Here is a 57,671-nt window from a genome sequence, read left to right as displayed (position 1 = left end):
CCTCCGGTGCGGTGACCGGTGCAACCGCGAGCGGGTGGGTGGGCTGCGGACGCGAAGGAGTGCTGAGGTTCTTCACGGTTCGACCGTACACACCGATCGCCGCGGGCGACGCCGCCGGGCCTCGTCCACAGGAAGAGTTCACACGGTCGTGACGCGTCAGGCGCGCTCGGCTGCCTCCTTGCGTTCTTCGGCGAGCGCCTCGCGCGCGGCGTGCAGTTCGTCGGTCGCCGCCTGGACCTGATCTTCGGCGGTCTGGACGCGTCGCTCGACCATGGTCTGCGCGCCGTGGACTGCTCGCACCCGGTCGGCGGACTCGAGCGTGCCGGTCACGATGTAGGACGAGGCGATCAGGATGACCTGCGCGGAGAGGTTGATCCACAGAAGGAGCGCGATGAGCGAGGCGAAGGAGGCGAGGAGGGGGTTCGACGACGCTCCCCCGACGAACAGGCTCGACAGCTGCTGCAGGACGGTGAGGCCCACGCCGCCGAGCAGCGCCCCGGTCCACAGCACGCGGGCGGGCGGCTTCACGCCGGAGAGCGCCACGAACATCAGGGCGACCGCCGCGGTGTCGAGGAGGAAGGTCACGACGACGGCGACCGACGTGCTGACCACTCGGGTCAGCGGGTGATCGGCGGGGACTCCTGCGATGTCGGCGACGAGACCGACACCCGCGGTGCCGATGATGGTCGCGGCGGCCGCCGCGGCGAGGCCCGCGCCGATGGCGATCGCCAGCAGGAGGTTGCGGAGCATGACGAGCAGGAAGAAGACGTCGTCGTGCACCTTGTCGGCGATCGTCCGGATCGCGGTGCGGAGCGACCCGATCGCGCCGATGGCGGCTCCGATGAGGCCGACGAGGGACAGGGCGCCGGCGAAGGACAGGGCGATCGGCTCGGTCAGATCATCGGGGTCGATGAGGTTCCCCTCACCGATCAGACCGGGGATGACGTTGTCGACCGCGTCGATCAGGGCGTTCCAGGCTTGCGGATTGCCCGCCAGCCAGAGCGCCGCCACCGAGAAGCCGAGCAGCACACCCGCGAACACGCTGAAGAGGGTGCGGTACGTCACACTGTCGGCGAGCATCGCCCCGCGCCGCTCGCTGTACCTGAGGTACGCCCGCACCAGGCGCAAGGAGAGCGCCCACGCCACGACCCGCGCCAGCAGCGGCTTCTTCGCTTTGTCCTGCGTCATCGTCGTCCTCCTCGCATCCCGGTGAGGATGCCGCGGCATCCACGATCGACCACGCTACCGAGGCGGCCGTCAGCGCTCGGGCCCCTTGCGGGCCGGCGCCGTTCGTGTCAGACGGGCAGTGTGAGGAGGCGATGCCCGAGGTCCTCGCCGAACAGGATGCCGATCCACGCCCCTGCGAGCATCCAGGGACCGAACGGGACGGCGGTCTTCGCCGAGGCCCGGCGCAGCGCGATCAGCATCACCCCGTAGACGCCGCCGAGGACGAAGCCCGCGACCGCGCCCACGGCGAGCGCTCCCCAGCCGACCCACCCCAGCGCGATACCGAGAACGCCGGCGAGCTTCACGTCGCCGCCGCCCATTCCGCCGGGGCCGAGCATCCGCAGCAGCAGATAGAACGCGAACAGGACGGCGCCGGCGACAACGGAGCGGAGCAGAGACGACCATGGTGCACCGCACAGGCAGGCGACCGTCAGGAGCACGATCAGGACGAGGTACCCCGGCAGCACCCACCGATTCGGCAGCCGGTGCGTCCGCGCGTCGATCACCGCGAGCGCCACCGAGCCAGCGGCGAGAATCGCGTATGCCAGGCCGATCACCACGAGGGCGGCGATCGGTAGATCCGTTCGGAAAGGCCCCACCGCCTACTACCCGTCGAAGACGTCGAGACGGCCGCGGACGAGGTCTCCCTCGGAGATGCCCTCCGCCTCGCGGACCGCCTTCTTCATCGGGAGGACGTACACCCCGCGCTGAGCATCGGGGAAGATCGAGGTCCGCCACGTCGAGTCACCCACGGTGACCTGGACGGGCACCGACCCGAAGCCGCGACCGGGTCGGGACACTTCTCGGATGTCGGCGCTGACCTCTGGCGGCAGGGGCGCGAAGTACCAGTCGTCCGCCCGTGACTGCCAGCGGAACAGCTCACCCTCGAACTCGACGATCACGCCTGCTCCTCTCCCGGCCTCCACCGTAGCGAGGGCGGTCGACGTCGGCGCGGCGTCTCCCCACCCTCAGCGGACTCGTGTCACCACTGGGGGTGGATGTCCGCGCGAAGCCGTCGGTCGTAGACATCGCGCACCGCCGCGTCGAAGTCCGAGAGGCCGGGGGTGCCCACGAGATCGCCCGCCGCGGCGTTCGCGACCGCCTGGCGCACGTTGCGCGCTCCGGGGATCACGGAGGTGACGCCGGGCAGCGAGGCGATCCAGGCGAGTGAGGCGGCCGGGAGCGTCGCCCCGGCGGGCACGGCGTTCGTCAGTTCGGATGCCGCCGCGAGCCCCGTCTCGAAATCGACGCCCGAGAAGGTCTCACCACGATCGAACGCCTCGCCGTTGCGGTTGTAGCTGCGGTGGTCGTCCGCGGCGAACTCCGTGTCGCGGCTGTAGTGACCGCTCAACAGCCCCGAGGCGAGCGGGACGCGCGCGAACACCGCGACTTCCGCCGCGGCGGCCGCCGGAAGCACCTCGTCGAGCGGCTTGAGCCGGAACGGGTTCACGATGATCTGGACGTTCGTCACGTTCGGGCGCGCGATGGCGGCGAGCGCCTGCGCGGTGGTCTCCACCGAGACCCCGTAGGCGGCGATCGCGCCGGTCGCGACCAGGTCGTCGAGCGCGTCGTAGGTGGCATCCGATTCGATGACCTCCGACGGCGGACAGTGCAGCTGCACGAGGTCGAGCGTGTCGACCCCGAGGTTGCGCCTGGACCGATCGGTCCAAGCGCGGAAGTCGCCCGCGGTGTAGTTCTCGGGCTCCTGGGGAACGCGGCGCCCCATCTTGGTGGCGACGGTGATGCCGTGGCCGGGCCGGGCGGCGAGGAAGCGTCCGATGATCGACTCGCTGCGGCCGTCGCCGTAGACGTCGGCGGTGTCGAAGAGGGTGACGCCCGCTTCCGCCGACGCCTCGAGCACAGCGAGCGCATCGTCTTCGGACACGTCTCCCCAGTCCGCCCCGAGCTGCCAGGTGCCGAGCCCGACGACGGACACGGTGCGGCCGGTACGGCCGAGGGTGCGCTGCTGCATCCGTCCAGGCTAGCGACGCCCGCGAGGACCTGTTACAGGACCAGGACGACGAGCGTTTCGATCACGGGGACAGACTGCCACGGCGCGATCGGAATGCCACTGCTCGTGAACCGGTTGGGCGAGACATGAGAGCCATCGTGTACTCCGCCCCCGGCGGATCTGAGGTCCTGTCTCTGGTCGACCGTGAGGTCGTCGCGCCCGGCACCGGAGAGGTGCGGGTGCAGATCGCCGTCTCAGGGGTGAACCCCACGGACTGGAAGGCGCGCGCCGGCGGAACCCAGCGCGGCGACTTCGCCGAGGTCGTGCCCAACCAGGACGGTGCCGGCATCATCGACGCCGTGGGCGACGGGGTCGCCGGGCTCGCGGTGGGCGACCACGTCTGGGTCCACCTTGCGCAGCATCAGCGTCCGACGGGCACGGCGCAGGAGTACACGGTCGTCCCCGCGTCGCGCGCGATTCGACTGCCCGAAGGCGTGAGCTTCGAGCTCGCCGCCAGCCTCGGCGTCCCCGCGGTCACGGCGCACCGCGCCCTGACCGTCCACGAGGACGGACCGACGCGCCTGTCACCGGGATCGCTCGACGGCCGCACGGTGCTCGTCGCCGGAGGCGCCGGCGCCGTCGGCCATGCGGCCATCCAGCTGGCGCGGTGGGCCGGTGCGACGGTGATCGCCACGGTCAGCTCCGACGAGAAAGCGGCACTCGCGCGCGCCGCCGGCGCGCATCACACCGTGGACTACACGACCGGTGATCTCGTCGCGCAGGTGAAAGCCTTGGCGCCGCCGGGAATCGACCAGTTCGTCGAGGTGTCGCTCGCGACCAATGCCGCCGCGGACGCCGAGCTCGCGGCCAACCACGCCGTCATCGCGTTCTACGCCGACAACAACGGCGAGACCTTCTCGATGCCGATCCGACCCACATTCGCGAAGAACCTGCGTGTGCAGGGCGTGCTGCTCTACACCGTGGGCGAACCTGCGCTCGACGCTGCGATCGAAGACATCACGCGCGCGCTCGAGGATGACGCGCTGCCCGTCGGGGACGCGCATGGCCTCCCCCTCATCTGGTTCAACCTCGATCAGACCGCTGCGGCGCACGATGCGGTCGAGAACGCCGCCGTTGGGAAGGTGCTCATCCGGGTCGCCGACCTCTGATCCACCGGCAGGAAGAAGCGAAATGAGGATGCCGCGCGGTCACGACGCCGGCGCGGCATCCTCGTCCTCGACGGGCTTCGCTGCCGCGATGTGAGATATCGGGCGCCACACCAACAGCAGGGTGATCGCCGCGCCGACGAACGCGAACCACCACGGACCGGTGAGGCCCCACACCTGCGCGATCACGCCACCGAGCGCCTGCCCGATGACGAGGCCGCCGAAGACCCCGACCATGTTGACCGACGCGATGCGCCCCTGGAGTTCGTGCGGAACGAGCCGCTGCCGCACCGTCGTGGAGATCGTGCCCCAGATGAACGCGTACGCACCGAAGCCGACCATGATCACCAAGGCGACGGCGCCTGAGGTCGTGAGCGCGAAGGCGAGGTGCATCAGCACCTCTGCGGTCAGGCAGACGCGCATGAGCGTCTTGAACGAGAAGTGGCGTTCGAGCCAGCCGAAGCTCACCGTCGACAGCAGGCCGCCGATCGCGGAGGCCGTCGTGAGCGCGCCGTAGCCGACCGGGCCCATCTGCAGATGCTCGGTCGCGTACAGCACGAGCACGCCCCAGGGGGCTGCCCACGTGATGTTGAACGTGAGGATGATGATGACGAGGGTGCGCACCGGAGGGTTCCGCCAGAGCCACCTGACGCCCTCGGCGATATCGGTGTGCACGGCCGTGCGAGGCGCAGCATCGGCCCGCTCGGGCACCGGTGTCCGCGCGATGCGCGAGATCAACACGACGGCGAACGCGACGCACACGGCTTGCACCGCGAACGGCCAGAACGCACCGAGGGCGAAGAGGAACGCGCCGAGCGGCGGTCCGCCGAACTGGTTCGCGACGAGGAACCCCGCCTGCAGGCGCGCGTTGCCGATACCCAGATCCTTCTTCTTGACCATCATCGGCAACAGGGTGCTGGCGCTGGTGTCGACGAACACCTCGGCGCAGCCGTAGACGAAGGCGACCGCGAGCACGATCCAGATGCTCGCCGTGCCCGTGATCAGGAACGCGCACAACGCCACGAGGACGAGCGCCCGGACGCCGTTCGCGAGCATGACGAGCGTGCGCCGATCGACGCGGTCTGCGATCGCTCCCGCGTGAAGCCCGAACAGCAGCCACGGCAGGAACTGCATGACTGCGCCGGATGCCACGAGCACCGGCGAATCCGTCATCGAGGCGATCAGCAGGGGGGATGCCGCGAGCGCGATCCCATCGCCGATGTTGCTCGTCCACGACGACGCGAGCAGCCAGCGGAAATCACGTCCGAGCCGCCCCGGCGCGATCCACTCCCCGATGCCCACCGGACGAGCTTACGGCGGGTGGCGGACGTCGTCGGAGGCAGTAGCCTGCACCTGTGACACTCGAGCAGCTCGTCGGTGGCAGCGAGGCGCTCCACGCGCTGAAGCGGGGGTGGTTGCGACCGGACCCTCAATACCGCGAGGCACCCGCCGCTCCGCCTGCCTCGGGCGATGTCGTCCTGGAGCGAGGGCTGGTGCGGATCGTGCCGATCGCCCGAGCGGTCGGGATCGATGCACGGCAACACCTCGGCCGCATACGCGAGGAGACCGAGCGGGAGGGTGTCTGGCTTCTGGGCGGCGACGACGTCCACGCCGAGACGCTCCTGTCCGCGCGCGAAGGCTACGGCGCACGGATCGCCGCAGCGGGAGGTGAGTGGGAGCGTCGCGCATGCGCCTGGCGGGTCGGCTCACTCGCCGTCATCCTCGTCCACGTGACCGCCGGGGACACCGCGACTCTCGCGCTGCACCTGGTACCGGACGAATGGATCTGGCCGCGAGCCGCCGGTCTCTCGATGGCGAAGCGCGAGATCTCGCACGCGCGAACGGTCAGGCGTCAGGTCGACGCCGCGGATCCGGCGTGGGAGTGGCCGACCGCGGTGTGACTCGCCGAGTCGCTGTTGCGGCTTTGCGGCTCGCCGCTGCTCCGCCTACTGTGCGTCGCCGATCTCCTTCACGAGCCGGTCCATCTCGTCAGCGCAAGCGCGTTCCTCATCGGCGGGGCACATGACGATGCCCGCCGGCAGCGTGTCGCGGTAGACCCAGGCTCCGATCCGGTAGGTGACCTCCACCCCACGTCGAATGGACATCTCCTCGATCACACCGCGATATCCGATGAGGATCTGGTAGCCCCCCGAGCCCGCGGGGATGCGGGCACCCTCGGCCTGGAACACGGGCCCGTCGAGCCCTTCGACCGGCGGGTAGGAGTCGAACGACTGCCAGATGCCGTTCTCCCCAAGGGGACCGGACAGCAAGGTACCGAGCACTGTCACCTCTTCGGCGTCGCCGACGGAGCGGACCGACTCGATGACGACGTCAGCGTCATCGAGTGCTTTGAACGTCTCGAAGCCGTCGGTGAACTCCATCTCCGGCCCATCGACCATGTACACGTAGCCGTGCGAACCGCCCGCGACATGTTGGAAGAGAGGACCCGGGGCGGGACTCCCGGCGCACGCGGACAGCAGCGGCATCGAGAGAACGACAGCGAGAGCGAAGACTAACGGCTGCAGGCGGTCGATGTCGTCACCTCTGATTTCGATGGGCGCTGCGGAGGAGTGCTGAGACTCCGTCACGGCCGAGGCTAGAGAAACCGAGTCGGATTGTCTGTCGGCCTTTCAGGGGACAGCGGCCACCGCCGACCGGCGGTGGTGCGGTAGATGACCGATGCGCGCGGTCAGGGCAGCGTCGGAGTCCAGTCGGGTTCGGGTGCGGACGCCGTGTTGGTCGGACCGGAGGAGGTGTACGTGACACCGTCGAGGTAGAGCTCCACGGTGTAGCTCAGGTCATCCGGGTCACCGAGGGCGGTGACCTGCGCTGCCGTGAGCGGAGCGTGGAGGGTGAGGTCGCCGGGTTGGTCGCACGCCCACGCCGGGGTGAACAGCTCCACGGTCGCTTCCCCGTCGCTCCCCTCGAGAGTGACGGTGGCTTTCACAGCTGTGAGGGGCGTCTCCACGCCGAGGAGTCCGAGGGTGACAGACCCGTCGCTTCCGTCGGGGTAGGCGGTGATGTCGAGGTAGCTGGCGGCGGGCTCATCGACATCGGTCTTCGTCGTCCATTCGACGTACGCTCGCGAAGCACCCACAGTCCCGCCGAACGGCAGGCTGGGGCCACTGCCTGCGATGAGCCACAGCGCGTACGTGCCAGCGGCCGACCGGTTCGAGATCTTCCACCACCCATTCCCGAGATCGGTGACTTCGGGCTCCCGGCTCTCCGGGCCGCATCCCACGGGATCTCCGCCGCGCTGCTCGGCGTAGAGCATCCAACCGTCCTGCCGGACGAAGACGTAGAGCTCGTCGCCGCTGATCGCGGGGGTGCCGTCGGGCATGTCCTCGTACCCTGCTTCTTCGGTGAGAGATTCGAGGTGCAGCTCGGTGTCGGCGGTACGCACGATGAGGTCGTCTGGTCCGGGGGCGCCGGCGGTCTCCGTTGCTGCCGGAGTGGGGACTTCCTCCGGAGCGCGTTCGATGTTCTTCGGTCCCGTGGAGATGCAGCCGGCGAGCGCGACCGCGCTGACGGAGGCCATGACGATGAGGGCGGCCTTGCGGATGCTGCGGTGCGTCACTGTCGTCTCCCCCGGTTGTGGCCTCACCGTATCGCGATGTTCCTGTTCGAGATCGGTTGTCCCACGCCATGACGCTGAAAACGAGAAGGGCACCGGCGCGAAGCCAGTGCCCTTCTCGTTTCTCGGCCGCTGTGCTCACGGCCCTCCGGTCGGGATGACAGGATTTGAACCTGCGACCCCTTGACCCCCAGGTGCCAGGCAGAAGCCTCATAGCTCACCTGACCTGGGTTTTTGCTTTTCAGGAGCGCGCTCTCCGGGTCACGTTTTGCAGGGTTTGCGGGCTCTTGGTCACCTGATTGGTCCACTTCGGTCGCGCCATCAGTAACGACGCCCGGGGAGATTCTGGGCTCTCCGATGGCGCGGTCAGCGCCACCGCTCCCAAAGTGGGCGCAGGAACGTGGGCACGGCCATCTCGTCCTCCAGCAGCTGCCCGAACACGTAACCCCCGAGAACCCGTCCGAACGGCCGGGCAAGCACGCGCTGGCGGCCGTCCGCCGAGAGGCCGGCAACGAATAGGGCTTCGTCGCGATCACCGCCTTTCGGATCCTCACCGAAGAACTCGCGGTTGCTTGGCAGCAGACGGCTCTTGGGCACGCCCAGGAGGTCGCCCTTCGAGCCAGGGAGGCCAATCCACGTCTCTGACGAGAACACCGCGCCGGTGAACTGCCACGCGCCTACAGACTCGATCACTGCAGCGATCTTCATCTCGCGGGGCTCATCATCACCGAACGCGACCGAGAACAACCTGGCTCGTCCATCCCCGAAAAGCATCAGCATCGGGCCGGCGTAGCCATCCGCCTTGAGGAACTGCATGGAAAGCTCCATCCGTTCGTCGACATGCGCGATTGCGTCAGTACTGAACTTCGGCGGCTGGCCGTAGTGCTCGCGACCGAACTTAGCCAGATCCTCGGAGTCGTTGCGCTCCATGCGACCGTAACGAGTCGTCGCCACTTCTCCGGATTCAAGCTCGAGCATCATCGTCGGAGCAGGGTTCCCCGGGCCGAGACAGCGAAGATCAGGATCGATCTCGCTCGTAACGCATTCTCGAGTGAACGACGCAGCGAGACATGTCTCGACGCCGCTGGCCGTATGCGCAAGCCTCACCACCTTCGCGACCGCGCGGTACATCTCGCGGAGCGCAGCGACGAGCTCATAGTCAGGGAGCTGGTCGTCGACCCAGCGCCGTTCGACACGTATCCAGCCCTTCCGTTCCTTGCCGTCCCGCCCAGCTACCTGGAGAAATGCGGCGATGATGGCCTCCTGCGGTGTGGATGGCGGCACCACAAACACGTCCTCATACCCGCGGCGATGGGTGTCGTACACACCGATGATCGCCTGACTGAGAGTGGCGAGGTCTTCTTCCTTGACGATCCGGTTCCTAGCCGTCACACCCCATCCGAGCACCGGGTTCTTGCGAGCCTCGTCCTGCCAGCCCCCGTACCAGACATCGAAGTCAGCCCATCTCGCCTTCTGCTTCTGCAGGAGAAAAGTCACGCCGCGCGAGTTCTGGATAGCCGAATTGAGCCAGCGCCGAAACTCATTCTCATCAAGGTAGTGCTCGATGGCTCGGTGGATGTCCTCATGCAGGTCCATCAGCCGGCGATGTGCACTGGCACAAGGGCAGGCATCGGGCTCGGGTATCGCCATGAGGAAACGATAGAACCTTACGCACGGGACCTGCAGGTCGATGCCTGCTCTCGCAGGTCCGGAAGGGCCGTGACCCCCGCGCCCGAACTTCTGGGCTGCTACGGAAGCAAGCCGGCGTCAGCGCCGGTCGCCGCACACATGCGCTGGAAGTGCTCGCCGTCAACTGCGCGCAAGAACTCCATGCATCTGCGGATCTGACCGTGAACCGCGCGTGCATCGAGCACATCGATACTCTCGCTGCCCTCCCCGTGCGAGAACCGATTACAGAAGTCATAGACGTCGCGATAGGCCTCGCCCCGCTGAGACTCAACCAGGATTTCGAGTTGCTGCAGGAAGTCCGTTCGGTGCGGCGCCTTATAACTAGCGAAAACCTCAAGGACACGGCGCGCGGCATTCGGGAGGAGGAAGAGGCGCTCGTGATCCTCCGAGTCGGCGATGCCGGCCATGACCATCGCGAACAGGTACGCATACTCCGAGGTGTTGTTGAGCAGGACACGCGGGAGCTTGCCAATGCGGGAACGACGCTCGCCGTTGACCGATGCTGCGTACATCTCCAGAAAGGAGACTCTCGGGAAGCGAGCCTCATCGGCGTCGCCGTTCTTGAGTTGACTCATCGACTTGCCCCAGACATTCTTGTGGGACTTGATGAACAGTCGCAGCAGGCTGAAGTCGTGGGTGAGGATGATGTATTGGCCGAAGCCCTTGAGCGTGTCGATTAGCCACTGATGTGTCGCGAAGAGAGCTTCTCGGTCGAGCGAGCTGGACGGGTCATCGATCACCACGATGCGCTGTGACCGGTCACCACCGGGAGTCTGCTCGTCCTCTAGCTTCCGCAGGAAATACAGCAACGACAACGTCGTCCGCTCGCCATCGCTGAGGTCTGTGCCGGGTTTATCTCCCCGGCGGCACGCGTATGATTTGCCGTCCGGCGTTACCGCGATACTGAGGTGGTCCTTGCCATAGACGCGGGCCAGATCACGGGTCAGAGTGTCGGCCATGTCCTTGGTGGTGAACTGCGCCTGACGCACCTCGTCCAGGTGCCGCTCCGCCAGGTCTGCAGCATCTTTGGCGGTCTGACTCTTGGTTGCAAGCTCCTTGGCCTGTGCCTCAAGGGTGCGAAAGGCTTCGCTCTCTGAGCCGACCAGATGATCGAGAACCGTCTGCTTCCGCTCCGCGGTGAACTCTCTATGGCGTCGAACCTGGTCGTTGTGCTCCGTGACGGCCTGGGCGAGCACAGTCGTAGATGGAGCTGTGCTGAGCACAACCCGTTCTGGGGCATGAGGCGTGGCGCTCGGGTCGGCGATCTTGTCGTTGAGCACCTGTTCAATGGCCGCGAGCGCAGCGACGCGGTCGTCAACGTCGGCCTTGGCTCGCTTCACAGCTTCCGCGTAGACCAGCTGCAGTTCGCTCGCCAAGCTCGTGGTGGCGGGTAGCGCGGCATGCCACGCGGCAAGCTCCTGCTTCTCCGCCGTGACTGCATCCGCCAACTTCTTCGCGGCGCTGCGGATCTGGAGCCAACTCTCATCGAAGTGACGAGCCAGCTCGACGCGACGATCGTCGCTGATCTCGCCCGCGCAGAACAGGCAATGGTCGAGTCCGTCGTGCAGTACGAGGCCTTGTTCGACCCAGGTTTGAGCCGATGGATTGCCTTCTAGGGCCTGGAAGGCGACTCGAGTTGGCGTCTCGGCCAGCATCTCGGGGAGGCCTGCCAACAGGGCGACGATGCCGGCGGGTGGAGCGACAACATCTGACACAGGAGACGGCGCGCCCTCCCCAAGCCGCTTGAGCGCTTCGGCGTGCGCGTTGCTGTCCGGGAACTCACCTTTGTACTTGCGTAGGTCATCTTGGACCTTGGGTACGGAGTAACGGTTCTTCGTAAAGTGGCTGTAGTCAAACTCTTTGAGCTCAGACACGATGCGGTCCTGAACACCGCGGGCCAGCTTCTCAACCTTATCGTCGGCGACCTTCCGCTGTTTGGCGGCTTCCTTGGCCTCGTCCCGTAGCTTGTCGATCTCCTCGACAAGGCGGTTCTCTTCATCTTTCGCGTCTATAGCTTCCTTGCCCAGTGTCACGATGGCCGACGCACTAGCACCGTCGAGGAAGGCAGAGAGATTCGTTTCAACCCATCTGCGCGTGAAGACCGCCATTGCCGCCGACGGACTCGCTCCGCCAGCGCTGATGTTGGTGCGGCGTTTCTGCTCGTCCTCCCAAACGATGCCCGACGCGCAGGCTCCCTCGGCGAGGCTGAGCAGAAGCTCCGACAGCGTCGATTTGCCGCTGCCATTGTGGCCGTACACGACTGTGCGGCCACCCGACGGAAGGTCATCCGGCCAAAATCCCTGGTCAAGAGACCGCCACGGGTCTTTCAGATCCAGTCGACGAAGCATACTCACACCCCTAGCAGCGTCAGCTTTCTGTGAAGCTGGCACACAGCCGCCACCATCCGCTCACGCGAACACGGCCTCGCGAACAGTTTGCTGACGATCGAGGTAGCCAAGCTGATCCATCAGTGCTCGGACCACGGCCTTGCCGAGTTCGAGTGGGACGGCGTTACCGAGTTGGCGTTGCACGTCGGCTCGGGTGCCGTCGATCTTGAAGTCGTCGGGGAAGGACATAAGCCGCAGCATCTCGTTGACACGGAGTCGTCGCGCTCGTTCCTCACCCGAGGCGGTGCGGACGTTCTCCCAGTGGAAAGGTCCGACCCACGGTCCGGGCTGCGCCTGGAGCGTGGTGGAGGGCCGGTTGGGGTCGAGGCGGAGCAGGAAGGTCCAGTAGCGACTCCGCCATTCGAAGTGGTTGCGCCCGCCGTATCGTTCGGTGTGCCAGAGGTAGTTCTGGCCTGGCGGGATCTCGGCGGCGAGCTGCCCGTAGTTGCCATCGACGATCTCGTCCTCGGCCGCGCGGACCAGTCGGGGCAACCCGGCGAACGCTTGAGAGGCGGTGACGTGCGGGATCTTGCTGGCGTCGACGGTGCGGCTGTGCTCGCTCCATCCGGAGTGGGTGGGCTCGGGGAACTCGAACTTCTCACCGTCACGGCGGCCGACGACGAACACGCGGCGACGCAGCTGCGGGACTCCATAGTCCGCGGCAAGCAGCACCTTCCACTGGGGGTTGTAGCCGAGCTCGCCGAGGCCCTTGAGGAGCCGGTCGAACTGAGCTTTGTGGGTCTTGTACGTCAGGCCCTGCACGTTCTCCAAGATGAACGCCTCAGGGCGTGACTCGCGGACGACGCGGACGTACTCGTCCAGCAGGGAGGCGTTGGGGTCGCGGCTCTCGCGCTTCTGCTCCAGCCAGAACCCGGACTTGCTGAACGGGGTGCACGGCGGACCGCCGACGACCAGCACAGGCTCCTTGGCCCGCAGCCCGGCGGTCGAAAGGATCTGCTCGGTGGGGACCTGTCGGATGTCGCCCGTGAGGGTCGCGGCACCGTCGAAGTTCGCCTTCAGCGTCTGCAACGCAGGCTCGTTGTAGTCCGTCGCGACCGACACACGCAGCAGGCCGCTGCCGGGGTCGCCGGAGTCGAGGGGCTCGGCGTCGGCACGTTCGACGGCGAGGTCGAGTCCTCCTGCTCCGGAGAACAGGCTCACCACCGGAAGCTGCTCGCCCATCTGCCACCTCTTTCTACACATGCACGCACGGCCCGCCTCTGCGAACTGTGCGTGTCTGACCAGTATCGTCGAGACGAGTCTGCCGACAGCCACCGACATGCCCAACGTGACCAACGACATCGGTGGAAAACCGAGCCGGAAGGGGGTCCTGTGGACGAAGAGCCGCTCGCCGGGCGAGCCTTCGGTGAGATCTATCGCGTCCAGGGACGCAGCGACCTGCACGCGTTCCTCCTCGACGCTATCCACGCCTCGGGCGGCCGCGTGTTGTACGCGAGCGACCCGCACCGCGCGCCGGTCTACCTCGGCGTGCAGCTGGACTCCGACGAGCGGATCGGGATGCTCGTCTACCCCTTCCGGGTCACCCGCAACTCAATCAAGAACCGCCCAGACGATGAGGTCCGCGGCCAGCTCCGCTACGGCGCTGAGGAGTCCTGGAAGCGAGAGCACCCGGTCGGACGGGATGTCGCCGGCGTCGATGTGACGATGATCCTCGGGGTCGACCTCGCCGACGGCGTAATCCTCGGCCTGGACGCCAACCTCTGGGACCCGCTGCCCATGGGCATCTCCTTCTATGCCAAGGACGCCGAGATCCAGCAGGCCAAAGCGTCCGGCTGGCACGTGTGGGAGAAGGTCAACCGGGCCGGCACCAAACGCTCCGAGCCCCGCTCCCCCACGAATCTGGAGACGGTCGTCGCGTTCACCCCCGACCGCCTCATCGACTACGCGCGTCTCGAACGACGAGCGACCTCACTGCGCCTTGACCCGCCGCTGCGATACTCGGCTGCCGTCGCGCTCGCAGACAAGTCGGCGGTCGAGGAGCTGCCGCGCCGGCACGTGCTGGAGGAGCAGTTCGCGCTCACCAGCGAGCAGATCCTCGACATCATCGGAGGCCGCAACCGGCTCTCTGTCGCCGTCCGCGGCGGTGTCGCCGAGTACCACCTGGAGCACCTGCTCGAGACGTCGCCCGACATCGCCCGGGTCGAGCGGCTCGACGTGGACGCGATGCACGACTTCAACGTCACCCTCTCGGACGGAAGGCTGATGCGGGTCGAGTGCAAGAACGCAAGCCCAAAGATCTCCGCCAGCGGGAGCTTCAAGGTCGAGGTGCAGAAGACCCGCGCATCCAAGGGCGATCCGGCCTCGCGCTTCTACCCCGTCGACGGGTTCGACGTCGTCGCCGCCTGCCTCTTCTCGCCGACCGGACGGTGGGAGTTCCGCTACGGGCTCACCTCACTCATGGCGCGGCACAAGGACTTTCCCGACCGCCTTGCACCGATACAGACGATCACCAACGACTGGGCGGAGAGCCTGTCCGCCCTCAGCGAGTGACCGCTCGCCGACCGCGCACGACATCCACGATGCTCGCTGCGATAGAGGCGGGGGCTTCGTGTTCCCAGAACCGCAGCACGCGCCAGCCCCGTTCCTCAAGCAACTCGGTCGTCTCGACATCTCGGAGCCGGTTCCGGTCGACCTTGCCCTCCCAGTAGTCGCGGTTCGTCGACGGCATCTTGAAGTGCTCGGGGCAGCCGTGCCAGTAGCAGCCGTCGATGAGCACCACCACGCGGACGCGGGTGAACAACAGGTCTGCCGTCCGACGCAGGTCGCGCTCCGGTCGCGCGTTGACCCGGTATCGCAGTCCCGCGGCATGTACCAGGCGGCGCACCGCCAGTTCCGCCTGCGTGTCCCGGCTTCGGTTGCCCTGCATGGTCTTCCGGGCGGCAGCGCTGGAAGCCCACGGCGTGTACATGGTTCGAGGCTATGTGCATTGCGGCGGCAGCAGGAGCCATGCCATCGACCCTGACACCGGCGGACGTGACGGGTGTGTCTCGGCCCTCAAGGACGATTCTCACGGATATATTCAGCCGTAGGAGGCTGTTTTCGACGAGGAGCACCAATGACTGCACAGACCCTGGACGAGCGGTCATGCAGTTGCGGCCCTGAAGAAGGCGACCTTCCCGTGGCCCTTCTGTCCGCCTCGGTGCACGACCCCTCGCTCTCGCCGTCGCTGATGGCGTTGACCGTGGATTACGAGCTGAAGAGCTGGCGCGCTTCCGCGCTGGCGACCCATGTCGTTGACTGGGCGCTTGACTTCGCACTGCGACGCTCCGAGCGCGCGATGCTTACCCCAGGGCGGGCGACAGAGCTGGCGCGCCGAGCGGTCAAGATCACCTTCGGCAACGGCAACGACCGCGGCGTCCCCGGGGAAGTCCTGCTACATGCCGTGTGTCGCCAGTTCTTCGGCAGCGACACCGTGATCAACAAGGTGTGGTTCAAGACAGCCTCGAACGACACATACAAGGGGTTCGACGCCGTCCACTGCGTCCACGAGGGGGATGAGCTCCAGCTCTGGCTGGGCGAGGCCAAGTTTTACAAGAGCCTGACTTCGGCTATCCGATCAGTAGCCACCGACCTCGACGAGCACCTCGACCAGGACTACCTCCGTTCCGAGTTCGCGCTTATCGCGGACAAGATCGACGACGACCATCCTCACGGTGGTGAGCTACGAAGGCTCATGCACCCGAACACATCCTTGGACGAGGTCTTCGACCGCATCGTCGTTCCTGTGTTCGTCGCATACGAGAGCTCGGCCACGGCCGCGCACGACCATGTCTGTGCCGAGTATCGGGAGGCGCTCGAAGCTGAGGTGCGCCGCGCCTGGATCAAGTTCGGCAACGCGATCGATAGCAACCTCCCCGTCACAGTGCGCCTGTTCCTCTTGCCGATGGGGAGCAAGAAGGCTCTGACCGACGCACTCGACCAGGAGCTGAGCCGATGGCGCTGAACCTCGTCGAAGCAAGACAACAGCTCCATAGCGCCGACCTCGACGAGGATGACGCGTTCAGGCTGCTGGCCGACATCGGGGCCCACGGCGCATTCGTCGATCGCGATGAGGCGCGCGAGCTGCTCATCCGTTTCCTAGCACGGAGAGACGAGCTCTCGACTCCGCTGCACGAGATCCTGCAAGGCCTGGTCCGAGAGCACGGGCTCTTTCCTTATCTGCGCGACATCGCCGAGCTGCCCACAGCAGATCGCCTCGCATTCGAGATGCACCGACCAACTCCTGCGGTCGGTGACGATGTCGTCTTTCACGCAGAACAGGCCGCGGTGTACGAACGCCTGATGAGCGGTGAGAACGTCATCCTTTCCGCGCCGACAAGCTTCGGGAAGAGCTTGGTTGTTGATGCGATCCTCGCCGCCGGTCGCTACCGGAATGCCGCGGTCGTCGTCCCCACGATTGCTTTGATGGACGAGACACGGCGCCGGCTCGCGAAGCTGGCCGACCGGTACAAGGTGATCACGCACGGCTCTCAGCGTCGGGGCGAGCGCAACTTGTACGTGATGACCCAGGAGCGACTGCTCGAACTGGGAGATATCCCGGATCTCGACTTCTTCGTGATCGACGAGTTCTACAAGCTCGACCCTCACCACAGCGATGACCGCTCCGTTCAGCTGAACGTTCTGTTCCACCGGCTTCTTTCGACGGGTGCCCAGTTCTACCTCCTCGGTCCGAACATCGCCAGCATCACTGGTGGAACAAGCGAGAGACTTCGCGCGTCGTTCGTGAACACGGGCTTCACGACGGTCGTGACCGATGTCGATCGAGTCCACGCCGATGCTGCGGAGCTGCCGGATGCGCTGGCCACCGTCTGCGGGGAAACCGGGCCGGGGACTCTGGTGTTCTGCAAGTCCCCTCCACGGGTTCGGGAGGTGACGCAGTGGCTCGTGGACCGTGGCGTCGGAGCAGGCAATCTTCATCCGGTGCTTGGCCAAGTCGCTGATTGGGTGGGGCAGGCATACCATCCGGATTGGTATGTCGGGAAGGCGCTCAGGCACGGGATCGGCGTGCACCATGGCAAGCTGCCCCGTGCCCTGGCTCACCACATCGTGCGGCTCTTCAACGACGGCCGCTTGCCGTATCTGCTCGTCACGAGCACGTTGATCGAAGGCGTGAACACATCGGCAAAGTCCGTCATCGTGCTCGACAACAAGATCGCGACGAAGAAGTACGACTACTTCACCTTCAGCAACATTCGAGGACGCTCGGGACGCATGTTCCGGCACTTCGTCGGGCGGGTCGTCGTCTTCAACCCTGAGCCGCATGCCGCCGACCTCACTGTCGACGCGCCGATCCTTTCCCAGCCGGACGACGTCGCAGACGAGATCCTGATCCACCTGCCGGAAGCGGAGCTGACGCCGCGCAGCAAGGAACAGCTGCGGCCGTATCTGGAACAGACGCTGCTGAGTCTCCAGACGCTCCGAGAGAACAAGGGTGTTCCACTCTCGTGGCAGTTGGAGACGGCAGATCAGATCACCTCCGATAGGCGCCGGTGGATGAGGACACTTGCGTGGAACGGGACATATCCGACCAGCGCACAGGTCAGGGATCTCGCGCCGCTGCTGTTCACACTCACGGGGTCGGGAAACGCGGTGCGGACCGCGAAACAGCTCGGCGCGCGAGTCAACATGCTTCGGTCCCAGCAAGGTGACTTCAAGGCGCTTGTCGAGCAGGCTGTGTCCAGGGGCACATCAGCGGATGACGCTATGGAAAGTGAGCTTGAGTTCCTGAGGAACTGGGCACAGTTCAAGATCCCGACTGCGTTTGCCGCGGTAGAGAAGATCGCAAACGACGCGCTCAGTGCCGATAGGTTCACCGCGAGCAGCACCGCGGTCTTCGCCAACGAGCTGGAGAACTTGTTCCTCCCACCGTTTGCTGCCGTGCTGGAAGAGTATGGCCTCCCGGTTTCGCTCACGCTCAAACTTCGGCATCAACTTGATCTAGGACGAGCATCGGGGCTAGATGAAGTCCTTGACAGGCTCCGAGAGATCGACGTACCGCCTTCAACGCTCGGCCCCTTCGAGCGTGAGATGCTCGCAGACACCCAACGAACACTCTGACCAGAGTGCGTCAGACCGAGATCGCCTGACGCCTAGCTTTCGACTCCCGAATCAGAGCACCACACAGCAGGACCAGCGTAATAGGCCCGTTGAGGGTCAGCTTGGTCGTGTTCCACGCGCACAGCAGCACGAGGAGGTTGAGCCAGCCGGGGCCGCCGGCCTCGATGGTGGTCACGCACCAGTAAGCGGCGAGGAAGTACGGGATCGCGAGGAGCATGGCGGGGATGCCCCAGCGCAGGCCCCGGCGCGTGCGGGTGGCGGCGATCAGGAGGTTCGTGGGCGCGTAGTTAAGGATGCTATGGGTGCGGACGCTGGCCGCCCAGATGAGCCGGAACATGGGCATAGCCCTTCCAGGGGTTCGGCGACAAGAACCTGAAAGGACCGCCCGTAGCGTGCAGGGTGGTCATACCGTCGCGGGGAGCGACAGCGCCAATATAGAGGCCGCCTCATCCTCCACTGTAGAACGGTGGCCTGACATCGGGAAGGGCACCGGGCTCACAGCGCGCGGCGGACCGGCTCTCGTTCCGGCCTACGCTGCGGCTCCTCCCCTGCTCCCCGTGCGAGGTTGCGTGCCCGGTCGAGGGCGGCCTTGGCTCGGGCGGCGTCGATCTTCTCCGCGTCGTTCTCGGCCGGGGTTCCGAGCGGAGTGGGATCGGTGATGCCGTAGCGGTCGCGGTAGGCGGCGACGGTGCGGGCCAGGCGCCGCCAGATCGCCGCGGGCTTGGCATCCTTCGGAGGGGCGCCGAGCTCCTTCGTCCAGGTCTGCTTCTCGGTGAGCGCGGTATCGAGGAGCGCGTCGGCGCGGGTCTCGATGAGGTCGCGACGTTCGGTGAGCGCCTGCCGGAACTCGGCGCTCATGGTGCCGGTTGCTTCGGGGATGAGGCCGGCGATCAGGCGGGGCGCCTTGCGGACGCGTCCGGACCCCGCTGGCCTCGCGGCGGCTCGGGAGACGCGGTAGTGGAGGACGGCGGCGATGTCGTCGGCGTCGTTGAACCCTCGTGCGCGCATGAGCCGTGGCAGCAGGGTGTCGATGTCGTGGTGGTTGGCCTCAGCGCGGCGGAGCTCGGCGGTTAGAGCCCCGAACGCAGGGGAGGCGATCGTGTCCTCGGCTTCCTCCTCGGTGAGACCGGACGTGCGGACGAGGTTCGCCCACCTGTCGCGTTGCGCTGCGGCGGCGATGGTCTCATATTCGGCGGCGAGCTGGCCGATGTTCGCCCAGGAGTCTTGTTCGGCGGTGATGGTCTCGTGGGTGGAGAGCTCGGCGCCGACGTGCTGGAGCACCCCGTACAGCACCGACCGGGCAGTGGCCTCGGCGTTGTCGCCGGGATGCGGCCCGTGGTGGGAGTCGTCGGGCTTGTCGATGGCGACGTATGCGAGGTTCGCGTCCCGGCCTCGGGTGAGCGCGACGTACAGGTTCTCCCTGGTCATGCTCGCGTCGACCAGGACGTGCGAGGTGTCCACGGTGATGCCTTGTGCGCGGTAGGAGGTGACGGCGTAGCCGAGGTCAAGGTGCTCAGCAGCGTAGTCGGCGGGGATCACGACGGAGCCGCCCCATCGCTGGCCGGCTCTGCGGAGGGTAAGGGAGCCGTCGTCGCGGACCTCGGCGACCGTCCACCTGTCGCCGTTGCGCACCCAGCCGCGCCCGGCACGCAGCCGGCGGTCGTTGCGGCGGGTGATGACGGTATCGCCTACCGCCGCACGGGTGCCGTCGTGTAACGCGACCTCGCGGCGGGCGTCCACTGCGCCGTCGAGGATCAGGTCCGTGCGGGCACGCTGATTGAGGGCTTGGACAGATTCGTTCGAGTCGGAGACCAGCACCGTCGACCGCCCGGCCTGCCGGTCGGCCCGCCACGCGGCATATGCGGCATCGACCATCGCCTCCGTCTCACCACCCTGGATGCGGCCGTGGTCGAGGTAGGTGTCGATGACCTCGACGCGACCATGCCGCAGGCCGAGCGAGGCGGTCTTCTCCCACTCGTTGGTGAACCTGTGCACGTCGACCAGCTCGGGGGCATCCTCGCGGTCGTGGACAAGGAGAGAGAACGCACCGCCGGCACCGACGGACTGGAGCTGCGCGTAATCGCCAACCAGCAGCACCTTCGCCCCCGCTTCGGCGGCGAGGTGGGTGATGCGGTCCAGGGAAAGGGTGCCGGCGAGGGACGCTTCGTCCACGATGACGAGCTGGCCCTTGCGGAACGTCTCGCCGCGGGCGAGGTGGTTCTGCCACCACTTTGCGGTGTTCTCGGTCTGGATGCCGAGGTCATCGGCGAGGACCTGCGCGGCGACCGCGGACGGCGCCAGCCCAACGACGGACCGTCGTCCGTGTTCGTGTTCCCATGCCCGCCGCAGAGCAGACATCGCGGTCGTCTTCCCCGCCCCAGCAGGGCCGACGAGGACATCGACGATTCGCCCGGAGACGGCGATCTTCGCCAGCGCGGCGGCCTGGTCGTCGCCGAGGGTGCCCCCCTTCCAATCCTGGCGCCCGGCGATCCGCTCGACCATTGCGAGGGGCGCGGTCGGCCCGGTGGTGGTGCGGGCGCGGTCGAGGAGTCGGTCTTCGGCAGCGAGCAGGAGTTCGGAGGAGAACACTGTCGAGTGCTTCGGCCGGAACACGCTGGTGCCGTCCGGGCGGCGGAACGTTACCGGGCTCGTCGCGAGCTCCGGCGGAGTCAGACGCAGGGACGCGGCTTCGGCTGCATCCACGACGAGAGCGACGATCGCTTCCCGATCCACGGTGGACGCGAACCGGTAGCCCATCGTCTGCCGAGCCGCCTCGGCCGTGAGATTCCAGCGCCGCCAGCTGGATCGCTTCTCACCCACGACCTCCACGACCGACTGCCCGAGGGCCGCGATCACGTCCAGCGGGATGTCGTCGGCGCGGAGCAGCAACGGCGTCTCGTTCGCCGTCACGCCCCGCGCCCACGAGGTCGCATCCGTGCCGAGCAGGCGGCCGGCGCGCCCGCGCCACTCCGCGGTGAGGTCGGCGAGGGATCGGACCTGCTTCTCCGGCCTGGTGGTCAGGGTGGCTTGGGCGCGGAGCTTGATGATCGTCGCCGTCGAGGGCTGCCGCCTGTGCTTTTCAACGTACTCGGCAATGAGGCGGTTCTTCTCCGCGTCGATGTGCCGGGATCGGGAGGAGAACTCAGCCACCAGCTCCTCCGGCACCGCCGCCACCGCCCACGCTGGGTTGCGGTCACGGCCCATGTCCCGCGCCTCCCAGTCCACGCCGAAGGCGCGGGTGAGGTGGTCGGCGAATACCGCCTCGTGCAGCTCCGAGAGCGCGACGGTCGCGGCGTGCATCGGCCGCCCGTCGAGAGAGCGCCATTTGCCATCGAGGACGGTCTGCACCTTGTTCGAGATGACGACGTGCGTGTGCAAATGGGGATCGCCCGCGCGGGAGTCGTAGTGGTCGAACGCCGTAGCGATCAGGCCGCGCACATCGACTTGTGCGACGGCGCCGTTGCGGGCGGTTGCGCCGGTGCGGGTGGCTGCAACCTCCCGCTCCATGAACGCAACCACCTCCGCAACCGCCGCATGATGCGCATCCGCGATCAACGCCTGCGTCCCCGCATCCGCAACCGCCCACAACACGCTCGCGGACTTCGGGATCGAGAACGTGAAGTCATACCCCGCGACCGCGCGCCGCGTCCCGCGCGCAGCTTCCTCGGCCTCGATCTGCGCGATCGCCCCCGCGCGGCTGGCCGGCCCGAGCGTCGAGTCGAGGGTGGCGGTACGCTCCGCGACGCGCTCGGCCACGGCCTTGTAGGCGGGATAGGCAAGGCCCAGAGGGTCACCCGTGACCGGGTTCCGGCCCAGCCCCACGAGGAGCTGGAGCTGGGACTCGGAGACTTGATCGCCCTCCACGATCACCCCACCGAGCGCGGCGACTCCCGCGCCGAGCCACCGACCCCGCGGGCTGCCCTCCTCCGCGTAGTACCGCGTCAACGGCGTGGACAGCGAGCGGTCACCGTCCCCGGCGGCGACGGTGCGCAGCAGGTACTTATACCCATCGCCCGCGCTCATCACGCGCATCGAGACCGTCACAGCACCTGCCTTCGCCACTCCCCTCACAAGGTGAGCGGATACCCACCGAAGCAGCGCGTCCGACGGCCCGACGCCCGCTGGAGCGACAAGGCCCCCGAGGAGCTGGAAACCGGGCTGCCCGAGCAGTGCGTGCCTGGCTATCGTGAATGCATGATCTCCCGCTACCACCTGAAGTGCCCCGGCTGCGAGGAGGTCTTCGTCGCACGGCTCGGGGTAGAGCCGACAATCGGAACCCGGTTCTACCTTCCGTGCCCTCACTGTCGCTTGCCGATCGGAGGCTCCATGTCAGGAACGGAGCTCGAGAACCACAGGATCAATCTCGAATGCGAGGTGGTGAACGGCGCCGAACCGGACTTGCCAGGCGCTCGTGTCGTGACGATCAACCCGTTCGTGCCTTCGCTGTATGAGGCCGATTCGTTCGCTCCGAGCGGCGCCTTTCCGACGTTGACCCTCGCACGGATTCTCGGCGACCACGTGTTCACGGAGTTCGAGACGGAGAGGCATCAGGCGCTCGACGCCGGACGACTCCTATGGCCTCGGGTTCGGATGCTCTTCCAGTACTACCTTCAGGGCAACACGCAAATGTTCACGCGCATCGCAAAGGAGCAGTTCGGACTCGACTGGGAGCCGAGCAAGGCGCATCAGCGAACGAGCGTCGCCTACCAGGCGATGGGCACGGTGACCACGATGATCGCGGGTACCACGGGCAACCGCTCGGCCACGGTCATCGATCGCTTCGCCAGAAAGCACACTGCAGCGATGAATCGCCATGAGGAGCACCTCGTTGCCTTCCGGGCACGGGGCAAGGAGTCGGCTGCGCTAGAACGAGACCTCTTCACCGAATTGAACCGCTTCGTCGAACGGCACGAGTCCTGGGAAATGGGACTGCTCGTCAGGTTCGTCGGGCCGGCAGAGCAGGCTGAGTTCGAGAACCTTGTGCTTTATCGAGACGAGTTCTCAACCGTCAGGGACCTCTACCAGCAAGGTTTCGAGCTTGCCTCCAAATGCATCTGGCCGCTTGTCGCCGCGCAAAACACAGTGAAGCGCGGCACCCCTGATGACTTCGGGAGCGATCACCCTCAGAGTGTGCCGGCGAACAAGCAGGCTCGAAGTCTCGCGCAGTTCGACAGGCTCGCAAATGCTCACAAGATCGCCTACGCGGCTCAGGTTCCGGGATGGGAGTCACTCGGGGAACTTCTGAACAACAAGCGCCGCAACGCGATCGGCCATGCCACGGCGCACCACGATCTCCAGACCGGCCGCATTGTCAGCGACACGGACCCCTCTGGGATGAGCTACCTCGACTTCCTCGGACAGACACTGGGAGTCTTCGACGCATTGTCAACGCTTGCACAAGTGCTTCGCGCCTGCCGAGTTGCAGCCTCACCCGACTTCGGCGTCGCATAGACCACGACCTGCAAGACGCGTGGTAACGCCGACTGCCGATTCAGCAGCTTCGCAAGGACCTGTCCGCTGCCAATGACCTCCGCAGTGTCTCGTCGCGTTATGGATCGATCGAAGCAGATGTCCGCGCACGGCGTGCATTGATCGCCGCGCAGAGGACTGGCGAGGGGCGGATCGGTGCCGACGCATCGAGAGAATTGTCGGCTCCAGAACCTTCTCCTGCCCGAGAGCCTCGGTCAGCTCAAAGGAGGCCGGGGCGGTGTCGCAGTCCTCTGCCCCACCGCCCCAGCTTGCTTTCAGAGGAGTGCGAACTCGATCGTGGTCGAGTTTCCCGCAATATCAAAGACAGTCAGGGTGTTCTCGCCTCGCACCGCCCCGAATACTCCAGGTCTCACGAAGTTGACATCGGACCATGCGTTATCGGCGAGGTCCTTCACGATGCCGTTGATTTCGACGCGGTCAATCTTGCCCTTGTCGTACAACTTGAAGCTCACAAGCGAGTATCCGGAGCTCTCAACGATGGTGAACGATGACCCTTCCTTCACAGAGACGGTCGGCACAGTTGCGTCGATCGTAAACGCGAAGTTCTCTGTGTTCGACACATTCCCGGCGGCATCATGGGCGTTGTAGCGGACCGTGTAGTCGCCGTCCGGCAGAGCAAGCGAAGCAACATGCGAACCCGACGTGCCCGATGCAGGTGACTGCGTGCTCTTCACGAGTTCGCTCCCCTTGTAGACGTTCGCGACGATCTTGGCGAGCTCGAGGTCATCCGACGCATCGATCTGCACATGCAGTTCCCTGAATGGCCCTGCCGTCGTCGGTGACACTCGGGTGACCTCGGGGCGAGTCGTATCCTCGACCTCGGCGTTCTTCTGCACCAGAAGCATCCAGTCTTCGATCGTAGGCTTGAGGGGTGCGTCCCAGGAGCCGCCAACGGCATGGATGTCCGTCGCGATTGATGTGAACTCCCCGGTGCGCGGGTTGAACCAACGCGCGCTGTAGGTAGCGCCTTCATCCATCCCACGTATCGCACCTGTGACGACCCTGTCATTGAACGAGAACATGGTGTAGGTATCATTTCCGTCCGAGGCGAGCAGGCTTCGGCTGTCGGAAGTGAAGTTCGACCACGCGGGGTCGTCGAAGCGAGGCTGAAGCTTCCACCATGGAAGTTCCCCGTAAAAATCCCTTAGCAGCGTCAGCTGATTAGCCGTCTCCAGGTTTGCACCGTCGTACCACCAGGTGTAGAGCTCAGGCTGACGGAAGTCCGTCCCATAGTCGGCGGGTTCGCCAGGGGCAGAGTACAAGTCGTTCCAAACGCCGTTGGCTCCGTAACCGAATCCGTACATCCCGTACTGGAAGGCCTTGTACCCAGCACCGAGTGCACTGCGAGAGTCGAGCCAGAACTGGTCGTAGCCGGGCTCGTAGAGAATGGACGGCTTGGTGCTTGACACGTTCCAGAAGCTCTTCGCCAGAGCCATATTCTCGAGAGGTCCCTGCCACTGGGCGCCATAGGCATCGTGGAAAGCCTGGTCGTCGAACCACGAATCTGCGCCCTGCTTGCCCCCAGCCTCCTCCTGATGCGGCATGATCGGCTGATCGTAGCTGTCGGCTGCCATGAGCGTCTCGCCGACTGTGTACCAAGACTGGATCGTTGTCGAGTCGAACAGACCGTAATAGTTGCGGTCGATCTCTTGAGCGATCGTCCAGATGACCGGGAAAGCGCCGAATCTGGCGACCCAGTACTTGGTCAGCTTCGTCAGATACTCCTTGGTGTAAGTGTTGGGGTATCGGAGAGGATCGCTCAACCAGGCAATCTGACCATTGGCATGTACGAGGCCGCTGTCTGCGATGTACTCATACTTTCGGTCGATGTTGGCGAAGCCGGCGAGGTCTGCCTCGGTAAACCCGTCACGAAGGTTTGCGATGGCTTCTTCGTCGGCGCCGTCGTGCGCCCCACCGTTCGCACCGTGAGGCTGCCAGATCGCCCCCGACTGATAGACCGTGAATCCTTGATCTACGCGCTTGTCGACGACGTACTTGAACTGCGAGTCCACTCCGGGAGCATTGGATGTCTCAAACCGCTCGTGAGTCATCAGCCAATGGGTATCCCCCATGTAGAAGAAGGGCGTGCCATCGGCGTAGGTGAAGTACTTACCCGTGTCCGCCACCTTGAGGAAGCCGTGTCGGTAGATGTCCTTATCTCCGGCATACTCATCCACATCAATGGAAGCAGTGCGACCCGCTAGTCCAGCGTCGCTGCGGTTCGACGTGGTCGTCATCTCCCATGAGCCCGGCGCCGGCGCAGCGAATCTAACTCTCCATGTCCGGCCCCCATCCCAGTAAGCAGGACGCTCGACCACCTGACCGTCAGGACCGCTGAAGGATGCGAGGACGTCTACCTCCCCGAAAGGATCCGCGTACGAGCCCTCGGCGGTGAGTTCGATCTCGATCGCGCGCCACGTCTCACCAGACAACTGAATCGAAGGCGCTTCCTCAGCAGCCGACGCGCTTGAGCCGATCACGACCCCAGAAACCCCGACCGCGATCCCAACAATCGCGGCGACGATGCGGCTCGGACGCCGCCCGCGTCGACTATCTCGATGATGAACTACCATATCGACTCCCTTGTCTATTCTCTCATCGCGAATAGTAATTCGCTAGCAGCGAGTCTATCTGGGAGGATCGCACGGTCACAAGATCGTCACGAGTAGCCCACCAGGATGCCCGCGTTGCGAGCGCGGGTTGTTTGCATGGTCGACGTGACCGCCGCGGCAACTCAGCCCGCTATCGATCGCTCGACGAGGCCGCTCGGCTCGCTCGGCAGGAGGGGCGCGGAGGGCGCGCGTTGAATACAGCAGTTACTCGCTGGATGAGGCAGCTACTGATCGGCCTCAGGCCAAGGGAGATTCACTCTCGAGCGCCCAGGACGCCATAATCCGATCCGCGGCCGCCCGGACCTGGTCAATGAAGTATGTCTCGCCGAGCGACTCGAAGCGCTGGAGCGGAATGCTCGCCCCGACTGTCGCCATCAACGAACCCGACTGGTCGAGAATAGGGAATGCGACCCCAGCTCCTCCAGCAAAGCTCTCCTCGCGACTCGTGGCATATCCCTGCGCGCGAGCCCGATCAACCTCGACCCACAGGTCACTCTCGACTGTGATCGTCGCCGGGCCGACAGCCGGAAGCCCAGTGGCGGCGATGATTCGCTTGGCGACCGCCCGATCGGCGTATGCGAGGAAGAGCTTGCCTCGCCCGGTCGAATGGAAGAGCTGCTCCGCTCCGGGCCGGGTCTGCACCACGATCTCGCCCCGACCCCGCAGTACGCAGATGTTCCATATTCGCTGGTCGCGTACGACCGAAAGGTAGACGCTCTCTCGGGTCTCTTCATTGAGCTGCTGGAGAACGGGCATCGAGATGGACGCCAGCGCGGTCTCGTCGCGCATCTGCTGCGACCAGATCAGAATCTTCGGTCCAAGGAAGTAGTCACCACGACGTTCTCGTTGCGATACGAGCCCCCCGATGACGAGCGACTTAAGCGCCCGGTGAGCTCCGGAGGGACTCATTCCCACAGCCTGGGCGATCGTTGCCAGATCGAGCCCGGCTGGGGCTGTCGAGAGCTCATCGAGGATTCGCACCGCGCGGTCGATCGCTCCAACTGTGCCCGTCTCAGTCGTCTGCGAATCGCTCACACTCACGCTCCTTTCGTTCGCTCCTGCGCAAGACAAAACGCTAGCCTATCGAGGTTGGGGCGTCTCGTCTTGCGCCGGAACGGAGCCAGGATCAATCCAGCGGCACGACCTGAAGCCACTTCGCAGATCGACCAGGGAGAGAGACAGGCAGACCTTGAACGGACGGAGCGCCGTGGACCGTTTCCTCGCCGCTCCAGAGGTCGACCACTGAGATGCCGTCCCGCGCTACTACTCCCGCGGCCTCAAGCGCGGCCATGGGGACCTCTACGACTTCCTGATCATCGTTCCAGTTGATCACCGCGATGCGAGCGGGCTGGGTGTATCCAAAGCTGGCCGATGAGTTGATCCAGATACGCGGGGCTGGCGCGGTGAGCAGGTCCCACGGCACTGCCGCGGTTGGGAGTGGCGGAAAGGCCAGCTGCGTGATCTCTCGTCGCTCCGCTGTGAGGCGACTCAGGTCGTCGCCGAGGAACGTGATCCCTCCCGTCGCGGCGACGATGGTCGTCCAGATCTGCGCCTCAGAAACGGTCGGGCTAAACGAATCTGAGATTCCAGGGATAGGCCGATCCCGCACGACCAGCACGTCGGGATCATTCCAACCGAGACGCCCATTGAAGGCGTATCGAAGCGCAAGGCTGCGCGCACATATGACGACCAGATCCCACGACGATGGCCGTCCGGGGAGTGGAGTGTCACCGTAGTTGCGGCGCGTGATGTCAGGCGTCATTCGATTCGCATCGATCAGGTCGCCTGCGCTCGCGACCAGCGGCGCAGCGCATCCGAGGATAAAGCAATCCTCGCCGACTGCGCGTCGTATCGTTGCGAGCGCGCGACGATAGCCCTCGACAGCGGTCACGCCCGAGTGTCCCACTACGTCATGGCCTCGACCTGGACGATCCGGCGAAAGACCGCGATCGGTGACCAGTGCACGGATGAGGAAGTCGAGCTTGACGAACTCATAGCCCCACTCATGACGGACACGATTGAAGAGATCTTCCAACCACTGGTGCACAGGGTCCGACCCAAGATCGAGGGCGAAACGGACCGTATCCGCGTCCTCGACAACGTCGACGCCTCCCTCCGCACCCTCTGGCGCGTGGTCCCAGATCGCGGTTCCCATTGTCGCCACAGGTCGGCCGTCACTCTGGCGAAGAAGCAGCTCGGGACGTTCACGAGCAAGGCGAGAGGTTGCGGAGACGAGAAGCGGAGAGAACCACAGCCCCGGAACGAATCCTGCTTCGCGGATGCGGTCCGCTAGCCATTTCATGCCGTGGGGGAACTTGGCGTTGGGTTCCCAGTCGCCCCACCCGCTCTCCGAGTACCACCCCGAGTCGACGACGACATACTTGGGACGCGCGAACGAGTACTGGCCCGCCAGTGCATCCAGCTGCCGCAGCACGTCTTCTTCCGTAACCTCTCCGTAGAAGCAATACCAAGACAGCCACCCCGTTGGGGGCTCCGTGAATCGCGAGCGCACTCCCATCAACTCAGAGCCTGCGTCTCCATACAGCCCCAGAACGTCATGAGCGCTGGTTCCAGCGAACGTCACGAGGACCTCACTGGTGATGGAGTGGCCGGGCTCAAGCATCCTGGATTCCGTCAGACAAGTAGCGACGAAGCTCAGACTCGATGCCGAGGTCCGAGACGTGCGCACTGAGGTCAGGAAACGTGTGGAAGTCGCATATCCGATGACGAGGTGCTGCTCGCCATCGAGGGAAACGACTGCGACATGCTCCGAGGTGTAGGAGTCCCCTTCCGAAACCCGAACGATCCCCACGTCAAGATCAGTCGATTGCAGTCCCAGTTCAAGCACTTGCACGTCAGCTGTTGGGTCAATTTGAGCGTGCAGGATCGCGTCGATCCTGCGAATTTCCACAGGATGCTCGCCAGTGTTCTCAACGACGACGACACGGTCACGACCATCGCGCGACGTCGACCTCACGGTCTTCACGAGACTCGAGACGTCAGATGCTTCGACATGAACGTCGATCAGTTCGGAGTACGGGAGCGGCTTTGTCATTGACCTGATTCCTTGCGATGGGTGTGAACGGGGGCGGTAGCTCGGCGTCACGGACGCGGCCTAGTGTCCGCTGTGAGGTCCCGCGGAGAGCGATGGCCCCCACCCGCGGCGTCGAAGACTTGGGGCGAGCTCACCGTGACATGGTGAACGCCTGCCGCGACGAGCCCTCCGGAGTACGGGGCTTCGTTCAAGGTGATGCGCGAGTTCTCCGTCACGGGTAGATCGAGGACTGCCTCGGAACCAGGTGGAATGACCAGATCGATCTCCAGGTCGCCGTCTCGAATCGTCCACGACACCGAGGCAGCGCCCAATCGCGTCTCGATGCTCGCTCTTGCCCAGGGGATCTGGCGGCATGGTCGTGGGGCGACAATGACAGTTCTATACCCGGGAGAGCGGCGCGTTGGTGCGAGGCCTGCGACGACCCTGTACATCCAGTCCACGACGGCGCCGTACGCGTAGTGATTGAACGAGAGCATTCCCTCACTGCCATCGTTTGCCGTCAAGGGATGACCGTCAGTATCGAGCGCGTCCCATCGCTCCCAAACGGTCGTCGCTCCCATCTCGACCTGGTACAGCCACGACGGCGGCTCTGAACGGAGAAGCATCTCGTACGCCTCGTCAAAGTAGCCACCGGTGGCAAGGGCGTGAAGCACGAGTGGTGTGCCGAGAAAACCTGTCGCGATTCGACCGTCCTGTTCACGCACGCGCTCCGCGAGGCGCGCACCGACGCGCTCGCGCTCAGTGGGCGGGGCGATGTGCAACTCAAGGGCAAGGGCTGCCCCCGTTTGCGTGTCGATCGCTTCCTCCCCCCATTGGATCCAGGTGAGCTCTGCTACGCGCGCAGCCAGGTCGCGCATCAGGACCGCTCGCGTCGCATCGCCCACCAGGTCCTCCGCGTCGGCGAGCAAACGAGCGCTGTGAGCGAAGAAGGCATTGGCGACGAAATCCGCCGGAGCCTTCGCTTCCGAAGGCCTGTCGGCTGGCGCATCTGGATCGAGCCAGTCGCCGAACTGGAACTCCCTCGGCAGGAGATCCCCGCCTGATCGGCTTTCGAGATGGGATACCCACTTCCGCATGCTGCCCAGTTGGCGAGCGAGTATCTCATCGCTTCCGTAGGAGTCATAGACCGCCCACGGCGCGATCGTCGCGACGTCTCCCCAACCCGCTCGCCCCGAGGTCCAGGTCCGGTCCTCATCCGTCCCCACGTTCGCGAGGATATTCGGCACGACCGAGGGGATCGATCCGTTCTCTTCCTGCTCGAGAGCGACATCGCGCATCCAGGACAGCCAGAACGATTCCACGTCAAACAGTGTGCACGCGGTGGACGCGAAGACTTGAGCGTCCCCTGTCCAGCCGAGACGCTCATCTCGTTGCGGACAATCGGTGGGGAGGCTCACGAAGTTGCCCCGCTGCGACCAGACCACGTTCGAGTGAAGCCGATTGAGTCGATCGTCCGCGCAGACGAACTCAGCGCGCGGCCTATCCGCGCTGGAGATCGCAACGACCGTGGCACTCAATACCGAGGCGCCGACAACCTCAGCGAATTGGAAGCCGTGGTAGGTGAGGTGCGGCTCGAGGACCGTCTCGCCGTCGTGCGCGAGAACATAGGAGTCCGTCGCTCGTGCCGAGCGGAGTGATGCCGTGTGAAGTGCGCCGTCGGGTTCAAGTACTTCCGCGTGACGAACAGTCACCACGTCGCCGGCGGAACCAACGACGACGAGACGGAGCCACCCAGCGATGTTCTGCCCTGTGTCCACCAGGGCGCTGCCCTGACGGGGCACGACCTGAGCGCCCCACTCTTCGACCGTTCGAACGCCCGTTGTGACTCGAGGCTCCAAGACGCTTGTGTCGACTGGAATGCCTCGCGCCGGTTGCCAGCCTGAGTCATCAAATCCGGCGCTGTCCCACCCACGCGGCTCCTGACGCAGGTCCACGGTGACGCCATCGTAGAGGCCTGCAGACTGGATGGCCCCAGTTGCAACCCGCCACTGCGGCGAAGACGCTACACGGATCAGCGAGCCGTCTACGCACTCGACGTCGAGTTGCAGCAAGGCAGCGGTCTCGTCGCCGTACAACTCCTGCCTGCCGTCCCAGCCAAGCCGGCCGCGGTACCAGCCATCGCCGACGAGCGCTCCGATCACGTTTTCACCGCTGTGCAGGAGACCGGTGACATCCCACGTTCCGACGAGGATTCGCTTGGAGTAGGGAGTCCATCCGGGAGTGAGGTGCTCATCCGTCGCATTCTGCCCGTTGAGGCGGATCTCGCCGATGCCCCAGAAAGTGCCCGTGAGCCGAGCGCTCCGCGCAGTGGCAGGTAGCTCGAATCGATGGCGCAATAGCGTGGCTTGTCCCCCGGTCGGACGTCCTCCTCCGATGGGCAGTGCGATGAGATCATCGGGGACGAGCATCCCCTCGACCACGAGGGCGTCGCTCCATCCCGTCCAGCCGTGCAGAGTCGCAACTCGGACAGAGTAGAGGCGACGCTCACCCGAGCCGAGTGCAGGCCCGGGCGCAAGGATGCCGATCGATGCGTCCGTGGAGACCGGCGGGTCGATATGCACGTTGTCGTTCCACCAGCGCACTTGGTACCCAAGTTGGGGCTCTGGTCGCGATTGTCGCCAGGACAGTCGAAGCCCCTCGGAAGGCACGCCGATCATTCCCGGCGGATACTGCGAGTCGAGGCGCAGGAGCCGGTTGCCGGCATCAACGATATCGAGGCTGGGGAGCGGCTCAGGCACGGCCGAAGACCTTCCGCACCGCTTCCAAGTAGCCGTATCCGTGACGGGAGTCTGGAAGGAGCGATGACCCTTCCGTCCACTCGTTCCATGCATTGATCGTCACCACAGGATTCGGAGGACGGTGCTCGTTGAGGAACGACTGCGCGGCGAGGAGGCCCTCTCTAAACTCCGTCGGCGATGCATCGAAGACCGGGTACCACGGGTAGTCCGCGTGCTCGTAGACGCCTTCCTGCCGCGTGCGCGGGCTGGAGTCCCACCCGACTGTGACGTTGGGATAGAAGGGCACGGGCAATGTCGCGGCGTAGTCGTCATACTCTTGGAAAGCTCGCTCTCGAAGGCGCTCGATGTCGCCCGCAGGAAACGGATGCGCTCCGAGGTCGTCATGGTGGATCCAGACGTAGGAGGTTGCCGAGCTGAACCCGAGCTTCTCGAGCAGTCGCCCAGGCCGTTCGAGGGCGATTGCTCCGGGAAGCACTCCAAACCCCCAGACCACGGCATCGAGGTGGAGGTCTGGAAACCCGTGCTCACGGGCGAGATCCCTGAACCATGCCAAGGCATCCGCAGTCTCTGCGACGCCACCGAGTCCTTCCAGCAGCGACCCGACCTGGTAGATGGACAGCCAGGGCGCGCCATCGATCGTGAGGTATGAGTCGTGCGAGAAGTACTTCTCAAGCGCGACGTGGGCGAAACGTTCGAACGACGTCCTCGATATGGCACCTGAGCGGAGTGTCTGGTGAGCCGCTCCCGGCCCCTGCGACGGAAAGATGTTGACGAGATCGTGGTTCGCCCACATCAACGCGAACTTGACCTCATCGATGTTCGAGGCGTTCAGCAGCCCGTCATCGAGCGCGCTCGACAGATAGGGACCGTCCTCGTACCAGTAGTAGTCGACGAGGAAGCCGTCGACTCCGTGCGAGCTCGCCATCGCAATATCACGCGCAGCTTCATCCGGGTCGGATTCGTCGCGATGCCCGAGCAGCGGCACCCGCGGTTGGTGGTGGCCGGGGAAACGGGGACGCGCGTCGCGCACCAGTTCCCACTCCGTCCATCCGCGCCCGAACCACTTGTCGTTCAGCGGGTCTTGATGCCAGTCCGGGAAGTAGTAGGCAAGTACCAGCGGTCGTCCCATGAGTCCTCCTGCCAATTGATACTAATCGCTCCTAGCGAATAGTTTTTCGCTCGTCGCGAAGCTAACATACGACAGATGAACATACAGGAGACGAACTCGCTCACGTTCGACGTCGTGGTCTGCGGCGGTGGACCCGCAGGAGTTGCAGCCGCGGTGGCATCTGCCCGCCTCGGTGCGCGCACCGCCCTCGTCGAGCTTCAAGGCTGCCTTGGTGGGATCTGGACGGCCGGAAGCCTGAGCTGGATCATCGACGTCGCGGGCAAGGACGGCACGATCGCGGAGATCATTCGACGACTCGACGCGCGGGATGCACGGACAGGAGACCCCGGGGCTGACTTCACATACGACGTGGAGGCCATGAAACTGATCCTCGAGTCTATGTGCGTTGAGGCGGGTGTCTACATCCAGCTCCATACCCGCGTCGTCTCCGTGGAATCCGACCACCGTGTCCGCTCCGTCACGACCGAGTCCAAGTCGGGGCGCCAACGGTGGAGTGCGAGCGTGTTCGTGGATGCGACCGGCGATGGCGACGTGGCTGCGCTCGCGGGGTGCACATTCGAGGTCGGGCACCCGGACACAGGGGACACACAACCGATGAGCCTGATGGCTCTTGTCGGCGGCGTGCCCTATGCGGAAATAGCCGAGTTCGTCGCCGGCGGGCACGCCTTCCTCAACCCCGGCGACGATGACCACGACGAGCCAAAGCAAAGACTTCTCGCGGAGATTCGCGCTGCCGGGGTTGAGCCCTCGTACAAGGGCCCGACTCTGTTCAGAGTGACTGATTCACTCTTCGCCCTGATGGTGAACCACGAATATGGACGCTCCGGGCTCAATGCCCAGGACCTCACGGACGCGACGTTGAACGCGCGCCGCGAGATCAACGTCGTCGTCGACGCGCTGAGATCCGCGTCCGGACCGTGGAGGAACCTGCGCCTCATCTCCACGGCCGGACACATCGGCGTACGCGAAGGCCGCCGGGTCATCGGCAGGGACTACGTCACTCGCCGCGACGTGGCGGAAGGCCGTCAGCGACGCGATTCCATCTGCTCGGTCCGATACGGCGCAGACGTCCACGCACTCTCCTCAGGTGAGGGCGGATACCTCAGTCCGGAGACAGGAGATCTGGATCTGAGCACGCGCCCATACGACATCCCATACGGCGCCATGGTTCCGCGCGACGTCGGCGGACTACTGACTGCGGGGCGCTGCATCAGTGGAGACTTCTGGGCGCACGCGAGCTATCGAGTCACCGGGAACGCTGTGACTATCGGCGAGGCCGCCGGCGTCGCCGCCGCGACGAGTGCGAAAACCGACGTGCTCCCCTCGACGCTGGACTGGACCGACTTTGTCGCAGCGCGAGCACACCTTCGCGCCATCACGTCCGACCGCGTGGATGACGACGAGTTGGCATTTGGCTCACCATCCCGTATTCTCTAAGTGCGAATCCGTATTCGCGACAGGCGATTAGAGGCCAGACCCGTGGCGATGCATAGAGGCAGCGTCACGCACTTCCCGAATGGAGTCATCAATGACCACTCGTTTTGCACGCGGTGCTCAAGTCATCGCGACGCTCGCGGTCGCAGCCGTGGCCTTCACAGGCTGCGCCGGTTCTAGTGATCCCGGCCCAGATGACGCCGGGACCGAACTGAACTTCGTCACCTTCACCGGCGGGGACGCCGGAATCAAATACGAGAACCTGATCGCGGCTTTCGAGGACGCCAACCCTGGTGTCAAGGTTCGGCTCGAGATCCTTGCGGGGGACGACACCTACAACTCGATCCTGACTTCCCGTATCGCCGCGGGAACGGCTCCGGACGTCTTCGAAGTTCTCAACAACGACACCAGCCAGTTCGTCGAGGCCGACCTTCTCGCGGATCTCAGCGATCAGTCGTGGGTTGAGCACCAGATCGACACCGTTCGCAATCTCGCGGATCAGTCGGATGGCCGAACCTACTCCTTCGTGCCGGAGGTGAACTCGGGTGGGGTGTTCTACAACACCGACATCTTCGAGGAAGTGGGTGTCGAGGTTCCGGAAACCTGGGATGAGTTCCTTGACGTTGTGGAGACGATCCGCGCTGCAGGAATCACTCCCCTCTCCGTCGGCGGCAAGGACGGCTGGACGCTGCAGACTCAGTGGACCCAGATGATGCGAGCATCATCGAACCCTGAGGAAGGCGCCCTGCTCAACTCCGGCGAACTCGCGTACTCAGAGTCCACGACGGCCGCAATCATGCCTGCGTTCGCAGAGCTTGTTGCGGCCGGCGGCTTCGATCCGAACGCGACCGGCGTCGACTGGCCGTCCAGCGCCAACGACTTCGCACTGGGCCGCACGGCGATGATGATCCAGGGCACGGTAGCGCTTCCCGCGATCCGCACGGCAGCGCCAGACGGCCCGTTCAGCATGTTCCCGATGCCGTTTGCCGCCGAGGGGAAGGACGCGCCGCTCGCACTCGCACCCGCCGCCACCCAGGCCGTCCCGGCGAACGCTGCGCACCAGGAACTCGCAAAGAGGTTCCTCGAGTTCTGGGCGTCGCCTGAAGTCCACACCAAGTACCTCAACGATGCTGCAGCGCTGAGTTCGTTCACTACGTCCGCCTCTGCCGACATTGATCCTGCATTCGAGACAATGAGCGAACTGCTGCCGACAAGAGGGATCGACATCGCTGGATTCGTACGTCCAACGCCTGCCGTGAACACCGCGATTCAGACCGGCATGCAGTCCATCATGGTCGGGACGGCAACGGCTGACGAAGTGCTCGAGAGCATCGACGCTGCGCAGCAACAGCAGTAGGTACAAAAGCTCAGGTGGGCGGGACATATCCCGAAAGCAAGCTCCCGCCCACCGCCACAATCTCAACAGCTAAGGACCGACGCATGACCCTCGAACTGGATGCGAGACGCCGGAACGATCCAGTTCCGGATCCCACCCCTCGCCCGGATAACACGCGACGACGACGGCCAGTGCTGCACTCAAACCGGACGCGCCTTCTGTTCGTGGTGCCGGCGCTCATCCTCTTCAGCTCGGTCGTCGTTGCTCCCATTGTGGCGAATCTGTTCTACGCGTTCACTGATTGGAATGGGTTCTCCCCAGCCTTCAACTTCATCGGGCTGGAGAACTTCGGACGGGTGTTCACCGACCCGGAGAACAGGCAAGCCGCGCTGAACACCCTGCTATTCGCCACCGTCAACTCGGTTCTCCAACTCGGGCTCGGTCTCGCGCTGGCGCTGTCCCTGTTCGGTAGCGGCAAATTGCGCGCCACGCTCCGCCTCATGATCGTGCTTCCGATCGCCATCAGTGGCGTAGTCCTTGGTTTCATCGGCACAATCATCTTCGACCCTCGGACCGGTCTACTGGCTGCTTGGTCTCATCTCCCCGGAATGAACTGGCTCGCTCAGAACTGGCTTGGGGACCCGTCGCTCGCGATGGGAACCGTCATTTTCATGAACCTCTGGCAATGGACTGGGTTCACCATGTTGATATTCCTGGCGGGTCTGTCGACGATTCCGGGTGAGCTTATCGAATCTGCGACGATTGACGGGGCCGGTCCCTGGCGGCGCTTCGCTCATGTGACTTGGCCACTCCTGGCACCGTCCACAACCATCAACGTCGTGATGACGGCCATCGGTGGGTTCAAGGTGTTCGACATCGTTTACGTGCTCACCAAGGGCGGCCCGGGCGGTGCAACCGAGACGATTGTCTCGCGAGCTGCTATGCAGGGCTCTTTCGGCCAGTTCGGGTACTCCGCTGCAACCAATCTGATGCTGACTCTCGGCGTACTGCTGATCTCAGTATTGCTGCTTGCTGCTCTTCGACGTAGGGAACTTCGAGCATGAAAAGTACACTACTGACGGCCAAACAGCGCCATCGACTGGGCGCAGTTGTCCGGCTGGCTCTACCGATGGTGTGGGCCGCCACGCTGGCCATCCCTTTCTTCTACCTCTTGATTATCTCGTTCCGCGGACGCAGCGAATATGCTCAGAATCCACTCGGCCTACCAACCTCACTTCAGTGGTCGAACTATGCATATGCCTGGGAGCGCGGCAATCTTCTGACCGCGTTCGCCAACAACATCGTCGTTTCGGTTATCACTGTCATCGGCGTTGTATTCATCGGTTCGTTGGCCGGCTACGCGATTGCCCGGTGGGTCGGCCGCGCGGGAAACATGTTCTATGTCTTCTTCGTCTTCGGACTTATCGTGCCGTTCCAGCTGGGACTTCCGATGCTGTATCGAATCTGGGCACAGATTGGCCTCGTAGATTCGATCCCTGGAGTGATACTCATCCAGATCGCGACAAGCCTTCCATTTGCAATTTTCCTCTATGCCGGCTTCCTCCTCGCAGTCCCCCGGGAACTCGAAGAATCAGCCAAGGTGGACGGTGCCAGTGAGCTTCGAACATTCGTCAGCATCGTCTTCCCGCTGCTGAGCCCGGCAACGGCGACAGTCGTCATAATGTCAAGCATCTCCGTATGGAACGATCTGCTCGTCGCGCTGTTCTTCCTCCAGAGCGAGGAGAAGCTCACGCTGGGCAAATCAACGCTTGGACTGATGAACACCTTCAATAGTGACGTTCCGGTCGTCTTCGCCGCAGCAGTCATCACGGTTGTCCCCATCATCGTGCTCTTCATCTCGCTTCAGAAGTTCTTCATCTCCGGCCTCACACAAGGCGCGCTCAAGGGATGAGCTCCACACCACGTTGCCGCGCCGAACACAGACTCGGAATCGTGTGGCGTCTCTTCATCGCAGCGGGATTCAGATGCGCTTGATCGCCGATCTGAAGCGCCATCGACTAATCGGAAGTCGACGCCAATACGAGCAGGCACCCGCTGAGACGGGCGGCTTGGTGGTCGCTGACAGGTGTCGGCGACCACCAAGCTGACCAGTTGTTGAGGGCCGTCGACACCAGCCATCCGCGCCAACCGACCTCAGAGGATCACCGGTATGCCTGACGACAATTTACTGTGCCGCGCAGCACCGTCTTCGCGGAGTCAGACGAAGCGACAGCCCGTAAGTCGTCGCTCACAACCACCATCACGATCCCGGTGGCCCCACCTGTCACTCAGGCACGTTCTGCTCAGTCTCGAGCTCCCGTCGTACGAATCTCCCCCACCGCACCTTGGGGCTGGGCGTTTCCCCTCACGTCGACGGCGACTGGGCGGCATTCGCAAGGTGCCAGCGGCTGGACGTCGCCTGGAGTTCACCGGCCACCGAGAGAGCAGCTCGCGACGTCGTGAGAATCGGATTTGAGCGATGCCTTCAACAGCCAGCATGCCCATCTGCCAGCGGCACCGCTGTTCGCTGTCGAGTCGACCCACACCCTCCCAAGCAATCGCGTCGTGTTCGCGGACGCAAGGATCATGCACGTCATGGAAGGGACGGTCGAAGTCGAGACGACAGACGGCACACATCGGCTCGCGCCTGGAACCTCGCTTGCGATCGGTGGCAATCGGTGGTGCCTGACACGTCCACGTCCGCAAGTTCGAATGTGGACCGTCTACGCCGATGAGGGCTTCCTGCGTGCGCAGATGACTTGGCTTCTACCCGACAGATCCCGCGTACGGCGTGGGATTCACCCGCATGACTGGGATGGCGGGCCTGTACTGCTCGCTCCCGGCATCTCGCGACTTCGACTCCTCGAGCCTCTTTGGCGACAGATGAGCGCCCTGCGTAACGATGCCCGCGGGCCGGAGGTCGCCGCCGCCCGTGCCGTGGAGTTATTTGGACGCTGGGTTGGCATCGTCGTCCCCTCGTTTCTCTCCCCTGAGGTGAGGGACAGCCTCCGCGTCCCGGAGGAGGCGACGCCTAGTGCGATCCGTGGTCGGCTCACGAACACCGCTACGCTCGGCAACCTAGGTCGCGCCGTGTGTCTGCTCAAGGATCGGATGCACGAGCCGTGGACCGTGGCGGCGCTGGCGGAGTCCGTGGCGCTGTCACGTGCACACCTGACACGCTTGTTCACCTTCCACATCGGCGTCGCGCCAATTCGCTTTCTTACCGAAGTCAGGCTGACCGAGTTTGTCCGGCTCATCGAGGAAACCGAGCTCTCGGTCGCCCAAGCCGCGCAGAAGGTCGGATGGTCCGATCCACGGATTGCTTCGGCATGGTTCAGTCGGCGTTTCGGCCTAACACCGTCGAATTACCGTCTCACTCCCCACTTCACCGGCGGGCAGATCAGCCGGATCGGCCGAGTGGACCAGGCAGTGACCACACCCGGAAACGACGAAGCCCTGGTGAAAGTTGCCTCTCACCAGGGCTTTTTGTCGGGATGACAGGATTTGAACCTGCGACCCCTTGACCCCCAGTCAAGTGCGCTACCAAGCTGCGCCACATCCCGTTGTTTAGTTTCTAGACAGTCCCGCCGCTCTAACTCACCTGACCCCCAGTCAAGTGCGCTACCAAGCTGCGCCACATCCCGGACGTCGTCCTCGCGGACAACTCCCCTACTCTACCCGGTCCCGGGGCGCCCCGCGAACCGGTCCGATCGCGGGCGCGGCGCGGCCGATCGTCTCGCTGACGCTCTGACGTACGTCCCGCGGATACGCTGGTGCGGTCCGAAGGAGTCACCCGATGATCGCCGATCTGCGCCGTCGCACCCGCTGGTGGGGGTTCGGCGTCTACGCGCTCGTGAGCCTCGTCCACGTGGCATCCATCGCCTTCGGGTTTGAAGCGATCGAGTATCCGACCAAGCTGGCGCTCATGCCGACGCTCGCCGTCGCCGCCGCGTGGTCGCTCATCTCGATCCGCGACATGACCGCGGCGACCCTGCTCTTCATGGCGCTCGCGTTCTCGCTGCTCGGCGACGGCGCCGCGCACTTCTTCCCCAGCGGCGGCAGTGAGCTCCCCGCGATGCTCGCGTGCTTCGGCGTCGCGCATCTCATCTACATGCTCATCTTCGTGCGGCGCGTGCGGGTGCGAAGGGTTCCGCCGTGGGCGATCGCCTACGCACTCTGGTGGGGCGTGATGCTCGCCGTGCTGTGGCCACATCTCGGCGCCCTGGCGATCGCGGTCGCGGTGTACGGGCTCGTCCTCGGTGGAACGGCGACCCTCGCGACCCGCGGCGGGACGGTGACCGCTGTCGGCGGCGCCGTCTTCTTGCTCTCCGACACGCTGCTCGCGTTCCGACTCTTCCTGCCGGACGTCGTGACAGCGGATGCCACGGGCCCATGGATCATGCTCGCCTACACGCTCGGACAGGGCTTGCTCGCGTACGGCATCGCCCGGCACGTGGGGCGGACCGATGGCTGACGTGGTGCGGGCGGATGCCTGGCTCTGGGCGGTCCGTGTCTACAAGACCCGCTCCGCCGCGACCACCGCTTGCCGTGCCGGCCACGTCAGGGTGAACGGCGAAAAGGCGAAGGCCGCGCAGCAGGTGCGTCCGGGCGACGAACTTCGGGTCCGGATCGCCGGGTTCGACCGCATCCTCGTCGTGCGACAGACGATCGCGAAGCGCGTCGGCGCGCCGCAGGCAGCCGTCGCCGCCGAGGACCGCACGCCGGTGCGCGAACCCGTCGCGATGGTCGCGGTCCGCGACCGCGGCGCCGGACGTCCGACGAAGCGCGAAAGGCGCGACATCGACAAGCTCCGCGGGCGCTGACGTCAGTCCGGCAGCTGCGCCCGCAGCCAGGACACCGACCGAGTGGCGGCGCCGACACCCTCGAGCCGTTCAGCGAGTCCGCGATCGCTCGTGACGACGAGCGTCCGCTCCCCCTTGCGCACGGCGGCGTCCGCCTGCGCGACGATCTCGTCGTCGCCCGCCGCCGCCGCGCGGACGACCTCGACCAGCCCGCTCGACGCGGCATCGCGCGCCGCACCCTCGAGCACGGCCACGACCCGCGGGAACCACCGCTCCCCCGACAGCCCGAACACGTCGGAAGGGACGCCGTCGCGATGGATCCCCTCGAGCTTCGTCAGCAGCCGCTCCGCAGCGCCGGCGCGATCCTTCCACCAGCCGTCGGGTGTCGCACCGACGACGTTGGCCGCGTCGACGATCAGCGTGGCGCGTGTCGAGAGCAGACCTCGAAGCTCGGGCCACGAGCCCGCGAATCCAGGATGCAGCGGCAGCGCATCGATCTCGGTGAGCGGCACCCACTCGAGCGCGTTGCTCTCGGGGTCGGCGATCACCGGCTCGAACTGGCGCGTCACCGTCGCGACGAGGGTCGTGTACGTCCACACGTCACGGTCGAGCACGCTGGTGAACAGCGGGGCGAGCGCGTCGCCGGGGACGCCGGCTTCTTCGAGCGACTCGCGGAGCGCGGCATCCGTCGCCGACTCACCCTGATGACGTGCACCGCCGGGAATCCCCCACGTACCGCCGAAGTGACTCCATGAGACGCGGTGCTGCAGCAGGACGCCGCGCTCCGGGTCGTGCGCGAGCAGTCCCGCGGCACCGAAGCGCCCCCAGTACTTCTCGCCGCTGTCCGCGATCACCCAGGCGTCACCGGGATCGCGCGGGCCGAGCGGACGGCGCGGTTCCCCGGGGTCGGGCGGGCGGATGGTCACCGCCCCAGCCTCTCACGCAGTCGCGCTGAGGGAGGCGGCATCCGTCACGCGACGACTCAGCGCTGGCGCTTCTCGCGCACCCGCATGTTCGTGACGATCGGCGTGCCCTGGAACCCGAACAGCTCGCGCAGGCGCCGCTGGATGAACCGGCGGTAGCCCGGGTCGAGGAACCCGGTCGTGAACAGCACGAATGTCGGCGGACGGGTCGCCGCCTGCGTGCCGAACAGGATGCGGGGCTGCTTGCCACCGCGCACCGGGTGCGGGTGCTCGGCGACGAGCTCGGCGAGAAACGCGTTGAACTTGCCGGTCGGGATGCGCTGATCCCACGACTCCAGCGCGGTCTCGAGCGCCGGCACGAGCTTGTCGAGGTGGCGCCCGGTGCGCGCCGACAGGTTGACGCGCGGCGCCCACGTGACGTGCGCGAGGTCCTGTTCGATCTCGCGCTCGAGATACCGGCGACGATCGGCGTTGTCCATGTCGAGGTCGTTGAGGCGGTCCCACTTGTTGAACGCGAGGATCAGCGCACGACCCGACTCGAGGACGAGGTCGATGATGTTGAGGTCCTGCACGCTGATCGACTCGGTCACGTCGAGGACGACGACCGCGACCTCCGCCTTCTCGAGCGCCGCGCTGGTGCGCAGCGACGCATAGAAGTCGGCGCCCTGCGACAGGTGCACACGACGACGGATGCCGGCCGTGTCGACGAGTCGCCACAGCTTGCCGCCGAGCTCCACGACCTCGTCCACGGGGTCACGGGTGGTGCCGGCGAGATCGTTGACGACGACCCGCTCCTCCCCCGCGGCCTTGTTCAGCAGCGAGGACTTGCCGACGTTCGGGCGACCGAGGATCGCGACACGGCGGGGACCGCCGAGCTCGTGCTTCGCGACGGCCGAGACCTCCGGAAGCACCTTCATGACCTCGTCGAGGAGGTCGGCGACGCCACGACCGTGGATCGCTGACACCGGGTGCGGCTCGCCGAGACCGAGGTTCCAGAGTGCCGCGGCTTCGGGTTCCTGGCGCGCGTCGTCGACCTTGTTCGCGATGAGGAAGACGGGCTTCTTCGCCTTGCGGAGAAGCCGCACGACCTCCTCATCGGTCGACGTGGCGCCGACCATCGCGTCGACCACGAACAGCACGACGTCGCAGAGGTCGATCGCGACCTCTGCCTGCGCGGCGACCGAGCGGTCGATGCCCTTGGCGTCCGGCTCCCACCCGCCGGTGTCGACGAGGGTGAACTTCCGGTCCAGCCACTCGGCCTTGTAGGTGACGCGGTCGCGCGTGACACCGGGGGTGTCCTCGACGACGGCCTCGCGGCGTCCGAGGATGCGGTTCACGAGCGCCGACTTGCCGACGTTCGGGCGACCGACGATCGCGACGACCGGCAGCGCCGGCAGGATCTCGACGGCCTCACCACCGGCGGTGAGTCCCGCGAGGAGGTCGGCGTCTTCGTCGTCGAGCTCGTAATCGGCGAGCGATGCACGGAGGGCCTCCGCGCGCTGGTCGGCGAGTTCCTCGTCGAGGTTCGCGAGCTTCTCTTCGAGCTGGTCGGGACCGGCTTCGTACTCGTATTCCTGGTCGGCGCTCATCGCGAGCCTCCTGTTCCGGACCGGATGACGTCCAGGACGGCATCGATGGTCTGCGTGAAGTCGAGGTCGGTCGAATCCACCACGGTCACGCCGGGAGCGGCGGTGAGGAAGTCGACGACCTTCGAGTCGGATGCATCGCGCTTGTGGAGCGCGGCCGCGACAGCGGCGGCATCCTCGGTGGTCAGTTCTGCGCTCCGACGGGCCGCTCGCACCTCGGGGGCGGCGGTCAGCAGGATGCGTACGGGTGCGTCGGGGGCGACGACGGTCGTGATGTCGCGACCCTCGACGATGACGCCGGGGCGTCCCGACTCGGCGACGAGTCGTCGGAAGAGCGTGTTCACCTGCTCGCGGACCGCCGGGACACGCGCGACGCCGCTGACGGCGCCGCTGACCCGCGGTTCGCGAATCGCGTCCGTGACGGTGACGTCGCCGACGCGCACCCAATACTCGTCGGGATTGAGCGAGATGGCGTAGTCGAAGTCGGATGCGGCAGCGACGACCGCCGCCTCGTCATCGGTGTCGGCGCCCCGATCGAGCACGTGCCATGCGAGGGCCCGGTACGCGGCCCCGGTGTCGAGGTAGCCGTACCCGAGGCTGCGCGCTGCCGCCTTCGAGACGCTGGACTTGCCGCTGCCGGCAGGCCCGTCGATGGCGATGGTGACGGTGTCAGTCATTGAGGCTCGCAATCTTCCAGCCGCGTGCGGTGAGTCCTTCGGTCGCGACGGCGACGGCGGACGGAACGACGGCGATTTCACCGAGGCCGAACTGCGCGCCCGGCGAGTGCTCGAGACGGAAGTCCTCGACGTTGACCTCGAGCTCGCCGAGGTCGCCGAAGAGGCGTCCGAGTTGTCCGGGGGTGTCGTCGACGATCACGACGACCGTGTCGAAGCGGCGGTGCTGGCCGTGCTTGCCGGGGAGTCGTTCGACTCCCTCGTTGCCACGGCGGATGGTGTCTGCGACGGCCCGGCGGGAGCCGGGGCTGTCGGGCGCGCGCAGCGCCGAGGCGACGCCGCGCAGGTCGTCGGCGAGCGCGTCGAGCACGTCGACGACGGGCTCCGCGTTCGCCCCGAGGATCTGCACCCAGAGTTCCGGAGCGGATGCCGCAATACGCGTCGTGTCGCGCACGCCTTGACCCGCGAGCTGGAGCGACGTCTCGGGGGCGTCGACGAAGCGGCCGGCGAGCAGCGAGGCGACGAGCTGCGGGACGTGAGAGACGAGCGCGACGGAGCGGTCGTGCTCGGCGGGACGCATCTCGAAGAGCATGGCGCCGAGGTCGAGCGCGAGCCCTTCGACGACGGCGAGGTCGCGGGCGGAGGTCTCTTCGTCACGGCAGATGACCCAGGGGCGGCCGATGAAGATGTCCGCGCGCGCCGCGATGGCCCCGCCGCGCTCACGGCCGGCCATCGGGTGCGAGCCGATGTAGCGGGTGAGGTCGACCCCGCGTGCACGCAGCGCCTGCAGTGGCTCAAGCTTCACGCTCGCGACGTCGGTGACGACGGCTTCCGGGTGCGCGGCGAGCTCGCGTTCGATCACGTCCGCGGTCACGTCCGGCGGTACGGCCACCACGACGAGGCCGGGGGCGTCATCGGGCGCGGCGACACGGCCGGCGCCGTAGTCGACGGCGAGACGCAGCTGGGCGGGCGAGGCGTCGTCGAGGACGACGTCCACGCCGAGAGCGGTGAGCGCGTGGCCGATGCTCGAGCCCAGCAGTCCCGCACCGACGATGCGGACGGTGCCGCTGGTGCGGACGGCGCGGGCGCGCGCGTCAGTGGGCTCGGTCAAGGCTGCTCCTGCGTGGGATCCCCGGGCGGGGTGTCCGCCTGGCGCGCCAAGGTCAGCAGGGCGCCGCGTTCCACTGTAGTCAACTCGCGAGCCTTGCCCGCTGAGAGCGTCCCCAGGTGGAGCGGCCCGAACTGCCGCCGGACCAGGTCGATCACGGGGTGGCCGACGGCCGCCATCATGCGGCGCACGATGCGGTTGCGACCGGAGTGCAGGGTCAGCTCGACGAGGCTCGAGTCGCCGCTCGAGTCGAGCAGGCGGGCCTTGTCCGCGACGATCGGCCCGTCCTCCAGATCGACGCCGCGGGTGAGGGTCGCGATGGTCTGCGGCGTGACGCGCCCCTCGACCTTCGCGATGTAGACCTTCGTCACCCCGAACGACGGGTGCGCGAGCACGTGCGCGAGGTCGCCGTCATTCGTGAGGATGAGGAGGCCACTCGTCTCGGCATCCAATCGCCCCACGTTGTAGAGCCGCTCGGGCCAGTCCTTCGTGAAGCGGCGGAGATCGGGGCGGCCCTGCTCGTCCTTCATCGTCGAGACGACACCGGTCGGTTTGTTGAGCACGACGTAACGCTTGCTCGTGTCGAGCTGGATCGCGGTGCCGTCGACGTCGACGAGATCCGTCTCGGGGTCGATGCGCGAACCGAGCTCGGTGACCACTCGGCCGTTGACACGTACGCGACCCTGGACGATGTACTCCTCGCACACGCGGCGGGACGCGACGCCCGCATTCGCGAGCACCTTCTGCAGACGGACACCTTCGGGCTCGGTCATCGGAGCACCTCTCCCTCGAATCCGGCCGAGCCGTCGTCCAGCAGCGGCGAGATCGGGGGCAGCTCGTCGAGCGAGTTGATCCCGAGGTGGCCGAGTAGTGCGTCGGTGGTCCGGTAGTTGATCGCCCCGGTCTCGGGGTCGGTGAATGCCTCGGTGATGAGGCCGCGCGCGAGCAGCGTACGGACGACGGAGTCGACGTTCACTGCGCGGATGGATGCCACCTGGCTGCGCGACACCGGCTGCTTGTACGCGATGACGGCGAGCGTCTCGAGCGCCGCCTGCGACAGCCGCGACGGCGCCTGCCCGTTCACGAACTCCGCGACGAGCTCGTCGTGCTCCTCGCGGACGTAGAAGCGCCAGCCCCCACCGACCTCGCGCAGCTCGAAGCCGCGGCGGCGAGAGCCGCCCTCGCCGTCGTAGTCCGCGACGATCGTCTCGACGGCCTTCCTGACAGCGGGCACGGGCGAGCCGACGGCGGCGGCGAGCGCAACGAGGCTCTGCGGCTCGTCGACGATGAGCAGGATCGCTTCGACCCGCTCGGCGATATCGGCGGGGTCCTGCGAGCGCTGCGGCGGCTCGAGTGCGGCGTCATCGGTCATAGTCGGCTCCCAACGTGGCGAGGTTCTCGGTCGACCAGCGTTCGGCGGTCCACCGGAGCGTGAGCTCCCCCAGCGGTTCGAGCTGCTCGAACGAGAGGGCGGCGTGGCGGTAGAGCTCGAGCACGGCGATGAATCGGGCGACGACGATGCCGGCCTGGTCGACGCCCGCGACGAGCTCGCGGAAGTTCAGCTGCCCGGCATCCCGGAGCAGCGTGACCACGATCGCAGCCTGCTCTCGGATCGAGACGAGCGGCGCATGCAGGTGGTCGAGGCCGACGTGCGGGATCTCCTTCGGCGCGAACGCGAGCATCGCTATGGCTGCGAAGTCGTCGGGCGAGAGGGTCCAGACCAGTTCCGGGACGGCCCGGCGGTGCTTCTCGTCGAGGCGGACGGCACGGACGTGCCGTTTGGCCTCCCGCTCGAGGCACCGCGAGAACCATGCCGAGACCTCTTTGAAGGCGCGGTACTGCAGGAGCCGGGCGAAGAGCAGGTCGCGCGCTTCGAGGAGTGCGACCGACTCGGCGTCGACGAGCTCGCCCTGCGGCAAGAGCCCGGCGACCTTCATGTCGAGGAGCGTCGCCGCGACGACGAGGAACTCCGACGCCTGGTCGAGCTCGGCATCGTCTTCAAGACCCCGCAGATACGACAGGAACTCGTCGGTGACCCGGCTGAGCGACACCTCGGTGATGTCCATCTCGTGCTTCGAGATGAGGGTGAGCAGCAGGTCGAACGGGCCGTCGAAGTTGCTCAGCGAGACCCGGAACCCGTCACCGGATGCCGCATCGCCGACCGCCGGCGCGCCGAGGTGCTCCTCGGGCTCAGGCGACGGCGCCACGGGACACCAGCTCCCGCGCGAGGCGCAGGTACGCCTGCGCGGCCGAGTGCTCCGGCGCGAACTTCGTGATGGGGACGCCTGCGACCGAGGCATCCGGGAACTTGACCGTTCGACCGATCACGGTCTCGAGCACGTCGTCGCCGAACGCGTCGACGACGCGCTCCAGCACCTCGCGCGAGTGGAGCGTGCGCGGGTCGTACATCGTGGCGAGCACACCGTCGAGGGTGATCGACGGATTGAGGCGATCGCGCACCTTGTCGATGGTCTCGATGAGGAGGGCGACGCCACGGAGCGCGAAGAACTCGCACTCGAGCGGGATCAGCACGCCGTGACTCGCGGTCAGAGCGTTCACGGTGAGCAGGCCCAGCGAGGGCTGGCAGTCGACGAGGATGACGTCGTACTCGCCCGCGACCTTCCGCAGCACGCGCGCGAGGATCGTCTCGCGGGCCACCTCGTTGACGAGGTGGACCTCGGCGGCCGACAGGTCGATGTTCGCCGGGATGACGTCGAGCCCCTCGACCGCGGACGACACGATGACCTCGTGCGGGTCGCGCTTCGGGTCGAGCAGCAGGTCGTAGATCGTCGGGCCGTCGTGCGTCTGGATGCCGAGACCGGCAGACAGCGCACCCTGCGGGTCGAAGTCGACCGCGAGCACGCGACGACCGTACGACGCAAGGCCCGCAGCCAGGTTGATGGTGGTCGTCGTCTTTCCGACGCCGCCCTTCTGGTTGCAGAGCGAGATGATGCGCGCGGGACCGTGCCCGTCGAGCTTCGGCGGGGTCGCGAAGCCGTGATAGGGACGACCGGTCGGGCCGAGCGGCGCGTCCTTCGACGTCGTTCCCGCGGCCTCCGCCGTGCTCCGCTTGCTCGCCACTGATCTCCTGCCTTCGCCGTGCTCACCCGAGTCTAATCACGCGGCGTCGTCGGGACGGGAGGCGCGGCGAGCGCGTCGCTCGAACGGATGGGTCTCTCGTCAGCGCGCTCGCGGGTGCGACGTGAGATAGACATCGCGGAGCGCATCGACGGTCACGTGCGTGTAGATCTGCGTCGTGGCGACCGATGCGTGCCCGAGCAACTCCTGCACGACGCGGACGTCCGCGCCACCCTGGAGCAGATGCGTCGCGAACGAGTGGCGCAGCGTGTGCGGCGAAACGTGCGACGTGAGGCCGGCGCGCTCGGCGGCCTGCTGGATCACGAGCCACACGCTCTGCCGCGAGAGCGGCGCGCCACGTGCACCGAGAAACGCTCGCGGCGTGGCGCGTCCGCGCCTCGAGAGCTCCGGGCGGACCCGCGTCAGGTAGGCGTCCACGGCGGCACGCGCGTACGACCCGACCGGAACGATGCGCTCCTTCGACCCCTTGCCGCGCACGCGCAACACCTCGCCATGGCCGAGGTCATCGACGTCGAGCTCGACGATTTCGCTCACCCGCGCCCCGGTCGCGTAGAGGAGCTCGAGCAGCGCCCGATCGCGCACACCGACGAGGTCCCCGGGCGCGGCATCCGCAGGCAACGGACCGGCACCGTCGAGCAGGCGGGAGACGTCGTCGATCGACAGCGCCTTGGGCAGCCGCATCGGCGCCTTCGGCGGGCGCAGGCGACCCGTCGGATCGGTGTCGGCGATGCCCTCTCGAGCGAGGAACCGGTGCAGACTGCGCACCGAGGATTGCAGGCGCGCGAGCGACGTTGCCGCGGGTGGTGGTTCGGCCATTGCCCGGGCCGCGGCGAAGTCGGCGACGAGTTGCGTCGTGACGTCGGACGTGTCCTGGATGCCACGCTCCTCGAGCCACGCCCGGTATCCCGCGAGGTCGCGGCGGTACGCCTGGACGGTGTGACCCGAGAGGCCGCGCTCGATCGTAATGTGACGCAGGAACGCGTCGACGGCACGCTCGAGGTTCACTCGGCCGGTGCACCCACCGGACGCGAACGGCCTGGCCAGGCGGCATCCGCTTCGCCCAGCGTGGACCAGTCGCGGCTTCGCGCGGCATCGGCGGCGAGCGCGGCGATCACGAGCGAGGGGTTCTGCACCTGTCGCGCGAGCACCGCGTCGACGAGTTCGTCGAGCGGGACCCACCGCACCTCGATGTCGGCTTCTTCCTCAGTCCGCTCGAACGTCTCGGCGGCCGGCGCGAGCCCACGGGCGAGATAGATGCGGATCGCCTCGTCACTGCCGCCGGGGCTCGTGAAGAAGTCGGACAGCACGTGCCACTCGGTGGCGGTGAGGTCGGCTTCCTCTGCGAGCTCGCGCTTCGCGGCCTCGAGCGGGTCCTCCCCTGGGATGTCGAGGAGGCCCGCCGGGATCTCCCAGTCACGCACTCGCACCGGATGCCGGTACTGCTGGATCAGCAGCGCACGATCCTGCTCGTCGAGGGCGAAGATCGCCACCGCACCGGTGTGATCGACATACTCACGGACGATGGACCCGCCGCCGTACGTGAAAGCGTCGCGTCTGATGTTCCAGACCCGCCCCCCGTACACGGTGGTCGAATCGGTGACGTCGACCAGAACCGGCTCGTCACGCAGGTCGCTCGCGGCCATCGGGGTTCAGCCCTCGTTCTCGTCGTCGAACAGCTCGCTCGACCGGTGTCGGACGAGCGCCGCGGCGATGAGGCCACGGAACAGCGGGTTCGCCTCGGTCGGGCGCGAACGCAGCTCTGGGTGCGCCTGCGTCGCGATGTAGTACGGGTGCACCTCACGGGGCAGCTCGACGTACTCGACCAGATCGAGCTCGGGGTTCAGGCCCGAGAACACGAGACCCGCGTCGGCGATCTGCGCGCGATACGCATTGTTGACCTCGTACCGGTGACGGTGCCGCTCGGTGGCGCGGTTCGAGCCGTAGACCTCAGCCGCGACCGAACCCTCGGCGAGCTCCGCCTCGTAGAGGCCGAGGCGCATCGTTCCGCCCAGGTCACCGCGGTCGAGGATGTCGACCTGCTCGGCCATCGTGGCGATGACCGGGTGCGGGGTCTCCGGGTCGAACTCGCTCGAGGATGCACCCTCGATGCCAGCGACGTGGCGGGCGTACTCGATGACCATGCACTGCAGGCCGAGGCAGATGCCGAGCGTCGGCAGCCCCTGTTCGCGGGCGAACTTCAGCGCGCCGAGCTTGCCCTCGATGCCGCGGATGCCGAATCCGCCGGGAACGACGATGCCGTCGACTGCGGACAGCGCCTTCGCGGCGCCCTCGGGCGTCTCGCACAGATCGGACGGGATCCACGTGATCTGGACCTTCGTCTCCTGCGCGAACCCCCCGGCCTTGAGCGCTTCGGTGACCGAGAGGTATGCATCGGGCAGGTCGATGTACTTGCCGACAAGACCGATCGTGACCTCGTGCTTGGGGTTGTGGACGGCGTTGAGGACCGTGTTCCACCGCGTCCAATCCACGTCGGCCGCCTTGCCGAGGCCCAGGGCGCGGACGATGTAGTCGTCGAGGCCCTGCTCGTTCAGCATCGTCGGGATGTCGTAGATCGACGGCACGTCGACGGCGTTCACGACAGCGTCCTCGTCGACGTCGCACATGAGCGCGATCTTGCGCTTGTTGGCGTCGGTGACGGGTCGGTCGCTGCGAAGGACCAGTGCGTCCGGCTGGATACCGATCTGGCGCAGCGCCTGCACGGAGTGCTGGGTCGGCTTGGTCTTCTGCTCGCCGGAGGCGCCCATGAACGGCACGAGCGAGACGTGGACGAAGAAGACGTTGCCGCGACCGAGTTCGTGGCGGATCTGCCGAGCCGACTCGATGAACGGCTGCGACTCGATGTCGCCCACGGTGCCGCCGACCTCGGTGATGATGACGTCGGGCCGGGGCTCCTCAGTCGCCTGCAGGCGCATGCGGCGCTTGATCTCGTCGGTGATATGCGGGATCACCTGGACGGTGTCGCCGAGGTACTCGCCACGCCGTTCCTTGGCGATGACCTGCGAGTAGATCTGGCCGGTCGTGACGTTCGCCGCCTGGCTGAGCTCGACGTCGAGGAAGCGCTCGTAGTGACCGATGTCGAGGTCGGTCTCGGCGCCGTCGTCGGTGACGAAGACCTCACCGTGCTGGAACGGGTTCATCGTTCCGGGGTCGACGTTCAGGTACGGGTCGAGCTTCTGCATGACCACGCGGAGGCCGCGGGCGGTCAGGAGGTTGCCGAGGCTGGCGGCCGTCAGGCCCTTCCCGAGCGACGAAACGACACCACCCGTCACGAAGATGTGCTTGGTGATGTCGTTTTTGCGTCCCGCGCCCGAAGTGTCCGTCACGGGCTTTCACTTTATCAGCCGTCAGTCCGAGGTGGCCCCGAACGGATGCCGGGTGTCGCCCGATCGACCTTCGGTCAGGATTCCGCGCCGAGCGCCAGCAGCTCGCGAGCATGGTCGAGCGCGACCGAGGAATCCGTCATCCCCGACAGCAGTCTCGCCATCTCAGCGGCGCGCTCGTCACCGCTGAGCGCTCGCACACTCGACGCGGTGACCGACCCGTCATTCGCTTTCACGACGGTCAGGTGGTTGTTCGCGAACGCGGCGACCTGCGCGAGATGGGTGACCGCGATCACCTGGCTGTTCTCGGCGAGTTTCGCGAGACGCCGACCGACCTCGATCGCAGCGGCGCCGCCGATCCCGGCATCCACTTCGTCGAATACGAAGGTCGGAACCGGGTCGGTCGCGGCGATGACGACTTCGATCGCGAGCATGACGCGGCTCAGCTCACCGCCCGATGCGCCTCGCGCGACCGGGCGCGGCGTCGCACCGGGATGGGGAGCGAGCATGATCGTGACGTCGTCGCGCCCCGTCGTCGTCTCGGGCGCGTCGTCGACCGAGACGACGAGCGTCGCGTCCGGGAGCGCGAGGTGCCGGAGCTCGTCCGTGACAGCGGCTCCGAGCCGCTCGGCGGCCGCACGACGAGCGTCGGTGAGCGCAGCGGCTGCGGCGTCGAGGTCCGCGCGAAGCCGCTCCTGCTCCGCCGTGAGCCGCTCGATCCGGTCGGAGTCGTCGTCGAGCTCCACGAGTCGGGCCGAGCCCGTCGACAGCACGGTCAGCGCCTCGGCGAGACTGCCGTGGGTCCGGACGAGGTCGCCGATCGCGGCTCGTCGCTCTTCGACCAGCACGAGTTCGTGCGGGCCGGTCTCGTCGAGGTCTGCGAGGTAGCTGCTCAGCTCGGCGGCCACGTCGGCGACGCGGTAGCCGAGTTCCTCGAGTGTCGCGGCGTGTGCGCGCAGCGTCTCATCGCTCGACGCCGCGCGTTCGAGTTCCCGACGCGCCTCACCGAGCAGCAGCTGCGCGTCGGGCTGGTCGTCGTCGCTCGACAGTGCGGCGTGGGCGGTGACCGCCGCACGGCGCAGTTCCTCCGCATTGGCGAGCCGCTCGGCCCGCTGTGCGAGCTCGACGTCCTCGTCCGGGGCGGGGTCGACGGCTTCGATCGTCGCGATCGCGGCCCGCAGCTCCGCGGCCTCGCGGGCGCGCGTCTCCTGCTCGGTCGTCAACGTCTCCAGCTCGGATGCCGCCGCCCGCCAAGCCTCGTACACGGTGCGGTACTCCGCGAGCGGACCGCTGACGGCCGATCCCCCAAAGCGATCGAGGGCATCGCGCTGGGCGGCCGCAGACTTGAGCCGGAGCTGGTCGGACTGGCCGTGGACCACAACGAGGTGGTCGGCAAGATCGGCGAGGACGCCGGCCGGAGCCGTCCGCCCGCCGACGGTCGCTCGGCTCCGGCCCTCGCTGCTGAGTGTCCGACCGAGGTACAGCTCGGCGTCGCCGCCACCGACGGGTTCGATGTCGCCACCGGCGTCGCGGACGCGCTCGGCGACGTCACCCGTCTCGGGGACGATCCAGACGCCGTCGACCGACGCCTGCTCGGCGCCCGAGCGAACGGCACCCGAGTCGGCGCGCTGACCGAGCAGCAGGCCGAGGCCGGTGACGACCATCGTCTTGCCGGCGCCGGTCTCACCGGTGATCGCCGTAAAGCCCTTGCCGATGGGCAGGGTCGCGCTCGCGATCACACCGAGGTCGCGCAGACGGATCTGTTCGATCACGAGGCCGCCTTCGGGTCACCGCGCCAGCCGGCGACCGGCAGCTGGAACTTGCGCACGAGCCGATCGGTGAACACCGACGGGTGCAGTCGCGCGAGGCGCACGGGCCGCGACGACTTGCGGACCACGACCGACGCACCGGGCGGCAGGTCGTGCGACCGCCGACCGTCGCACCAGAGCACGCCGGTGCCCTGGTTACGGCGCAGCACGTCGAGACGCACCCAGGTATCGGGGCCCAGAACGAGCGGCCGGGCGAACAGTGCGTGCGCCGACAGCGGAACGACGCTGATCGCTTCGACAGACGGCCAGACGACGGGTCCGCCGGCGGAGAAGTTGTACGCGGTCGACCCGGTCGGCGTCGCGACGACCACACCGTCGCAGCCGAAGCTCGACAGCGGACGCCCGTCGATCTCGATCATGAGCTCGAGCATGCGCTCCCGCGCCGCCTTCTCGACGGTGGCCTCGTTGAGTGCCCACGTCTCGTAGACGACAGCGCCGTCCGCATCGCGCACCTGCACCGCGAGTGCCATCCGCTCGTGGATCTCATAGTCGCGAGCGATGACTCGACCGATCGCTTCGTCGATGTCGTCGGCTTCGAGCTCGGCGAGGAAGCCGACGTGCCCCATGTTGATCCCGAGGATCGGGACCGATGCACTCCGAACCAGTTCTGCCGCGCGCAGGATCGTCCCGTCACCGCCGAGGACGATGGCGACCTCCAGGTCGGCCACGTCGACGGCCTCACCGAGCACGACGGTGTCGATGTCGGCGACGACGGCGACGAGATCGGGATCGTCGCCCGGGAGCACCGCCTGCGCCCCGGCCGCCTGCACGGCCGCGATCACGCGCCGGGCACCTGCGACCGTGTGCTCGCGGTGCGCGTGCGCAACCACGAGGATGCTGCGCGTCGCGTCGGTCATGCGGCTCCCGCCAGTCGGTTCACAGTGTCCAACCATTGTGTCGGATTCGTCTCGTCGGTCGCTCCGAGCGTGAAATGCGCCACGAACTCGCGGTTCCCGTGCGTCCCGGCGATCGGCGAGGAGACGACGCCCCGCGTCCCGAGTCCGGCGTCCCATGCCGCCCACAGCACGCCCGCCACGGCATCCGCCCGCTTTCCGGCATCCGTGACCAATCCTTCCCGCACGCCGGTACGACCGACCTCGAACTGCGGCTTGATCAGGAGCACGAGGTCGGTATCGGGTGCGCAGACGGATGCCGCAGCCGGCAGCACGTGCGCCAGCGAGATGAACGACAGGTCACCGGTCACGAGACCCGGCGCCGCTTCCACCCCGCTCGCCTCGGCGAGCGACGCGGGCGTCATGTGTCGGACGTTGAACCCCTCGACCGAGATGACGCCGGCGTCGGCCCCGATCTCCGCGCTGAGCTGACCGTGACCGACGTCGACCGCGATGACCGGATCGGCGCCGCGCTCACGGAGGACCTGCGTGAACCCGCCGGTCGACGCGCCCATGTCGAGCGCGATCCGTCCCTCGACGGGGACGTCGAACGCGTCGAGTCCGGCGATGAGCTTGTGGGCCGCGCGGCTGACGTAGTGGTCGGATGCCGCGACGGTGATCGCATCGTCGTCCCCCACCTTCGCGGAGGGCTTGACGACGGGACGGCCGGCAACGCTGACGAGTCCCGCCTCGATCAACTGGGCAGCGTGGGTGCGAGAGCGCGCGAGCCCGCGCGCGGCGACCGCCGCGTCGAGCCGGGACGTCATGCGAGCCGGTCGCGGGGGCCGGAGTCGAGCCGACGCGCGAGGTCGTCGTGCAGGCGTGCGTACGCGGCGGCACGCTCGCTCAGCGGCTGATCCTCGATGACGTCGAGCGTCGAGACGAGGTCTTCGCGGCGATCGTCGGCGTCAGCGGCATCCATCGACATGTCCACAACGATACGCCCGCGAGCGGCGCTGGCTGCGGAGGTCAGGGCCGATGGAACGGGTCGGCGTAGAGCCGCTCCGGAACGCGGAATCCGTAGATCGCCCGCCCGGTCCCCCAGATCGCGGCTGCACCGGCACGGACGAGGTCGATCGGTCGATCGCCTTCCGCGACGATCCGGACGTCGACGCCGTCGATCTGCACCGATGCACCACCCACGGTCGTGATGTCGCCGCGCACCGTGGTCGCGGGATACGGCTCGTGGAGCTCGCGCAGGTCGCCGAGGATGAACGTCGGGTGGGAGTTCTTCGGCGCCGCGAGGACGTGCTTGGGCCGATCGATGCCGGTCAGCACGAGAGCGGACGCGATGCCCGCCGACTGTGCGCCGGCGATGTCGGTGTCGAGGCGGTCGCCGATGAAGAGCGGATGCTTCGCTCCGAACCGCGCGACGGCCTCATCGAAGATCGGGCGTTCTGGCTTGCCCGCCACGGTCGCGAGGCGCCCGACGGCGGTGTGCACCGCGGAGACGAGCGTGCCGTTGCCGGGCGCGATGCCTCGCCCCTGCGGGATCGTCCAGTCGGTGTTCGTGGCGATCCACGGAATGCCGCCCTTGTCCTCCGGCGTCGCGAGCGCGTATGCCGCCTCGGCGAGCTGCGTCCAGCCGACCTCGGGCGCGAAGCCTTGGACGACTGCGGCGGGCGCATCGTCGGCGCTGCGTGTGGCGACGAAACCGGCTTTCTCAAGTTCGTAGACGAGTCCGTCGCCACCGACGACGAGCACCTTCGACCCGGCGGGCACACGGTCTCGCAGCAGGCGCATCGCCGCCTGCGGACTGGTCACGACCTCGTCGGGCTGCGTCGGCAGGCCGAGATCCGAGAGGTGGCCGGCAACGACGCTGTCGCGTCGTGAGGCGTTGTTGGTGATGTAGGCGAGCCGTCGATCGGATGCCGCACGCGTGAGGCTGTCGACGGCGTGCGGGATCGCACCGGACCCTGCGTAGACGACGCCGTCGAGATCGGCGAGGACCAGGTCGACGTCGTGCAGCGGCGTCGGGGTCGCGCGTGAGAACAGCCCCATCAGTCGCGGTCCGACGCGCTCTCGTCGTCCGACGCCTCGACCTCGGAAGGCTCGTCTTCGGACGCCTCGTCGTCGATGAGCTCGAGCTCCTCGATCTCGTCGACGAACACGGTCTCGCTGTCGGCGTCTTCGTCACCGAGCGCCTCAGCGGCGATGTCGGCGCGACGCTGCCACTCGGATGCCTCGTCGGCGCGGCCGAGCTCCTCGAGCACCGCGGCACGCGCGGCGAAGAGGGCGGGGCTCCACGAGAACGCGCGGTCGGGGTCGAGCTCGGGGATGTCGAGTTCCTGCAACGCGCGGTCGGCCTCGCCGAGGTCGAGACGGGCGCCCGACATGGCGATGGCGAGCTCGACGCGAACGTCGACGGGAAGCGACGCGCGCTCGACGGCGCGACCGACCTCGAGCGCTCGGTCGGGACGACCGACGCCTCGTTCGCTGTCGACCATGAGGGCGATCTGGTCGTCCTTCCCCGAAATCCGTCGATAGGTACGAAGTTCGCGGAGCGCAAGCGCGAAGTCACCTGTCGCATACGCCGTGATCGCGACAGTCTCGCGCACGACGGCGATGCGGCCGGCGCTGCGCGACGCCGCGAGAGCGTGCTGGTGCGCGAGCGCCGGGTCCTCCTCGATGAGGTTGGCCGCCATCGCGAGGTGGCGTGCCACCTGCTCGGCATTGTCCTTACTCAGGGTCTTGAGTTCGTTGCGCGCAGCACCGTTGAGGTCGCGTGCCGTGATCTCGTCAGGGACGACGGGACCGGATGCCGCCTCGCGACGGTCCGAGCCCTGCGGAGGTCGCGACGCGCGACGCTCGCCACCGAAGTCGGGACGTCGATTCGGACGGTCACCGCGATCGCCCCGGAACGGACGGTCACCGCGATCGCCCCGGAACGGACGGTCACCATCCCGCTTCTCGAACGGACGACGTTCCCCGTCGCGCTTCTCGAACGGACGACGTTCCCCGTCGCGCTTCTCGAACGGACGACGCTCGCCATCACGCTTCACGAACGGACGACGCTCGCCATCACGCTTCGCGTACGGACGGGCGTCGCCATCGCGCTTCGCGTACGGACGCTTGTCACCGTCACGCTTCTCAAACGGACGACGCTCGCCATCACGCTTCGCGTAAGGACGCTTCTCACCGTCGCGCTTCGCGTACGGACGCGCGTCACCGTCGCGCTTCTCGAAGGGACGACGCTCCCCGTCGCGCTTCTCGAACGGGCGACGCTCGCCATCACGCTTCTCGTAGGGACGGCGATTACCATCGCGCTTCGCGTACGGGCGGGCCTCCCCGTCGCGCTTCGTGTAGGGACGAGCATCGCCGTCGCGCTTCGCGTAGGGACGAGCATCGCCGTCGCGCCGCGGAGTGCGCGGACGGTCGGAGCGGGAGCTCGAGGAAGACGGCTTGAACGTACGCTTCTTGCCGTCGTTACGCGGCTGCTCGTCGTCAGTCATCTCGTCCTCTTCTCCTCGGTTGTTAACTGGAAATGGCCACCCTGCGTTGGGTGGCCATTTCCTGAAAGAAGTCCGGCGGTGTCCTACTCTCCCACAGG

General features: G+C 66.4%; 49 protein-coding genes and 1 tRNA gene (1 of these 50 running past the window's edge). 13 read left to right on the top strand and 37 right to left on the bottom strand.

The genetic code is table 11. The annotated features are described in order from the left end of the window. From QNI14_RS11715 to QNI14_RS11695, 5 genes are all read right to left on the bottom strand, one after another. Positions 1-76: the 5' portion of a glycogen/starch/alpha-glucan phosphorylase gene (locus QNI14_RS11715; protein WP_283716805.1), read on the bottom strand. It extends 2,420 nt beyond the left edge of the window; the window shows 76 of its 2,496 coding nt (coding positions 1-76); it begins with the start codon at positions 74-76; its stop codon lies off the left edge, out of view. 80 nt (positions 77-156) lie between these two features. Continuing rightward, positions 157-1,188: a YihY/virulence factor BrkB family protein gene (locus tag QNI14_RS11710; RefSeq protein WP_283716804.1), complete on the bottom strand. Its 1,032-nt coding sequence runs from the start codon at positions 1,186-1,188 to the stop codon at positions 157-159. 107 nt (positions 1,189-1,295) lie between these two features. Next, positions 1,296-1,826, bottom strand: a complete 531-nt coding sequence (locus tag QNI14_RS11705) for a prepilin peptidase (RefSeq protein WP_283716803.1) — start codon at positions 1,824-1,826, stop codon at positions 1,296-1,298. Between the two features lie 6 nt (positions 1,827-1,832). After that, entirely contained in the window at positions 1,833-2,129 is a 297-nt protein-coding gene (locus QNI14_RS11700; protein WP_283716802.1) for a DUF1905 domain-containing protein, read from the bottom strand. 80 nt (positions 2,130-2,209) lie between these two features. After that, on the bottom strand, positions 2,210-3,199 hold the full coding sequence (locus QNI14_RS11695) for an aldo/keto reductase (protein ID WP_283716801.1): 990 nt from the start codon (positions 3,197-3,199) through the stop codon (positions 2,210-2,212). 125 nt (positions 3,200-3,324) lie between these two features. On the opposite strand from QNI14_RS11695, the gene QNI14_RS11690 reads away from it, so the two are divergent. Beyond that, complete coding sequence (locus QNI14_RS11690) at positions 3,325-4,347, top strand: NADPH:quinone reductase (protein WP_283716800.1); 1,023 nt, start codon at positions 3,325-3,327, stop codon at positions 4,345-4,347. 39 nt (positions 4,348-4,386) lie between these two features. Here QNI14_RS11690 and QNI14_RS11685 read toward each other — a convergent pair whose 3' ends face one another. After that, positions 4,387-5,646 (bottom strand): MFS transporter, encoded by a 1,260-nt coding sequence (locus QNI14_RS11685; protein WP_283716799.1) that lies wholly within the window; start codon positions 5,644-5,646, stop codon positions 4,387-4,389. A 53-nt stretch (positions 5,647-5,699) separates the two neighbouring features. On the opposite strand from QNI14_RS11685, the gene QNI14_RS11680 reads away from it, so the two are divergent. Beyond that, positions 5,700-6,245: a hypothetical protein gene (locus QNI14_RS11680; protein WP_283716798.1), complete on the top strand. Its 546-nt coding sequence runs from the start codon at positions 5,700-5,702 to the stop codon at positions 6,243-6,245. A 45-nt stretch (positions 6,246-6,290) separates the two neighbouring features. On the opposite strand, the gene QNI14_RS11675 is transcribed toward QNI14_RS11680, so the two are convergent. The 5 genes from QNI14_RS11675 to QNI14_RS11655 all read right to left on the bottom strand — a co-directional run bounded on the left by QNI14_RS11675 (position 6,291) and on the right by QNI14_RS11655 (position 13,176). After that, a complete protein-coding gene (locus QNI14_RS11675; RefSeq protein ID WP_283716797.1) occupies positions 6,291-6,743 on the bottom strand; it encodes a hypothetical protein in 453 nt (150 codons plus the stop codon). 290 nt (positions 6,744-7,033) lie between these two features. Next, complete coding sequence (locus QNI14_RS11670) at positions 7,034-7,921, bottom strand: hypothetical protein (RefSeq protein WP_283716796.1); 888 nt, start codon at positions 7,919-7,921, stop codon at positions 7,034-7,036. 363 nt (positions 7,922-8,284) lie between these two features. Beyond that, entirely contained in the window at positions 8,285-9,568 is a 1,284-nt protein-coding gene (locus tag QNI14_RS11665) for a hypothetical protein (protein WP_283716795.1), read from the bottom strand. A 98-nt stretch (positions 9,569-9,666) separates the two neighbouring features. Continuing rightward, positions 9,667-11,955, bottom strand: coding sequence for an AAA family ATPase (locus QNI14_RS11660; RefSeq protein WP_283716794.1), 2,289 nt, complete (start codon positions 11,953-11,955; stop codon positions 9,667-9,669). 60 nt (positions 11,956-12,015) lie between these two features. Then, a complete protein-coding gene (locus QNI14_RS11655) occupies positions 12,016-13,176 on the bottom strand; it encodes a DNA cytosine methyltransferase (RefSeq protein WP_283716793.1) in 1,161 nt (386 codons plus the stop codon). 150 nt (positions 13,177-13,326) lie between these two features. Between QNI14_RS11655 and QNI14_RS11650 the strand changes: the two genes are divergently transcribed. Then, on the top strand, positions 13,327-14,505 hold the full coding sequence (locus QNI14_RS11650; protein ID WP_283716792.1) for a hypothetical protein: 1,179 nt from the start codon (positions 13,327-13,329) through the stop codon (positions 14,503-14,505). On the opposite strand, the gene QNI14_RS11645 is transcribed toward QNI14_RS11650, so the two are convergent. After that, on the bottom strand, positions 14,495-14,923 hold the full coding sequence (locus QNI14_RS11645; protein WP_283716791.1) for a very short patch repair endonuclease: 429 nt from the start codon (positions 14,921-14,923) through the stop codon (positions 14,495-14,497). The genes QNI14_RS11650 and QNI14_RS11645 overlap by 11 nt on opposite strands. A 147-nt stretch (positions 14,924-15,070) precedes the next feature. Here QNI14_RS11645 and QNI14_RS11640 point away from each other — a divergent pair, with 147 nt between their 5' ends. Then, positions 15,071-15,958, top strand: coding sequence for a HamA C-terminal domain-containing protein (locus QNI14_RS11640; RefSeq protein ID WP_283716790.1), 888 nt, complete (start codon positions 15,071-15,073; stop codon positions 15,956-15,958). Then, the gene (locus QNI14_RS11635; protein WP_283716789.1) at positions 15,949-18,072 is read left to right on the top strand and encodes a DEAD/DEAH box helicase; all 2,124 of its coding nucleotides are present in this window, start codon (positions 15,949-15,951) and stop codon (positions 18,070-18,072) included. Before QNI14_RS11640 ends, QNI14_RS11635 begins: the two co-directional genes overlap by 10 nt. A 10-nt stretch (positions 18,073-18,082) precedes the next feature. On the opposite strand, the gene QNI14_RS11630 is transcribed toward QNI14_RS11635, so the two are convergent. Together QNI14_RS11630 and mobF are read right to left on the bottom strand one after the other, a co-directional pair. Next, entirely contained in the window at positions 18,083-18,409 is a 327-nt protein-coding gene (locus tag QNI14_RS11630) for a sulfate permease (protein WP_283716788.1), read from the bottom strand. A gap of 158 nt (positions 18,410-18,567) precedes the next feature. Beyond that, complete coding sequence (mobF, locus tag QNI14_RS11625) at positions 18,568-22,104, bottom strand: MobF family relaxase (RefSeq protein WP_283717122.1); 3,537 nt, start codon at positions 22,102-22,104, stop codon at positions 18,568-18,570. A 42-nt stretch (positions 22,105-22,146) separates the two neighbouring features. Here mobF and QNI14_RS11620 point away from each other — a divergent pair, with 42 nt between their 5' ends. Next, positions 22,147-23,523: a hypothetical protein gene (locus QNI14_RS11620; protein ID WP_283716787.1), complete on the top strand. Its 1,377-nt coding sequence runs from the start codon at positions 22,147-22,149 to the stop codon at positions 23,521-23,523. Positions 23,524-23,816: 293 nt separating this feature from the next. Here the strand turns inward: QNI14_RS11620 and QNI14_RS11615 are convergent, their stop codons facing one another. The 5 genes from QNI14_RS11615 to QNI14_RS11595 form a co-directional block, all read right to left on the bottom strand. Continuing rightward, complete coding sequence (locus QNI14_RS11615; protein WP_283716786.1) at positions 23,817-26,042, bottom strand: apiosidase-like domain-containing protein; 2,226 nt, start codon at positions 26,040-26,042, stop codon at positions 23,817-23,819. 369 nt (positions 26,043-26,411) lie between these two features. Next, positions 26,412-27,209: an IclR family transcriptional regulator gene (locus tag QNI14_RS11610; protein ID WP_283716785.1), complete on the bottom strand. Its 798-nt coding sequence runs from the start codon at positions 27,207-27,209 to the stop codon at positions 26,412-26,414. A 91-nt stretch (positions 27,210-27,300) separates the two neighbouring features. Then, positions 27,301-29,229 carry a glycoside hydrolase family 36 protein gene (locus QNI14_RS11605; protein WP_283716784.1) on the bottom strand — a complete coding sequence of 643 codons (1,929 nt, stop codon included), beginning with the start codon at positions 29,227-29,229 and terminating at the stop codon, positions 27,301-27,303. Positions 29,230-29,276: 47 nt separating this feature from the next. Beyond that, positions 29,277-31,967: an alpha-L-rhamnosidase gene (locus tag QNI14_RS11600; RefSeq protein ID WP_283716783.1), complete on the bottom strand. Its 2,691-nt coding sequence runs from the start codon at positions 31,965-31,967 to the stop codon at positions 29,277-29,279. Further along, complete coding sequence (locus QNI14_RS11595) at positions 31,960-33,096, bottom strand: glycosyltransferase WbsX family protein (protein WP_283716782.1); 1,137 nt, start codon at positions 33,094-33,096, stop codon at positions 31,960-31,962. Before QNI14_RS11595 ends, QNI14_RS11600 begins: the two co-directional genes overlap by 8 nt. A 75-nt stretch (positions 33,097-33,171) precedes the next feature. Here QNI14_RS11595 and QNI14_RS11590 point away from each other — a divergent pair, with 75 nt between their 5' ends. The 5 genes from QNI14_RS11590 to QNI14_RS11570 all read left to right on the top strand — a co-directional run bounded on the left by QNI14_RS11590 (position 33,172) and on the right by QNI14_RS11570 (position 39,364). Continuing rightward, positions 33,172-34,533 (top strand): FAD-dependent oxidoreductase, encoded by a 1,362-nt coding sequence (locus QNI14_RS11590; RefSeq protein ID WP_283716781.1) that lies wholly within the window; start codon positions 33,172-33,174, stop codon positions 34,531-34,533. A gap of 91 nt (positions 34,534-34,624) precedes the next feature. After that, positions 34,625-35,887 carry an ABC transporter substrate-binding protein gene (locus tag QNI14_RS11585; protein ID WP_283716780.1) on the top strand — a complete coding sequence of 421 codons (1,263 nt, stop codon included), beginning with the start codon at positions 34,625-34,627 and terminating at the stop codon, positions 35,885-35,887. A gap of 83 nt (positions 35,888-35,970) precedes the next feature. Next, the gene (locus QNI14_RS11580) at positions 35,971-36,930 is read left to right on the top strand and encodes a carbohydrate ABC transporter permease (RefSeq protein WP_283716779.1); all 960 of its coding nucleotides are present in this window, start codon (positions 35,971-35,973) and stop codon (positions 36,928-36,930) included. Continuing rightward, positions 36,927-37,778 (top strand): carbohydrate ABC transporter permease, encoded by an 852-nt coding sequence (locus tag QNI14_RS11575; protein ID WP_283716776.1) that lies wholly within the window; start codon positions 36,927-36,929, stop codon positions 37,776-37,778. Before QNI14_RS11580 ends, QNI14_RS11575 begins: the two co-directional genes overlap by 4 nt. A gap of 560 nt (positions 37,779-38,338) precedes the next feature. After that, positions 38,339-39,364 carry a helix-turn-helix transcriptional regulator gene (locus tag QNI14_RS11570; protein WP_283716775.1) on the top strand — a complete coding sequence of 342 codons (1,026 nt, stop codon included), beginning with the start codon at positions 38,339-38,341 and terminating at the stop codon, positions 39,362-39,364. Here QNI14_RS11570 and QNI14_RS11565 read toward each other — a convergent pair. Next, positions 39,356-39,429: transfer RNA gene (locus QNI14_RS11565), tRNA-Pro, on the bottom strand. The genes QNI14_RS11570 and QNI14_RS11565 overlap by 9 nt on opposite strands. Before the next feature lie 233 nt (positions 39,430-39,662). Between QNI14_RS11565 and QNI14_RS11560 the strand changes: the two genes are divergently transcribed. Both QNI14_RS11560 and QNI14_RS11555 read left to right on the top strand, forming a co-directional pair. After that, positions 39,663-40,340 carry a lysoplasmalogenase family protein gene (locus QNI14_RS11560; RefSeq protein WP_283716774.1) on the top strand — a complete coding sequence of 226 codons (678 nt, stop codon included), beginning with the start codon at positions 39,663-39,665 and terminating at the stop codon, positions 40,338-40,340. Next, entirely contained in the window at positions 40,333-40,689 is a 357-nt protein-coding gene (locus QNI14_RS11555; RefSeq protein WP_283716773.1) for an RNA-binding S4 domain-containing protein, read from the top strand. The genes QNI14_RS11560 and QNI14_RS11555 overlap by 8 nt, the downstream gene beginning before the upstream one ends. 2 nt (positions 40,690-40,691) lie before the next feature. Here QNI14_RS11555 and QNI14_RS11550 read toward each other — a convergent pair whose 3' ends face one another. The 17 genes from QNI14_RS11550 to QNI14_RS11470 all read right to left on the bottom strand — a co-directional run bounded on the left by QNI14_RS11550 (position 40,692) and on the right by QNI14_RS11470 (position 57,573). After that, positions 40,692-41,594, bottom strand: coding sequence for an NUDIX domain-containing protein (locus QNI14_RS11550; RefSeq protein ID WP_283716772.1), 903 nt, complete (start codon positions 41,592-41,594; stop codon positions 40,692-40,694). Between the two features lie 56 nt (positions 41,595-41,650). Next, positions 41,651-43,180: a ribosome biogenesis GTPase Der gene (gene der, locus QNI14_RS11545; protein WP_283716771.1), complete on the bottom strand. Its 1,530-nt coding sequence runs from the start codon at positions 43,178-43,180 to the stop codon at positions 41,651-41,653. After that, entirely contained in the window at positions 43,177-43,854 is a 678-nt protein-coding gene (gene cmk, locus QNI14_RS11540; protein ID WP_283716770.1) for a (d)CMP kinase, read from the bottom strand. Before cmk ends, der begins: the two co-directional genes overlap by 4 nt. After that, positions 43,847-44,962 (bottom strand): prephenate dehydrogenase, encoded by a 1,116-nt coding sequence (locus tag QNI14_RS11535; RefSeq protein ID WP_283716769.1) that lies wholly within the window; start codon positions 44,960-44,962, stop codon positions 43,847-43,849. Before QNI14_RS11535 ends, cmk begins: the two co-directional genes overlap by 8 nt. Further along, positions 44,959-45,732, bottom strand: coding sequence for a pseudouridine synthase (locus QNI14_RS11530; protein ID WP_283716768.1), 774 nt, complete (start codon positions 45,730-45,732; stop codon positions 44,959-44,961). The genes QNI14_RS11535 and QNI14_RS11530 overlap by 4 nt, the downstream gene beginning before the upstream one ends. Then, on the bottom strand, positions 45,729-46,331 hold the full coding sequence (gene scpB, locus QNI14_RS11525; protein WP_283716767.1) for an SMC-Scp complex subunit ScpB: 603 nt from the start codon (positions 46,329-46,331) through the stop codon (positions 45,729-45,731). Before scpB ends, QNI14_RS11530 begins: the two co-directional genes overlap by 4 nt. Beyond that, positions 46,321-47,166 carry a segregation and condensation protein A gene (locus QNI14_RS11520; protein ID WP_430539277.1) on the bottom strand — a complete coding sequence of 282 codons (846 nt, stop codon included), beginning with the start codon at positions 47,164-47,166 and terminating at the stop codon, positions 46,321-46,323. Before QNI14_RS11520 ends, scpB begins: the two co-directional genes overlap by 11 nt. Next, positions 47,150-48,040, bottom strand: a complete 891-nt coding sequence (locus QNI14_RS11515; protein WP_283716766.1) for a ParA family protein — start codon at positions 48,038-48,040, stop codon at positions 47,150-47,152. The genes QNI14_RS11520 and QNI14_RS11515 overlap by 17 nt, the downstream gene beginning before the upstream one ends. Before the next feature lie 99 nt (positions 48,041-48,139). Then, positions 48,140-49,063, bottom strand: coding sequence for a site-specific tyrosine recombinase XerD (gene xerD / locus QNI14_RS11510; RefSeq protein ID WP_283716765.1), 924 nt, complete (start codon positions 49,061-49,063; stop codon positions 48,140-48,142). Continuing rightward, the gene (locus QNI14_RS11505; RefSeq protein WP_283716764.1) at positions 49,060-49,701 is read right to left on the bottom strand and encodes an NUDIX domain-containing protein; all 642 of its coding nucleotides are present in this window, start codon (positions 49,699-49,701) and stop codon (positions 49,060-49,062) included. The genes xerD and QNI14_RS11505 overlap by 4 nt, the downstream gene beginning before the upstream one ends. 6 nt (positions 49,702-49,707) lie before the next feature. Then, on the bottom strand, positions 49,708-51,402 hold the full coding sequence (gene pyrG / locus QNI14_RS11500; protein WP_283716761.1) for a CTP synthase: 1,695 nt from the start codon (positions 51,400-51,402) through the stop codon (positions 49,708-49,710). A 74-nt stretch (positions 51,403-51,476) separates the two neighbouring features. Beyond that, complete coding sequence (recN, locus tag QNI14_RS11495) at positions 51,477-53,171, bottom strand: DNA repair protein RecN (RefSeq protein WP_283716760.1); 1,695 nt, start codon at positions 53,169-53,171, stop codon at positions 51,477-51,479. Next, positions 53,168-54,085 carry an NAD kinase gene (locus tag QNI14_RS11490; protein ID WP_283716759.1) on the bottom strand — a complete coding sequence of 306 codons (918 nt, stop codon included), beginning with the start codon at positions 54,083-54,085 and terminating at the stop codon, positions 53,168-53,170. The genes recN and QNI14_RS11490 overlap by 4 nt, the downstream gene beginning before the upstream one ends. Beyond that, positions 54,082-54,888, bottom strand: a complete 807-nt coding sequence (locus tag QNI14_RS11485) for a TlyA family RNA methyltransferase (RefSeq protein ID WP_283716757.1) — start codon at positions 54,886-54,888, stop codon at positions 54,082-54,084. Before QNI14_RS11485 ends, QNI14_RS11490 begins: the two co-directional genes overlap by 4 nt. Further along, positions 54,885-55,049 (bottom strand): hypothetical protein, encoded by a 165-nt coding sequence (locus QNI14_RS11480; protein ID WP_283717133.1) that lies wholly within the window; start codon positions 55,047-55,049, stop codon positions 54,885-54,887. Before QNI14_RS11480 ends, QNI14_RS11485 begins: the two co-directional genes overlap by 4 nt. A 41-nt stretch (positions 55,050-55,090) precedes the next feature. Further along, complete coding sequence (locus QNI14_RS11475) at positions 55,091-56,122, bottom strand: HAD-IIA family hydrolase (protein WP_283716755.1); 1,032 nt, start codon at positions 56,120-56,122, stop codon at positions 55,091-55,093. Then, positions 56,122-57,573, bottom strand: a complete 1,452-nt coding sequence (locus tag QNI14_RS11470; RefSeq protein ID WP_283716754.1) for a primosomal protein — start codon at positions 57,571-57,573, stop codon at positions 56,122-56,124. Before QNI14_RS11470 ends, QNI14_RS11475 begins: the two co-directional genes overlap by 1 nt. Positions 57,574-57,671: the final 98 nt, after the last annotated feature.

The organism is Microbacterium dauci (genome assembly GCF_030065535.1).
Classification (GTDB): domain Bacteria; phylum Actinomycetota; class Actinomycetes; order Actinomycetales; family Microbacteriaceae; genus Microbacterium; species Microbacterium dauci.
This window is presented reverse-complemented; position numbering and strand designations above follow the sequence as displayed.

Excerpts from the sequence above, each read along its gene's own strand:
- QNI14_RS11710 (WP_283716804.1), bottom strand. The coding sequence starts at position 1,188 with ATGACGCAGGACAAAGCGAAGAAGCCGCTGCTGGCGCGGGTCGTGGCG.
- QNI14_RS11695 (WP_283716801.1), bottom strand. The coding sequence starts at position 3,199 with ATGCAGCAGCGCACCCTCGGCCGTACCGGCCGCACCGTGTCCGTCGTC.
- QNI14_RS11690 (WP_283716800.1), top strand. The coding sequence starts at position 3,325 with ATGAGAGCCATCGTGTACTCCGCCCCCGGCGGATCTGAGGTCCTGTCT.
- QNI14_RS11675 (WP_283716797.1), bottom strand. The coding sequence starts at position 6,743 with ATGGTCGATGGGCCGGAGATGGAGTTCACCGACGGCTTCGAGACGTTC.
- QNI14_RS11665 (WP_283716795.1), bottom strand. The coding sequence starts at position 9,568 with ATGGCGATACCCGAGCCCGATGCCTGCCCTTGTGCCAGTGCACATCGC.
- QNI14_RS11660 (WP_283716794.1), bottom strand. The coding sequence starts at position 11,955 with ATGCTTCGTCGACTGGATCTGAAAGACCCGTGGCGGTCTCTTGACCAG.
- QNI14_RS11655 (WP_283716793.1), bottom strand. The coding sequence starts at position 13,176 with ATGGGCGAGCAGCTTCCGGTGGTGAGCCTGTTCTCCGGAGCAGGAGGA.
- QNI14_RS11645 (WP_283716791.1), bottom strand. The coding sequence starts at position 14,923 with ATGTACACGCCGTGGGCTTCCAGCGCTGCCGCCCGGAAGACCATGCAG.
- QNI14_RS11640 (WP_283716790.1), top strand. The coding sequence starts at position 15,071 with ATGACTGCACAGACCCTGGACGAGCGGTCATGCAGTTGCGGCCCTGAA.
- QNI14_RS11635 (WP_283716789.1), top strand. The coding sequence starts at position 15,949 with ATGGCGCTGAACCTCGTCGAAGCAAGACAACAGCTCCATAGCGCCGAC.
- QNI14_RS11630 (WP_283716788.1), bottom strand. The coding sequence starts at position 18,409 with ATGTTCCGGCTCATCTGGGCGGCCAGCGTCCGCACCCATAGCATCCTT.
- mobF (WP_283717122.1), bottom strand. The coding sequence starts at position 22,104 with ATGCGCGTGATGAGCGCGGGCGATGGGTATAAGTACCTGCTGCGCACC.
- QNI14_RS11605 (WP_283716784.1), bottom strand. The coding sequence starts at position 29,229 with ATGACAAAGCCGCTCCCGTACTCCGAACTGATCGACGTTCATGTCGAA.
- QNI14_RS11595 (WP_283716782.1), bottom strand. The coding sequence starts at position 33,096 with ATGGGACGACCGCTGGTACTTGCCTACTACTTCCCGGACTGGCATCAA.
- QNI14_RS11590 (WP_283716781.1), top strand. The coding sequence starts at position 33,172 with ATGAACATACAGGAGACGAACTCGCTCACGTTCGACGTCGTGGTCTGC.
- QNI14_RS11585 (WP_283716780.1), top strand. The coding sequence starts at position 34,625 with ATGACCACTCGTTTTGCACGCGGTGCTCAAGTCATCGCGACGCTCGCG.
- QNI14_RS11580 (WP_283716779.1), top strand. The coding sequence starts at position 35,971 with ATGACCCTCGAACTGGATGCGAGACGCCGGAACGATCCAGTTCCGGAT.
- QNI14_RS11575 (WP_283716776.1), top strand. The coding sequence starts at position 36,927 with ATGAAAAGTACACTACTGACGGCCAAACAGCGCCATCGACTGGGCGCA.
- QNI14_RS11560 (WP_283716774.1), top strand. The coding sequence starts at position 39,663 with ATGATCGCCGATCTGCGCCGTCGCACCCGCTGGTGGGGGTTCGGCGTC.
- QNI14_RS11555 (WP_283716773.1), top strand. The coding sequence starts at position 40,333 with ATGGCTGACGTGGTGCGGGCGGATGCCTGGCTCTGGGCGGTCCGTGTC.
- der (WP_283716771.1), bottom strand. The coding sequence starts at position 43,180 with ATGAGCGCCGACCAGGAATACGAGTACGAAGCCGGTCCCGACCAGCTC.
- cmk (WP_283716770.1), bottom strand. The coding sequence starts at position 43,854 with ATGACTGACACCGTCACCATCGCCATCGACGGGCCTGCCGGCAGCGGC.
- QNI14_RS11530 (WP_283716768.1), bottom strand. The coding sequence starts at position 45,732 with ATGACCGAGCCCGAAGGTGTCCGTCTGCAGAAGGTGCTCGCGAATGCG.
- scpB (WP_283716767.1), bottom strand. The coding sequence starts at position 46,331 with ATGACCGATGACGCCGCACTCGAGCCGCCGCAGCGCTCGCAGGACCCC.
- QNI14_RS11505 (WP_283716764.1), bottom strand. The coding sequence starts at position 49,701 with ATGGCCGCGAGCGACCTGCGTGACGAGCCGGTTCTGGTCGACGTCACC.
- QNI14_RS11490 (WP_283716759.1), bottom strand. The coding sequence starts at position 54,085 with ATGACCGACGCGACGCGCAGCATCCTCGTGGTTGCGCACGCGCACCGC.
- QNI14_RS11485 (WP_283716757.1), bottom strand. The coding sequence starts at position 54,888 with ATGACGTCCCGGCTCGACGCGGCGGTCGCCGCGCGCGGGCTCGCGCGC.
- QNI14_RS11480 (WP_283717133.1), bottom strand. The coding sequence starts at position 55,049 with ATGTCGATGGATGCCGCTGACGCCGACGATCGCCGCGAAGACCTCGTC.
- QNI14_RS11475 (WP_283716755.1), bottom strand. The coding sequence starts at position 56,122 with ATGGGGCTGTTCTCACGCGCGACCCCGACGCCGCTGCACGACGTCGAC.
- QNI14_RS11470 (WP_283716754.1), bottom strand. The coding sequence starts at position 57,573 with ATGACTGACGACGAGCAGCCGCGTAACGACGGCAAGAAGCGTACGTTC.